Source organism: Rhizobium sp. CG5 (assembly GCF_023701945.1).
Lineage (GTDB): Bacteria > Pseudomonadota > Alphaproteobacteria > Rhizobiales > Rhizobiaceae > Allorhizobium.
In genome coordinates, this window is sequence record NZ_JABAEF010000030.1 from 1 (window position 1) to 53341 (window position 53341).

Consider the following 53341-nt stretch of genomic DNA (forward strand, 5'->3'; position numbering starts at 1 on the left):
TGCTTCAACCGCCTCAAACACTTTCGCCGTTTCGCCACGCGCTATGAACGAAGGACCATTCACTTCACAGGATTAATCCATCTCGCCGCAATCATGATCTGGAGTTGGTGAATGTCGATCGGTCCTACGCCGGGCTGTGAACATGCGAGACCCGGGCCAACAGCGGGGCGCTATTCCTCCGATCAAAGTAAACCTGCGACCAGGGCGATCACGGCAACCCCTACGTGTGGTCCGCGAAGCCTTACACGCGGTCGAGATAGCCGGACAAGATGCTGCGACTGGCAGTCAGGCACGCGATGCGATCGTCGATGCTGGACACTTCCCGGCGCAGCGCCGCAAGAAGATCCGGGCATGGGTGGAAATCCGGTCGCGGATCGGGGAAACACGGCAGAAAGCGGCGGATGACGTCGAGCTTGAGGCCCGCTTCGCTCAACATGCGGATGCGGGCGACGATCTGCTCTTCTGCCTCCCCATAGTCCCGATAGCCGGACTCCCGGCGCGGTGGGTTCAGCAAGCCTTCTTCTTCGTAGTAGCGCAGCATCCGCACGCTGACCCCGGTTCGTTTCGACAATGTTCCGATCTGCATACGGCCTCCTTGACTCTCACAGCGCTGTCAGAGTTTAGCGTCCTCGGCGACTCAAGGAAAGACGAGAAGGAGTTGCCGGATGTCACATGCAGAATTTCAGGGAGCGCAGGTCGCCTACAGGACGGACGGGGCTGGACCGGCCCTCGTGCTCGTTCACGGGACGGGCGGCGATGCCGAGTCAAACTGGGGCGCGTTGGTAGAGACCTTCGCCAAGGAATGGACGGTGATCCGCCCCGACTATTCCGGCTCGGGCACAACGGCCGACGATGGCCGCGAGCTGACCACCGACTATCTCGCGGGCCAGGTCATGGCGGCGACCGAGGCGGCCGGTGCGGAGACGTTTCATCTCTTGGGTTTCTCCCTTGGAGCGGGGATCGCAACCCGGATCGCGGCGGAGTATCCCGAGCGGGTCCGCTCGCTCATCCTCCTGGCCGGGTTTGCCTCGGCGGACGATCCGCGCCTCAAGCTGCAATTCCAGCTCTGGCGCGATCTCATCAAGACGGATCGTCGGGCCATGGCGCGGCTGATCCTGCTGACCGGCTTCAGCCCAGATGCGCTGGCGAGCCTTGGCGCGGATGGTGTGGACCAGGCAGTCGAAGCGACGCTCGACGGTGCCAATTGGGAGGGCATGGGGCGCCAGGTGGAACTGGACTTGACGATCGACGTGCGCCAAGACGCGGCCCGCATTACCGCTCCGACACTGGTGATCGGCTGCACCCACGATCACATGGTGCCGCCCTCCCATGCCAAGGCGCTGGCCAAAGCGATTGCAGGGTCGCGTTATGCCGAACTGCCGACCGGGCACCTCGCGCCAATGGAACAGCCGGACGTTTTTGCTGCCCTCACCATCGCTTTCTTGCGCGAGCAGAAGGCTTGATGCGGCGCCTGGCGGAGCTGGGCCTGCGGCTGGTTCCCCTCGGTCGCGTGCTGAGAGTGGCACGAATGGCCCATGACACTGAGTGGGCAGCCTATTTGTCGAAAGAACGCTTAGCCATGAGGCGGCTGGAGTGGCCCACGTCGATATTTCCCCGGCGCGCAGCCCATCACGCGCCGGAAGATGGTGCTGAAGGCCGCTTCGGATTCATAGCCAATCGAGAAGGCGATCTTGGCCACGCTGTCCTGCGTGCACCGCAGCCGATCGGCGGCAAGGCGCATCCGCCAACCGATCAGATAGTCGAGCGGCGGCTGACCGACGGCCTCGCGGAACCGCACCGCGAAGGTGGTGCGCGACATACCGGCGATGTCGGCGAGCTCGGCAAGCCGCCAGCGTCGAGCGGGGTCGGCATGAAGAGCGTCGATGGCTTTCGCCAAGCGCAGGTCGGACAGAGCGCCCAGCCAGCCAGAGTGTCGGTCCTTGTTCGAGGCAAGCCAGAGCCGCAGAACTTGGAGCAGCATGATCTGCGCAAGGTGTTCGGCCATGAGCGCGCCGCCGGGCGGGCGGCTTTTCAGTTCCGCCGCAAGCTGTTCCAGCGCAAAGCGCAGAACAGTCGCCTGGTTCGAGGCATCACGCACATGGACGATGGCCGGCAGCGCGCCGAGCAGCATATCGGCGTGGTCGCCAGCAAAGGAAAAACGGCCGCCCATCAGGAAGAAATCACCGCCACCGTTGCAGGTTGCGATGCCGTCCACCGCCGCGTCGTAGATGGTCGGCGACTCGATCATGGGCAATGCGAGGTCAGTCGCAAAGACGAAGGGGCGTCCACGGGTCAGCAGGAAGCAATCTCCGGCCTCGATCCGTTGGGGCTCGGCTTCGCCTTCGACCGTGACCCAACAGGCTCCGCGCATGACCGCGTTGAACTTGATGCCCTCATGCGGTGGGAAACGGATCGCCCAGTCGCCGCCCGCATTGAGACCGGCGCTGATCGCGCTTCTTGGTTTCAACAGAGAGAGAACTTCAGACAGAGGGTCCAAGGCAATAAATCCGAACGATCGAGAATGAATGACGCATCATATCGCATGGATTATGCGATTTCTACCGATCATCATGTCCGGGAGACGTATCATGATCGATCAGCAAAAGCCGCTCGGCTCCGGTTTCGGGCCTCAGACCACAGCAGCGGAGGTCCTGACCGGCATTGACCTATCGGGAAAGATCGCCATCGTCACCGGCGGTCATTCGGGTCTTGGCTTGGAGACGACAAGGGCGTTGGCCGGGGCCGGTGCGCGGGTCATTGTCGCCGCGCGTCATCCGGGGGCAGCGGAGACGGCGACGAAGGGACTCCCCCGCGTCACGATCGAGGAACTTGACCTGTCGAACCTCGACAGCGTTCGCGTTTTCGCCGAACGCATCCTAGCAGCAGATCGCCATATCGACCTGCTGATCAACAATGCCGGCATCATGGCTTGTTCCGAGACGCGAGTTGGTCCCGGTTGGGAAGCGCAGTTTGCGACAAATCACCTTGGACATTTCGCGCTGACCAACCGGCTGTGGCCCGCGCTCCGGGGCGGTGCGCGCGTGATCTCGGTGTCCTCCGCCGGCCATCACAGTTCGCCGATCCGCTGGGACGATATCCAGTTCACGCGCGGTTACGACAAGTGGCTCGCCTACGGCCAGTCGAAGACCGCCAACGCCCTTTTCGCCGTTCATCTCGACCGGTTAGGACAAGACGATGGCGTGCGTGCCTTCTCGCTCCATCCCGGCAAGATCTTCACGCCGCTTCAGCGGCACCTGACGATAGAAGAGATGACCGCCGAGGGCTGGCTCGATGCCAGCGGTGCGCCTGCCGATCCGACTTTCAAGACCCCTCAACAGGGCGCGGCGACACAGGTCTGGGCTGCGACTTCGCCGCAACTCGATGGGCTTGGCGGGCTCTATTGCGAGGATTGCGATGTGGCTGCGCGCGCCGAAAAACTCAACGAGGCTTTTGCCGGCGTGCGCGACTACGCCACCAACCCGAATGAGGCAAAGCGGCTCTGGGCACTGTCAGCCGAACTGACGGGCGTCGATAACTCGACCGACGCAACGCGATGACAACGACTTGGCCCATCAAACCGCTGACGCCATCGCTGCGGCGGCTACATGGCCCGGCGAGCCGCTTAGTGCTCCCACGGTGGCTCGCGCCAGAGCTGGGCCAGGAAATCGTCAAAGGCGCTGATCCGCTTTGGCACAGGCTCGCGTTTGGCGCGGACGAAGCTGATCGGACTTGCCTCTTCCACCCAGTCGGGAAGGATGTGGACCAGCCGTCCCGCCTTCAATTCATCCGAGACGTCCCAAAGCTCGCGCAGGGAAATGCCAAGCCCCGCTACGCACCAAGTCCGCAAGGTGATGCCGCTGTCCGTCGCAAGGTCGCTCGACACCGCCATTTCCGCCGTCGTCCCACCGTTGTGCAGCGTCCAGATGTTTCGCAGCCCAGGATAGGCGATGAGCAGGCAAGTGTGCCCGGTGAGCTCCTGTGGGTGTTCCGGGATACCGCGTCGAGCGAGATAGTCCGGCGCGGCCACCAGAATGCGGCGATTGTCGGCAAGACGGCGGGCGATCAGGCGGGAGTCGGAGAGCTTTCCAACCCGGATCGCGACATCGATCTCGCCCGCATAGAGATCGACGATCCTGTCTGTCAGATGCAACTCGAACCCCACCTTGGGATGGAGCTTGCGAAAGTCCGCCGTCGCAGCGGCGACATAGCGGCCTCCGAAGGGCACGGGTGCGGTGATGCGGATCGTGCCCGAAAGGTCGGACGAACCGGCCCTCGCAATCTCGGACGCCTCTTCCAGCAACGCGATAGCGCCACGGGCGCGTTCGGCGATGGCGTGCCCCTCATCGGTGATCTTCAGCCGGCGGGTGTTTCGCTGAAACAGGCTCGTCCCGAACTGCTTTTCCAACCGCGCAATCTGTTTGCTGACCGTCGTTGGCGCGAGATCCATCGATCGCGCCGCAGCCGAGAAACTGCCGCAATCGACGACACGAACGAACACCATCAGATCATCGAGATTGCGCGGAACCATTTAAGCCATACTGCCATAAGTGTTCTCCTATTATGCACCTTTCGGCTCAACTCCGCCATGGGCTAACTGCCGACCAATCGCTCATGCCCGCCTGTTCCACACGCTCGCCAAAGGAGACGCGGGCCTATTTGGAAAGGTCGGACCATGCCTCCCGTCATCTACATCTTCTCGCTTTGCGCCTTCGCCGTCGGATTCACCGAGTTCATCACCATCGGCCTCGTCTCGGCCATGGCGAGCGACCTTCAGGTAGACGTCACCCGTATCGGACTGACGGTCACGACCTATGCCGCCGGCGTCGTTGTCGGCGCGCCGGTGCTGACCGCGCTGGCCTCGGGCCTGTCGCGCAAGCGTTTGATCCTCATCGCCATGCTGGTCTTCAGCGCCGGAAACCTGATCGCCGGTCTGTCTGAAAGCCTTATGCCGCTGCTAATCGCCCGGCTGCTCTCCGGCATGGCTCATGGCGTCTTCTTCGCGGTGGCGTCGAGCGTGGCGACACGTCTTGTCGCGCCGGAGCGTGCGGGCGCAGCCCTCGCATTGGTGTTCGGCGGCGTAACCGTGGCGATGTCGCTCGGCGTGCCCATCGGCACCTGGCTCGGCACCATCCTGCACTGGCAACTCATCTTCCTCGTCATCGCCGGATGCGGCCTGATCGGCAGTCTCGGAATTGCCACGCTGATGTCGGCGAAGGACGGAGAGGCAGCGACGCAAGGCGCGGGCTGGCGCGATCTCGGGGTATTGTTCGACCGGCGGCTGATTGCCGGCGCCAGCATTCCAATGCTGTCCTACACCGGCTCTTTCGCGCTCTATACCTACGTCTCGCCGATCCTGCTCGACGTGACACGGGTCAGCGTCGAGACGGCGAGCCTGACCTTGCTCGCCTATGGCCTGGGCGCAGCGCTCGGCAATGTGCTGGGCGGCAAGCTGACCGACAGCCAGGGCATGGACCGGGCTTCGCTTATCATGCTCGTCGGCGTCGTCGTCTCGCTCGGCCTGATCGCCTTCGCCTTCCATGCGCCTATCGCCATGGTCAGCTTGGTGGCGCTGGTCGGCCTAACCACCTATGGGGCGATCCCGCCGCTCCAGTCCCGCATCCTGATGCTGGCACAGCGCCACCAGCCACAGGCGATGGACGTCGCCTCCGGCATGAACATCGCCGCCTTCAATGCCGGGGTGGTGGTCGGCTCGGGCATCGGCGCGGCCATTATCCCGGCCATGGGGCTGACCGCGCTGGCCCCGCTCGGGGCGGCTGTCGCGCTTGTCTCCATCGTCGCGCTTCTCTGGCAGATCGCGCTGCCGTCGATGAAGGCTCCGGCGCGCGCAGCCGGTGCCGCATCAGCTTCCGCACAGGGAGGGCATTGAAATGGCGCTGCACCCGCAAACCAAGGCATTCCTCGACGCCTACAATGCAAACGCGCCAACGATCGACTACGACACGATCTCCGCCGAGGATTTCGTCCCACGACCATTGAAGCATCGCAGCAGAGGTCATGAGGCGGATCGGCCCTAGGAGGCGCTCATATTTGACGAATAATCGGAAATTATCCGTCAGGTATGACTTAAAGACCGCGCGCCGTTTCCATCTCCTTGCCGACAAAAGCAGCCTCATAGTCGCGCGCCAGCGCACCAGTGACGCCAACCTGTCTGAAGGCTTCCCGCCATCCGTCCGAAATATGCTGCGCCGTTGTCCGGATCGTCTCACGTGCCTCGGCCTCGGGAATCTCAAAAAACACGCAGGCTTCCAATACGAGGTAGGGAATCCGTGCCGCCCAACGCCGGGCGAACCGCTGGATCAGAGCAACCGGAAACGGCGTGTCCGTCAGTTGCCCACTCGCTCTTCGCCAGGGGGCGATCAAGTCGGATGAGAAGGTCATCAAAGGAATGTAGTTGTCGCAATAATCCCGGATCTTGCTCGATATGTTAGCCGGACTTTTGCAGCGCTGCAAAATTAGGATTTTTGCGGCAATAAATTGGCGCGGCAGCTTGTGTTCCGTCAGCGTCAACCGCTGTCCAATGTCCTACCTGGCCATGCCTTCGGCACTATTGCGAATGGCCTCCGCCATGAAATCGCAGAGTGGATTGTTGGACCCAGCACTGCGTATCAGGGCAACGTCAAGGCGTTCGATCACGGGCAGCCCATCAGCCTGCACCAATTCCATGACGGCAGAGGGGACCGACATGCGCGTGACAGCGGCAACGGCAAGCCCTGCCTCGACCACAGTGAGAAGTGCCGACAGACTGACACTCTCATAGGCGGGCTGGAAGCGAATGTCGCTTTTCGCCAATGCGGCCAGAACAACAGCGCGCGCCTGACTTCCCGGTTCGAACAATGCGACGGGGAGGGGATGTCTTTCCAGCGCAATCCGATCGCGGGAGGCGATCCACACCATAGGCTCTTGTCGCAGGAGTTGTCCTTCCACTCCCCGCGACCGCGTGACGATGGCGAGATCGATGTCTCCTCTCTCGATCTGCGGCACAAGTGCTGTCGACTGGGCGCAAATGATCTTGATGGCGACGCGGGGAAACAACTGGCCGAAGCGCCTGAGCACGGGCGGCATGATATGCGAGATGTAGTCATCTGGCGCGCCGATGCTGATCGACCCGGCAATATCGGGCTTGCGAAAGGCTTCCACGGCCTCGTCATGCAGCCTTAGAATGCGCCGCGCATAGGCCTCCAGTTCTTCGCCGGCCGGCGTCAGAGCCAGATTGCGCGTGTCGCGGATAAAGAGCCGCGCCCCCAGTTCTGCTTCGAGCCGGGCGATCTGCGTGGAAACGGTCGCGGGCGATTTATGCACGGCGGACGCCGCCCGCGTGAAACTCATCACGTCGACACATGCTACGAAGGTGCGGAGCAGAGTATGTTCAAGTTCCATGATTGATTGGAAACTCCAATGAATATGTTCATATTATATCGATTGTGCATCTAATTGACAGAGCAATATCCTGAAACCTGTAAAGGCACTTCAGGAGCGGACAGCATGACGAGACAAATCCAGGGTTTCATCGGCGTGGCGGCCGCCCAGATGTTGTTGGGGACGCTTGGGGTCTGTGTTCTGGAGAGCGGTGCGGACCCATTGTCGGTCACGTTCTACCGATGTGTGATCGGCGGCCTCGTGCTGGCGCTTTATGGTGCCTTCCGGGGCAATCTCTCCGCGGTGCTGCGCCTGCCGCCGAGAGTGCTCGGCCTTGCGCTTGCCAGTGGCCTGCTGATGGTCGGCAACTGGGTTTTGTTCTTTACGGCCATGCAACATATTGGCATCGCGGTTGCCACGATCGTCTTTCATGTTCAGCCGTTCATGGTGGTGGTGATCGGCGCGCTGGTCTTTCGTGAGCGTTTGCATGCCGTCACCTTCGGCTGGATCGCTCTGGCACTGATCGGACTTGCTTTGGCCACGGAGTCCACCAAAGGCCAGACTGCTATCGATGCGCCCTGGCTGCTCGGGATCTGTTGCGCGCTCGGCGGTGCGTTTCTCTATTCCGTTGTGACGATCATCGCCAAAGGACTGACGGGCATCACCGGACCTCAACTGGCCTTCGTTCAGTGTCTTTGCGGCATCGTGCTTCTGGTGCTGGTCGTACCGGTAGGACCTTTGGAGGTGTCATCTGTCCAATGGGCGTGGTTTGCCGTTATCGGCGTCGTGCATACCGGCGGTGTTTACATGCTGCTCTATAACGCACTGCCGAAGCTCTCGACGCCCTTGGCGGCCGTGCTGTTGTTTCTCTATCCGGCCACTGCGATCATTGCCGATGCCATTGTCTATGGCCATCGGCTGGGGCCGGCGCAATATGCTGGGGTAGGCTGCATTCTGATCGCAAGCCTCGGCGTGACACTGAAGTGGGGTGTTCGCCGCTCTCTATCCGTTTCGGCCTCTCGGGTGCGCGGAGAGCGCTAGGGTCGTTTTCCAGTCAGCTTTGCCCGCCGATGTACAGCGCGAGATCGACGATCTTCTCTGGGCTGATTTTGTTCTGCTGCAGTTTCCACTTTGGTGGTTTGGCATGCCTGCCATCCTGAAAGGCTGGATGGATCGCGTTTTCGTGTATGGCCAACTGTATTCCGGCAGCAAACGTTTCGACACCGGCATATGCAAGGGCAAGCGCGCCATGCTGGCTGTAACAGCGGGTTCGTCGGCAGAAGCCTGTTCGCCAAGAGGGATATAGCTGACTTTTGCAGCGTCCCGAATTCAGGACTGCAGCGACAAGAGAAAAGTCCCTACCTAATCTCGGCCGGTTGGATGACCTAGGAAATGCTCTACCGCTTCGCCAAGCTGCACCCACGTATGTTTCGATTGCTCGAATACTGACATGGTCGGTGGCGCGAACGCCGGGTCGGCAAACGAACCTATCGCCACCCCTATCCAAGACGGCGAGGCATCGGCCTTCCAATAGACGGTCGAACCGCAAGTGGGGCAAAAATACATGCGGACCTTGCGACCACTATCACCCGCGCGAGCAAATTCCGTTGCTGTTCCAGATATTTCGACGCACTCAACCGAGTAAAACGCATTGGCGCTGAACGGCGCACCAGTTCTTCGCTGGCAAGCGAAACAGTGACATAGCGCAGTCAATTGGGGTGGCTCTTTAAACGTCAGTCTAAGAGCGCCGCAGGCGCATCGGGCGTCAGCCATAGAAACTCCTTCCGCTTGCGCGGTGAGATTATGTTGATGTTGGAGAGTGAAGCGCAGGCCTGAACCGCAATTCATTGCGAGGGGCTATGCGAAGGGGCTGAAACCTGATGCAATTTCAGGTCTGCCACAGCACCAAGGTAGATCGTGGGAGTGTTGATGTCTAGGGGGGAGATAGGCTGTGGCGAATTCCCGACATTTTCTCGAATTTCATAGCCTATATGCCCTCGATGATCCAATAGGGGCCATTTGCGGCTTCGGTTACAAGCCGATCACGCTCGGGTCGCGGGCGTTCTCCAGCCTAGCCCGGTAGCCAGTGGAGATCGTCCAGATGAGTGAGCGGAAGCAGGAGCTTAGTGGCCAGATGCTTGGTCAGCCAAGACTTGCCGCTTCCGCCATTGCCTGCGATGAAAATCCGATCCATTAGCACTCCCGCCGCAGCCTGTTTCGGCCGTCAAAGTCGCTATTGTTTCTGATGGTTTTCTGGCTGGCTAGTGGGTTTCGATGTTCGCAAGGGCTGATGGCTGTCAGCTTCGGCCGAACTCGGTCTTCAGCTCGTCGCAAAAGTCCGGTTCTGCTCAATATATTACCCCGACTTCTGCAATGCCACAAAATCAGGATTTCCGCGATAACCTCACGGCTACCGCTGACGCGCCAGCCAGACCGTGTGCCCGCTACAGTTAGGGTCTTCCGCAACATGGGCCAAAATATCAAAGCCATCCCGGTCGAGCAGCAGGCGGTATTCGTCGGGGTCGAGGCTGGCATGATAGAGGGGTTCCCCTTCCAACGTGCCAATAGTTTCGCCGAAGTTGGGGCCGCTCGTGAACAGCAATGGTGCTTCCGGTTCGACATGTTCGCGGAAGATGGGGAACATGATGCGCTGATCGTGTGGCGCAAGGTGAAAGAAGCTGCACGCTATTCTATGCCAGAATACTCCGCCCGCCAAAGTGTCCTTACATCATCCCGGGAGTACAGGCAGATCGATCCCACGGCATAGAAATGGAGTAGGCTGATCAATGGCAGTGAACGACAAGCGAGAGGGGCAACTAAGCGATGGCGAAATCCACCTCCAAAACTACGCCATTACCGCCGTTTCTACTACCCGTCACTCCCACTCGAGTATTTTTTCTGTCCTAAGGAATTGATTTCACTACAGAAAAACTTCATTTCGGCACCGAGAGCCGTGACGCAGGCCGTCAAAAAGCTAGCCTGTTGATTTTGTTGTATTTTTGGGAAATCGCAGCACAGAAAAAATTCTGTGACTATCGACATCGATCGGCCATTTCGCTGCTGCCGTGACCGGCGAAGGTCGAATCTAACTCTCCGATAAAGTACCGTCAAAACTGACAAAATCAATGCGCCCACCTTGGTCCTGAGTATTGGATCACGGGAAGTTAGGTCGTGCACATGTGCGCGGAAGATAGAGGTTGAAAGGTGAAGACAGTTTCTCGCGAGGAGCTTTACAAACAGGTTTGGTCCAAACCCATGACCAAAGTTGCCGCAGACTACGGCGTTACGGGTACGGCATTGAAGAAGACCCGCAATCGCCACCGCATGAACACCGTCTTGACGGCGGGCGCGCCAGTCTACAGCCGGGAGAATACCAGCGGCCGGAGAACGGTTGGGCAGGAACCGCCGGCGTATTCAACCGCGAGCGGATCGGGCGAACGGGAAAGAAGGGCAAGCGGCAGGCTGGGGTCGCCTGAGAGAGGCTGAAAGGCCGCGACGGTTTCACCATCGAATTCACCATTGACGATAGCAGCGAATTCGCCGGCGAAAAGAGGCGATCCGGCTTCACGCGCGGGCATGGGTTCACGTCTCTTCACAAGCATTTTTTCGAACAGGCCGGAGCCGGAGGACAGACGTAGCATGCGGTTCTGCTGTTCCTCCACCAGCGGGAAGGCTCTGGGGATGAATTCCTTCACCCATTCGTCTTCCTTGGCCAATGCTGCGCGACAGGCCTCGCGCTCGGCCCAGTCCGTATAGCTCCAGAGATGATGGATGGTATTGAGCGGCCCGGTTTCGGCGAGCCAGTAGCCCATCAGCGGCAGATGCCGGCTCACGAATGGAAGCCCGTGGTCCGCCAGCAGTTCGAGATAGGGTATCGCCGCGCCGGGTTTCAGCCGGTAGCTTCGCCATTCGTGAATCATCTTTTCCTCCATGCCCTTACGACGTCGCGCAGGAAAGGTCCCAATCGATTGCGACGCGCATTGGAAGATTGGTTCAGGAGGCCTTGCGATGAAATGGATCGTCCGTCACAAAACATGGACGATCCATCGCTCTCACGGGTCGCTCTACTCGTGGCTGCCTGTCACCTGCTTGCGATAGGCACCCGGCGATATGCCGACCTGCCGGGTGAAGAAGCGGTTGAAATAGGCGGGATCTTCGAAGCCCGTCATATGGGCCACCTGCGCCACGCTGCTCTCGGTATAGACCAGATAGCGCTTGGCCTCGATCGTGACGCGCTCGTAGAGCAGGTCGGAGGCCGTCTTGCCTGCCCGGTTCTTGCAGGCCGCGTTGAGCCGCGCCGGGGTGACGGCGAGAGCATCGGCATAGAAGGCCGGCGAGCGCTCGATGCGGAAATGCTCCTCCAGCAGCGCCCGGTAGCGGGCAAGAAGATCGTAGTCCCTGTCGGGCGCGATGATGCGCGGGTCTTCCTGCGTGATACTGAGGCGCAGGACCACCACCAGAACCCGCATGAACTGCGCGAGGATCGCGGTACGGCGGCCGGGGGCGGACCAGACATATTCACGGTGCAGCCAGCAGAACGTGTCGGTGACGGCGGCGATGTTGACGCCGGTTCCTTCCAGCGAATAGACGGCCGGTCGGCTCGCGGTATCGATGAGCCTTGCGTCCCTCGCCGCTGCCGCCTTCAGGCAGCCGAGGGCGGCGGTAACGACAAAACCGTCAGTTCCTGGATCGAAGTCGATTTGGTGGACGATGCCCGCCGGAATGACCAGGACCCCGGGAACGGCGATCGTCAGCGAAAGCTCCTCCAAACGGATGGTGCCGCCCCCCTCGCGCACCAGCAGAACCTGCATGTGGTCGGGATGGGCGTGCGGACGAATCCTCCAATCGTTTGGACCGCTTCGCTCCCTGATGATCTCGATGTTCAGTAAGTCTAGTTCGACATCCGCACCCTGATCTCCATAGAGATAGTAGTGCGGAACGCTCGCCGTTGCCTCGCCGCCCATTTTTCCTCCTGTCATTGCTCCCATCGAATTGTGCAACAAATGCGCGGCAGCGTCCATTGGTCCGGCCCGCCCCCGCGCGTAGCAATTTCCCCATGGGATGTGATGTGAGAAACGGGAGGAAATCATGGAACGGGCAAGCGAGGGGCGCGTCTGTGACGTGCTGGTGGTTGGGTCCGGCGCGGGAGGGCTCGCAACAGCGATCACCGCAGAAAAACACGGACTGTCGGTCACCGTCATCGAGAAGGAAGCCGTCTTCGGCGGCACCACCGCCTTTTCCGGCGGCGTGCTGTGGATCCCCGGCAACCGCCACGGTAAGACGAACAATCCCGCCGACACCCGCGAGGCCGCGCGCCGCTACATGGCGGCCGAGACGGGAAACTGGTTCCAGCCCGAGGCCGTCGATGCGTTTCTGGACGCGGGGCCGCGCATGCTCGACTGGTTCGAGAAGGAAACGGCGGTCAAGTTCGTACCGACGCTTTATCCGGACTATCATCCGACAACGGAAGGCGGCGTGGATGTCGGGCGCTCGGTACTTGCCGCGCCCTTCGATACCAGGGCACTTGGCGAAGACCTGAAACGGCTGAGGCCGCCGCTCTCGACCATCACCTTCATGGGCATGATGTTCAATTCCTCGAATGCCGACATCAAGCACTTCTTCAATGCCACGAAGTCGCCAGTGTCCTTCGCCTATGTGGTGAAACGGCTGGTCGCCCATGCAGGCGAGGTGGTTCGCCACGGCCGCGGCGTGCAGGTCACCAGCGGCAATGCACTCGCCGCCCGGCTGGCCAGGAGCTGCCTCGATCTCGGCATTCCGATCCTGACCGAAACGCCCGCCCTGCATCTCGTCAAGGCAGATGGTCGTGTGATCGGCACCGATGTCGGCGGAAAGAACCCGGGACGGATCACCGCGCGACGTGGAGTCGTGCTTGCCTGCGGCGGCTATGCCCATGATCTTGCTCGCCGGGCGGAGACCTACGCCCATCTGAAGGCCGGTGGCGGGCATTTCTCGCCGGTGCCGGAGGCCATCACCGGCGACGGCATACGGCTCGGGGAGGAAGCGGGTGCTGCCTTCGATGCGGAATATCCGCAGCCCGCGGCCTGGATGCCGGTCAGCCGGGTGCCGGGCAAGGGCGTCTTTCCGCATCTGCTCGACCGCTACAAACCCGGCATGATCGCTGTGCTGTCCAACGGCAGGCGCTTCACCAACGAGAGCGAGAGCTATCACGATGTCGGCGCGGCCATGGTCGCTTCCGGCGAGGCTTCCGCCTGGCTGATCTGCGACCACCGTACCATCCGCAAATACGGCCTCGGCCATACCAAGCCGGCCCCCATGCCGCTCTGGCTCTGGTTGCGCACCGGCTACCTGAAGAAGGGAAGAACCATTGGCGAACTGGCACGCGCCTGCGGCATCGACCCCGAAGGGCTGGAGGAGACCGTCTCGGTTTTCAATCGCGGCGCGCGCGAGGGCCGCGACGAGGCCTTCCGTCGCGGCGAGACCGCGTTCAACCGCTATCTGGCGGACCCGGACCACAAGCCGAATCCGGCGGTCGCACCAGTGCAGCAGGGGCCGTTCTATGCGGTCCGGATGGAGATGGGCGACCTCGGCACCTTCGACGGGTTGAAAACGACGGTTCCGGGCGAGGTTCTCGACCGGCAGGGAGCCATCATCCCCGGCCTGTTTGCTGTCGGCAACGACCGCGCCTCCATCATGGGGGGAAACTATCCCGGCGCCGGCATTACGCTCGGCCCTGCCATGACCTTCGGCTGGATCACCGGACGCCATCTCGCCGGCATCGCCCAGGAAACAGACAGCAAAACCGACAACAGGGAGAAAGCATCGTGAACTGGCTGGGACTGGAGGGAAAGACCGCCGTCATTACCGGCGGCGGCGGCGGCATAGGTCAGGCGCTCGCCCGCGCCTTTGCCGGGCAGGGCGCGCGTGTCGTACTGGTCGATCGCACTCTTGAACGCACGCAGCCGCTCGCCGCTGAACTGGGGAATGGCGCGCTTGCTCTCGCCTGCGACCTGTCTTGGCCGGAGCAGATCGAGGCCGCAGCGGGTCGGGTGGACAAGGACGGTGGCGCGGATATCCTCGTCAATAATGCCGGCGTGCTGCACCCCGGCCCGCTCGACAGTGTATCGTTGGCGGACTGGTCAATGATGCTCTCGGTGAACCTCACCGGCTACATGCTCTCCGCTCAGGCTTTCGGCAAGGGAATGCTGGCGCGGGGGTCCGGTGCGTTGGTCCATGTCGCGAGCGTCGCCGGCAGCGAACCGCAGCCGGCTAGCGGCGCCTATTCCACCTCGAAGGCGGCGATCCTGATGCTGTCGCGCCAGCTTGCCTATGAATGGGGACCGAGGGGCGTAAGATCGAACACGCTGAGCCCGGGCCTGGTACGCACTCCGCTTTCGGAAGCCTTCTATGCCGATGCCACAACGCGGGAGCAGCGCGAGGCCATGGTGCCGCTTCGCCGTATCGCCACGCCCGACGACATGGCGGATGTGGCACTCTTCCTTGCCTCGCCGCGCGCATCCTACTTGACTGGCCAGGACGTGGTGGTCGATGGCGGACTGACCCAGTCCCTGATGGGCCTCGTACCGAGGCCGGGCTATGCGTGAGGCGCTGGTCACAGGAGGCGCCGACGGCATCGGCTTTGCCACGGCGCTCAAGCTTGCCGAGATCGGCTATCGGGTGACGATCGCCGATCTCAACGGCGAAAGGGCCATTGAGCGCGCGGCCGAACTCAGCCAGATTCATCCCGGCTCTGCTCATCGCGGCATCGTCTGCGACATCACCGACGAGGTGCGGGCAGCGGAGGTCGCGGCCTCCGCCACCTTCGACGTTCTCGTCAACAATGCCGGTATCGGCGACAGCCATATGCCGACGCTGGAACAGGGGCTGGATGCTTTCCGCAATGTGGTGGACGTGCACCTTGCCGGGACCTTCCTGATGTCGCGGGAGGTTGGGAGGGGCATGGTGGCGCGGGGCCGCGGCGCAATCGTCAACCTGTCTTCCATCGCCGGCGTCACGGGACTGCCGAAACGCAATGCCTATGGCGCGGCCAAGGCGGGCGTCGTCGCCATGACACGGGCCATGGCCTGCGAGTGGGCGGGTCGTGGCGTGCGTGTCAATGCTGTCGCGCCGGCCTTCGTGGAAACCGCGCTGGTGAAGAAACTCGCCGATGCCGGCCGCATCGATCTGCCGGTTATTCGCCGGCGCACACCGATTGGCCGGCTGATCGCCGCGGAGGAGGTGGCATCCGCGATTGCCTTTCTGCTGTCGCCGGAAGCCTCCGGCATTACCGGCATCGTGCTGCCGGTTGATGGCGGCTGGACCGCCTTCGGCGATTTCGGGGATGCATCGGCTTAGACCTTCGACCAGTCTGAAGACCGTAACGAAAAGGCCCGGTGAAACATTCACCGGGCCTTTTCGCATTACACCCTGGGAGGAATTGGGTCAGTGTTTCAAGCAGCGTCCTCGATGTGGCCGCCGAGGAAGAGTTGGCCGACGCGCGGGTCCTTTAGCAGTGTGTCGGCCTTGTCGAACATGCGGGCCTGGCCAAGTTCGAGCACGAGACCGTAGTCCGACATCGCGAGCGCTGCCTTGGCATTCTGCTCGACCATCAGGACGGTCACGCCCTGATCGCGCAGGCGGATCAGCGTCTGAAACACCTCCTGCACGAGATTCGGCGAAAGCCCGATCGAGGGTTCGTCGATCAGGATCAGCTTGGGATCGAGCAGCAGGGCGCGGGCGATCTCGAGCTGTTTCTGCTGGCCGCCGGAAAGCTCGATCGCCTTCTGGTCCTTGCGCTGGCGCAGCATGGGAAACTGGTCCATCACCTCTTCCATGCGCCGCCTCACCCTGGCCTGATCCTTGGAGGTGATGCCGCCGAGTTCCAGATTGTGAAGCACGGAAAGCTGCGGCACGACGTTGCGGCCCTGCGGCACATAGGTGACGCCGCGGGCGATCATCTCGGCAGGCGATTTCTTCGTGACGTCTTCTCCATCCAGCAGGATCTTGCCCGAATGGATGTTGAGAAGGCCGAAGATCGCCTTGAACACCGTCGACTTGCCGGCGCCGTTCGGCCCGATCACCGTGGTGATCGACGCTTTCGGAATGGTAAACGAGGTTCCGTTGAGGATGGTGATGCGGCCGTAGCCGCCGGTGATTTTCTTCATCTCCAGCATATCAGCCTCCAAGATAAGCGTCGATGACCATCTGGTTCGACCGGATCTCGTCCGGCGTTCCCTGGGCGATGACTTCGCCCTGCGCCAGCACGATGATGCGCGTGCACAGCGACATGACGAACTCCATGTTGTGCTCGATGACGACGAATGTCGTGCCGTGCTCGCGGTTATACGTGATGAGCCGTTCCTTCAGATGACCGAGCATGGTGAGGTTCACGCCCCCAGCCGGCTCATCCAGAAGCACGATGGCAGGCCCGGCCATGAAGGCCATGGCAGCATCCACCAGCTTCTGCTGGCCGTAGGAAAGCGAGCCGGCCGGCGTGTTGCGATAAGGCGTCAGGCGGAAGAACTCGATGAGCTGTTCGGCCTTTTCGGTAAGGCCCGCATCCGGCTTGCCGAAGAGGCGCGAGAGCATCGAGCCCTCGTGCTCCTGTCCGGCAAGGATGACGTTGTCGAGAACGCTCATCTTCGGGAAAACCGAAAGCTGCTGGAAAGTACGGCCGACGCCCATCAGCGACAGGTCCGCCGGGCGCACGCCGTCGGTGGACCTGCCGTTGATCTCGCAGTGTCCCTCGCTCGGGCGAAGCTGCCCGAGGATGCAGTTGAACAGGGTCGACTTGCCGGAGCCGTTCGGGCCGATCAGGCCGAGTATCTCGCCCTTCTCGACCTCGAAGCTCACCCCGTGGACGGCGCGGATGCCGCCGAAGTGCTTGGAGATGTTGCGGACGGAAAGGATGGGTGCGTTCATGTTCACAGCTGGGCCCCCTGTTGCAGGTCGCGGCGGGCTTCATGCCGGGGCTTCAGCTTTTCCGCGATTCTCTGGCCGAGACCGATGAGGCCGCTAGGCGAATAGACCATCAGCACGATCACCATGGCCGAGTAGATGATGAGGTAGTAGCCTTCGGTGAAGCGCAGCAGTTCGGGCAGCAGGATTACCACGGCAGCTCCGAGCATCGGTCCGAAGAAGAAACCGGAGCCGCCGACCACCACCATCAGAAGAAGTTTCAGCGAATGGATAAGAGCGAAGCTGCCAGGCTCGATGAACTGCACCAGCGGAGCCTGAAGCGCGCCAGCCAATCCCCCGAAGGCGGAGCCGATGGCGAAGGCGAGCAGCGTCTGGCGGCGGATCTTGAGGCCGAGGCTTTCGGCCCGGATCGGGTTCTCGCGCAGCGCCTTGAAGGCGCGGCCCCAGGGCGAGCGCAGGATCCACCACATGGCGGAGGCCGCGATGAGGAAGCAGACCAGCGAGAAGTAGTAGAAGGCCATGTTGCTGTCGATGGAGAATCCGAAGAAGGACGGGCGCTCCATGCCGGAAAGGCCGAAGGAACCGCCGGTGATCTCCTCCTCGTTGCGTAGCACGAGGAACAGCAGCGTGTTGAAGGCGAGCGTCACGAAGGCGAGGAAGTGATGCTGCACGCGCAACGCCGGATAGCCGAGCACGAGGCCCACGGCGAAGCTTGCCGCAATCGAGATGATCGCCGCAAGGCCCCAGTGGATGCCGGCAAGCGTCATCAGCGAGGTGATATAGGCGCCGATTCCCATGAAGGCCGCCTGCGCGAGGCTGACCTGGCCGGCATAGCCGAGCGTCAGGTTGAGTCCCATGGCGGCGATGGAGAACAAGAGCCACGAGCAGAGCGTGTAGACGATGTAGTTGCCCTGTCCGATGGGTGCGACGAGCAGCGCCGCGATGCCGAGGACGAGAAGGAGGGATTGAAGGCGGGTCATACGGTTCTCCCTTCCGGGGTGCCGAGCAGGCCCTGCGGGCGCAGCAGGATGATGGCGATGAGCAGGATAAGCGGCATGGCCGAGCGGTATTCCGCCGAGATGTAGACGGCGGAGAAGTTGTCGATCACCCCGATCAGCAGGCCGCCGACCAGCGCGCCGCGGATCTGGTTGAAGCCGCCGACGATGGCCGCAATGAAGGCGACGAGGCCGAGCGTTTCGCCGTTGGAGAACTTGGCGAGATAGATGGGCGAGATCAGCACCGAGGCGATGGTGGCAAGCGTCGCATTGATGAGGAACGTATAGAGCACCATGCGCTTGACGTTGACCCCGAGGATCTGGGCAACCGCAGGGTTCTGGGCGCTCGCCTGCATACAGCGTCCGGTGCGGGTGCGGTTGAGAAAGAGCTGCAGGCCGCCAATCGCCAGCATGGAAACGACGAGGTTGCCTATGTCTTGAACGGAAACGCTGGCGCCCGCGACGTGATAGACAGTCTGCGGAAAGATCGCCGGGAAGGGCTGGGCAGTGGCGCCGTAGAATTCCTTGACGCTTTCCTTCATCAGAAGGCCGAGCGCGATGGTGGCGATGACCAGCGGCAAAGTGCCATGCGGCAGCATTGGTTCGACGATCAGCCGTTTGAAGGCAACACCGAGGATCAGGAGCGAGAGCGCCAATGCCAGAAAGACCGAGGGCCACAGCGGCAGGCCGAAGATGGTCATGCCGACGAGCACAAAGAAGGCCGGCAGCATGACGAATTCGCCCTGGGCGAAGTTGATGGTTTGCGATGCCTGCCATAGCAGCGTGAAACCAACCGCGGCGAGCGCATAGATGGAACCGGCGGCAAGGCCGGAGATAAGAATCTGGATAAGCTCGGCCATGGGTTCGTCCTCAAGGGCTGGTGGTCGGCTTTGTGAAAGCTTTGGATCAGAGCCGGCGGCACAGGCCGCCGGCAGGGGTTCAATCACCCGGCTCAGTTCGGGGGCAGGATGGCGTCGACCACCTGCTTGCCGTTCTCGACCTTCACGATGAAGCTCTCGCGGGACATTTCGCCGGTCTCATCCCAGCTCACGTCCATGAGAACGCCGGGATATTCGGAGGTCTTCAGTGTCAGGCCATGCAGCTTTTCGGCTATGGCCTTGCTATCAGGGCTTCCGACCATCTCGGTGACGTATTTGAGCGTCCAGGCGGCCGTGTAGCCCTTGATGGCGTTGTGGTCCGGCGTGTACTTGAACTTGGTCTTGAAGCGTTCGACCATTTCCGTCAGCGCCGGAATGTCGGCATCGGGCGTCAGGCCGACATGGCCCATGGCGCCGTTGGCAGCATCGCCGGCAAGCTCGATCACCTTGTGGCCGATCAGCGTGGTCTCGCCGACCAGCGGCTTGTCGAGACCCTGCTTGCGGGCCTCGCGCAGGAAGCGGGCGCTTTCCTCCTCGGTATAATAGACGAAAAAGGCTTCGGCACCGGACGTCTTCAGCTTCAGGACGTCGGCGGAGAAATCGGCCTGTGCCTGTTCGGAAGGGACATCGACGACGATCTCAAGGCCGGCTTTCTGGGCTTCGTCGATGAAGGCCTGATGGCCGCCCTTGCCGAATTCGGTATTCGCCCAGGCCACGCCGACCTTCTTCACGCCCATCTTCTCGACCATGTATTTGACGAGTTTTGGCACGCCCTTCTGGGAACCGAAAGCGGTGCGGAAGATGTAGGGATTGCCCTTGGCGGTGATCGAGGGCGCTTCCGAGCCGGTAAACTGCGGAATGCCATACTGCTTGGCGACCATCATGTTCACCACGGTCGACGAGGAGAACACCGTGCCGGTGATGGCATAGATGCCGTCGTCAATCGCCTTCTGCACCATGGCGCGTGAAACCTGCGGATCGGTCTGGCTGTCATATTCGAGAACGCTGACCGGCTCCTTGAGAATGCCGCCCGCGGCATTGATCTCTTCGAAGCCCATCTCCACGCCGTCGCGGAAGTTGGTGCCGGCGGCAGCGCCCGGTCCGGACAGTTCCACGATCGAACCGATCTTCAGTTCGGCCAACGCCGGTGCGGTAGTGCAGGCCACCAGAATTGCGGCTGTAGAAAGCAGTTTCCTGATCATCATATTCCTCCCGTGAATGATCGTGTCAAATCCGATAGCGGTCCTCATGACGGCTTCTCGGAACGCGGTCGCCCCGAACTCCTCCCGGCGCGCGCGCGATTTCTCTCAATCCCTGTCCACCGATGCGATCTCCGCATCGGCAGTTGATCCGTCATGCTTCGATCGAGCGCACGCCCATCAGCAGCTCGGCAAGCAGGGTGGCCTGCGCGTCGAACATTCCCGATCCCGGCATGGTGCCGCATCCAACAGCCCTTGCGGCGGCAATCAGCGGCGGCACGGCAGGGCGCGTCACCACATCGGCAACGAACTGCCCCGATGTCAGAAATTCTGTCTGGACGGGCAGGAGGTCGCCCTCGCGCATGCCGAGCGGCGTTGCATTGGCGACCAGCGCAAAGCCGCGCGGGTCCGTGCTGCCGGCGCGGGCCTTGCCCGGAAAGGCTTCGTTCAGCCGGGCAAGAAGCGCATCACGCTTTGCCGCGTCGATATCGTGGAGCGCAAGTTCGGAGGCGCCGCGCGCGAGGATTTCGTAGGCGATGGCGGAACCCGCCCCGCCTGCGCCGACCAGCAGCGCCGGCTTGCCGGAAACGTCGAAACCTTCCGCCGCGATGCCATCCAGGTAGCCATGGCCGTCAGTCGCGTCGCCGATCCACTCGTTGCCGTCGCGGATCATGATGTTGACCGCACCCGAGGCCCTGGCGCGGGCCGAAACGCGGGCGCAGAAGGCAAGGCAGGCGACCTTGTGGGGAACGGTGACGATGATGCCATCGACATTGCGCATGGCATTCGCCTGCGTTAGCCAGCCCGGCAGGTCCTTCGGCAGGATATCGATCGGCACGACCATGCCGTTGAAACCCTTGTCCGCCATGATCCCGCTCAAGGATGTGGGCGATTTTACCTGTCCGATCGGATGGCCGACGATCGGAAAGATCCGGGTCTCTCCGTCGACCTTCAACTGCTGCGTCATGCTTTCCTCCCAAGGCGCGGGCCAACGCTCGCCCGGCCGCTTCGATTGTAGACAGAACCACGGTCCCCACTAACGGGAAATGGATGATGGGGCTGAAACATTGGACTATTCATTGAACGGCACTTGCTGCGAGCTCGGCCAGCGTCTGCGCAATGCCCGCAGAAATTCCCGTCGAGGGCTGCGCGCCGAGAAAGGCCGGCACCGGATCGGAGGCCAGATCGGCGGGAATGCGCAGCGGCTTGCCGCTGACGGCAATGCCGTTCCAGCCGGTCTGGCGAGCGAGCTCGCTGACGAAATCTCCCATCTCGGCGGTATCGCCTGCCATGGTCAGAACGGTCGCGCCCCTCAACTGCCCGGTCATGGCCGCCGTCAGCATGCGCGCCACGTCATCCACATGGACGAAGCCGACGCGGCCGGAAAAGCCGATTTCCGCTGGTTTTCCGGCCACCGAAGCGGCAATCGCAATCGAGGGGCCGGCGGCGATCCCGGCGCTGATGCCGGGGCCGTAAACGATATAGGGGCGCAGTCCGAGGCTCGGTACGCCGTAATCAAGATGCCAGGCCCGCGCCACGCCCTCGATGGCGAGCTTGGTGGCGCCATAGACCGTCATCGGTCGCGGATGAACCGCGTCCCCAGGGCCGAAGACACCCGCCGTGCTGAGATAGGCGATCGGCAGCCGGGCCGCTTTCGCCGCCTCGAAGACATTGATGCTGCCGATCAGGTTGACCCGCGTGGCGAGCGCCGGATCGCGGGCGCAATCGACCGTCATCAGGCCGACGAGATGGACGATACCGTTGCATTGCTTCGCCGCTGTGCAAACGGCAGTTGCATCGGTGATGTCGCCGAAGACGATCTCGACATTGGCGGCGAGCGGCAGAAGCTCGGGGCGTGGCACCAGGTCGAAGATCCGCACCTGATGGCCGGCATTCAGCAACGCTGCGACCGTCCGGAGACCGACGAAGCCAGCGCCGCCGGTGACGAGGATCCGGCTCATGCCGCCTCTCCCCGGCGGGTCACCGCCGCCCGCTGAGCCGCATGGCGGGCCGCGATGGCGCCGAAGACGATGGCCGGGCCGATGGTGATGCCGGGTCCGGGATAGACGCCGCCCATGATCGACTGGAGATCGTTGCCGCAGGCATAGAGCCCTTCGATGACGGAACCGTCCTCCCGAAGAAGACGGGCGTTCTCGTCGCCCACCAGACCCATCGCCGAGCCGATATCACCCGGCCACAGCTTTACGGCATAATAGGGTGCGGTCCCAAGCGCGCCGAGCGTCGGGTTTGGCCCGTGGGCCGGGTCGCCGTTCGCCTTTTCATAGATGGTCGTGCCGCGGGCGAAATCGGCGTCGATACCGGTCTTCGCATAGGTGTTCATGCGGGCGACGCTGTCCTTCAGGCCGTTCGCATCGATGTCGAGCTTGCGGGCCAGTTCGTCCAGCGTCGCGCCTTCCGTCAGGTAGCCGTCGGCGAGGTAGGGCTTGATGTTGGCGCCGCCCGGCCGGATCATGCCCATGCCGTAGGTCTTCAGCGCCCTCGCATCAGCGATCAGATAGGTCGGCACATGGCTGCCGTCGCTGTTGGTCGCATACATGGCCGAGACGAACTGGTGGTAGCTGATGCTTTCGTTGACGAAGCGCCGCCCGTCACGCCCGACCGAAATGATGCCCGGCTTGGACCGGTCGAAGACGAAGTGCGGGAAGACGGCCATGGAGCCATCCGGTCGACGGCGGTGCGACACCGGCGCCCAGAAGCAGGGCTGCGCCGAGGTGGTTCCGTGGTGAGCGCCAGCTGCAAAAGCGAGATCGTGCAGCGCGCCGGTATGGCCGGGTGCGGACGGACTGAATTCCGGCGCGGGATGTGGCAGCTTTTCTGTCCGCATCTTCGCATGCCGCGAAAAACCGCCGGATGCGAGCACGACGCCGCCCGTCACCGCGACCCGTTTATCGATGCCCTTCTGGCGCAGCATGACACCCGTCACACCATGCTTGTCCGTGGCGAATGCCGTCGTTTCCGTTTCGGTCAGGACGTCGACGCCGAGCTTGTTTGCGGTCAGCAGCATCCGACCGATCAGGGCATTGCCCATCAGAAGGCGGGGATCGCGGCCATGGCGCATCCTGCCGAGATAGTAGCGACCGATCAGCCGCGCCGAATAGGCCGCGGATTTTAGCGACCTGCCCATCTTCATCAGGTGAGCGATGTCGTCGCGATCGATCATCATGCCGCCGAGAATGGTGAATTCGGGGATCGGCGGGCGGATAAGCGCCAGATCGGCCCCCAGTTTGCCGGCGTCGAAAGGCGTGGGCTCCAACGCCCGGCCGAACGAGGTGGAGCCCTCCAGTTCATAGAGATAGTCCGGATGGAAGGGGCGAGGGCGAAAATGCACGTCCGTCCTGTTCTCCAGCGTTTCCACGACCTCCGGCCCAGCCGCAAGAAATGCTTCCCTGAGTGCCTTCGGGCTGCGGTTTCCGACCGCGCGGTCGAGAAAACCGGAGACCTTCTCGCGGCTGTCATCGGCGCCGATAGCGTGCGAATGGCGGGTGAGCGGTATCCATGTGGTCGCGGCGGAAAAGGCCGACGTTCCGCCCAGGAATTCCGTCCGCTCGACCAGCAGGACGCGCATGCCCTCAAGCGCTGCAAAGACAGCGGCGGACATGCCGCCGGCACCGGCGCCGAGCACGACAACATCATAGGTCTGCCCGACCTCAGCCAACGCTTTTCGCATGCGGTTCTCCTCCCCGAGTCCCAAACAAGTGCCGTTCTGGATCTGACAATTGCAAAAAGTGGAAAATGATTCAAGAATAAAATATAGTTCCATTTTCTTTTTCTGTCTGCTATTCGTCAAAGCAGGATCGGGAGAGCACATGCCGCATATCATCGACATCGCCATCATCGGCGCAGGCGCCATCGGTCGCACACACATCGCTACGCTGGCGCGTATGCCGGGGTTTCGCCTGTCTGCGATCGTCGATCCGATGCCGTCGGGCGCAAGCCTGGGAACCTCGCTTGGCCTGCCGGTTTTTCCGAATACGGCGACCCTGATTGATTCGGGAGTGGCTAAGGCTGCGATCGTCGCAACGCCCAACGAGACTCATCTTCCGGTGTCCGAAGCGCTGCTGCGGGCCAAAATTCCTGTGCTTCTGGAAAAGCCCGTGGCGGATAGCCTTGCCTCCGCCATTCGCCTGATTGCGGTTGCCGGAGAAACTGGCGTTCCCCTGCTCGTCGGCCATCATCGGCGGCATAATCCGATTATCCGCAAGGCGCGTGAGGCGATCCGGGCGGGCAGACTCGGCGATCTCGTCATGGCGACGGTCACCTGTTCACTGGCGAAACCTGCCTCCTATTTCGAGGCGGCATGGCGCCGCACACCCGGTGCTGGCGGACCGCTTCTCATCAATCTCGTTCACGAAATCGACCTTCTCCGGCACTTTTTCGGCGAAATTTCCACGGTTCAGGCCATTGCCAGCAACAGGCACCGGGGATTTGGCGTGGAGGACACGGCAGCGGTCTGCCTGACCTTCGCCGGCGGCGGACTTGCGACGCTCTGCATCTCGGATGCGGCGACGGGCCCCTGGGCCTGGGACCTGACGGCCGGCGAAAACATGGTGCGTTTTCCGGCCCATCCCGTGACCGCACACCATTATGCCGGCAGCCGCGCCGGCCTTTCCCTGCCGGACCTGACGCTTTGGGAGCCGGAAGGCGAACCGGATTGGACGAAAAAGCTGCGCCCCACGACGCTCGCCGTCGAACCCGCCGATCCCTATGAAGCCCAGCTTGCCCATTTCGCCCATCTGATCCGCGAGGGCGGCGCGCCGCTCGTCTCGGTGCGAGATGCGACGGCAAACCTCATCGTGCTCGATGCGATCGTCAGGGCGGCGGAAACCGGACACGCGGTTTCGGTTGACCTTGCGCCTCTGGATGGCATTAGTGGAACCGTATTCAACAACGGAAGCGGTCCATGAGCAGCGTCCTCGAAAAATCCCTCGCCATCATCGAGCTCCTTGTAGATCACCCGACCGGGTTGCCCGTCTCGGCCATAGCATCGGCAATCGACCAGCCCGTCAGCGGCGTGCATCGCACACTGCAGGAACTGGGGCGGCTCGGCTATGTACGGCAGGTGCAGGCGCAGGGCGACTACGCCCTGACGATCAAGCTGCCAGCCATGGGGCTCGGTTTCCTCGGCCGCGCCGGCATCACCGATATCGCGCAGCCGATTCTGGATGTACTGGCGGCACGCTCGGGCGAATTGATCCGCCTTTCGGTCATCGATGGCGACCGGCTGATCTGGGTGGCCGTGGCGCAAGGCGCGACCCGCGGCCTGCGCTACGATCCGGGGCAGGAACAGGGCGTGGTCGTACACTTGGCCAGTTCCTCGGGCGGCAAGGCATGGCTCTCGACGATGAGCGATGAGGAGGCGCTTTCGCGGGTGGCCGCGCAAGGCCTGTTGCGACAGGCGGAAGGCACCGGGCCGAATGCGCCGCGCAGCCTGACGCTGCTTCTCGAACAATTGGCGGAAGCCCGCGCTCGCGGCTACGCCACGGCGGTCGACAGCTACATCGCGGGCATGGCCGCGATGGCGGTGCCTGTCCGCTACCACTCGAACGGCCCTGTTCTCGGGTGTCTTTCCATCGCCGGCCCGGCGGTGCGCATGACGGCCGAGCGCATGGCGGAACTGGCTCCGACGCTACAGGCATCGGTGGCAGAACTGGGAGAGGCGGCCGCTGGGTCGCAGTATTTTCAAGCAATCGTGAAGGCCGTGGAACCGGCTCCCACGACGGATCGCAAGACCGCGTAAGCGTTCTGCCGTTCCATCGCAGGGATGTCCCTTCGCCGCGTGCCCTTGAGCGGGGATGAATGGAACGGCAATCGATACGCACCCTCGGGTGCGATGTACTGGTCATCGGTTCGGGCGCGGCAGGACTGGCCACCGCGGTGACTGCGGGGCATTTCGGCCTCAAGGTCGTGGTGGCAGAAAAGGAAGCGGTGTTCGGCGGCACCTCGGCCTGGTCGGGCGGCTGGCTGTGGATCCCGCGCAATCCGCTGGCGCGGGCGGCAGGGATCGAAGAGACCCCCGAAGGGCCGATGGAATATCTGCGCAGCGAGCTCGGAAACCGCGCCTCCGACCCTCGTCTTTCCACCTTTCTCCGCAACGGACCGGAGATGGTTTCCTTCTTCGCCGAGCACACCGCCGTCCGCTGGATCGACGGCAATCGCGTGCCGGATTTCCATGAGACGCCCGGCGCGACGAAGGGCGGCCGCTCGGTTTCGGCCCTGCCTTACGACGGGCGCGGACTGGGCGAATGGGTGAAGAAGCTGCGGCCGCCGCTCGATGTCGCGAGCCCCTTCGGCATGGGGATCGCGAGCGGCGCGGACATGGCGCATTTCTTCAACGCTTCGCGAAAGCCGGGCTCGGCCTTGCACGCGGTTAATCGCCTCGCCCGACATTTCCGCGACCTCGTGGTCCATCACCGGGGCATGCATCTCGTCAACGGCAACGCGCTCGTCGCCCGGCTGATGCGTTCGGCGCTCGATCTCTCCGTCACCCTGATCGACAGCGCCCCCGCGATCGAACTCATCCGCGACGGCGACCGCGTCACCGGTGCGCGCCTTGCCACGCCCGGCGGAGACACGGTGGTGCAGGCTGCGCGCGGCGTGGTGCTGGCAACCGGCGGCTTTCCGCACGATCCCGCCCGGCTCGATGCGCTGGCCACCCAGGCAGGTGGAGGGCAGGGGCATTTTTCCGCCGCCCCCCGCAGCAATACGGGGGATGGCTTGCGGCTTGGGGAAGAGGCCGGCGGCGCGGTGGCGGACGATCTCGCCTCGTCCGTGGCGCTCGCTCCGGTCTCGGTGGTGCCGCGCCCGGATGGAATGGCCGCGCATTTCCCCCATCTCGTGGAACGTGCCAAGCCCGGCATCATTGCGGTGACCCCGGAGGGTCGGCGCTTCGTCAACGAGGCGGACAGCTATCACGACTTCATGAAGGCCCTGATCGCGGCGACGCCCTCGGGGCGTCTGCCGGTCACCTGGCTGATCGCGGACCACATGGCGCAGCGCCGCTGGGGCCTCGGCTGGGCGAACCCCTTCCCCTTCCCCGCCGGCCCCGCGATCCGTTCCGGCTATCTCAAGACCGGACGAACGCTTGGCGAACTTGCCCGCGCCTGCGGCATCGACGGACAGGCTCTCGAAGAGACCGTCCACACCTTCAACGGCTACGCGGCGCGTGGCGAAGACCCGGATTTCCATCGCGGCCGCTCGGTCTACAATCGGGTGCAGGGCGATGCTGCGCACCGCCCCAATCCGTCGCTTGCACCGCTCGACCGTGCACCGTTCTACGCGGTGAAGATCGTGCCCGGTTCGCTCGGTACCTTCGCAGGGCTCATCACCGATTCGGCGGCGCGGGTGCTCGATTGCGCGGGCAGGCCCGTGCCCGGCCTGTTTGCCGTCGGCAACGACATGTCCTCGGTCATGGGCGGAAACTATCCATCCGGCGGCATCACGCTCGGTCCGGGTATGACCTTCGGATACATCGCCGGCCGCATTCTGGCCGGCCAGCCCGTCGAGGGCATCGAAACGACTTCAAAGGAGGAAACGGCATGAACCTTTATGAACTTGCAACACTCGACACGGTAATTTTCGGCGCCGGCAAGGCAGCACCAGCCATCGAGGCCTGGGTGAAGGAAGGCAAGGGGCGTCTCAGCGGTGCCTGGGGCACCGATATCGGCACTTTGAACCGCGTGTTCGTGCTGCGCGCCTTCGATAGCCTCGAGGATCTCTATACCGAGCGCGAACGTGCGCTGCGCAGCGACAATCCCTTCGGCTGCGTCGAGCATCTCGTCTCGCTCGACATGCAGAGCTATCGCGCACTGGATTTCCTCCCGTCGGTCGAATCGGGCGCCTATGGCCCGATCTATGAATTCCGCACCTACCGGACGAAGATCAACGGCATCGTGCCGACCATGGGCAAGTGGGCCGACGTCGTGCCGGAGCGCGAGGCCTATTCCAGGCTGACGGTCGCCATGTACGGCCTCGACGGAGAGCCGCGCCTGACACAGATCTGGCCCTATGAAAGCCTAGCCGCCCGTTCGGAGGCACGCGCAAAATCCGTCGCCGACGGCAAATGGCCGCCGAAGGGCGGGCCGGACTGGCTGACGCCCGACATGACCAGCCAGATCGCCCTGCCGCTTTCCTTCTCGCCGCTGAAATGACCATGCACGCGCTGTCTCTCGCATTTCTCACGACCTTCGAGGTCGGTCCCGTCGAAGCCGTGCGCATCGCGGCGAAAGCCGGCTACCAGATGGTCGGCCTGCGCATCCTGCCCGCCGCAGCAAGCGGTGAGCCGGCCTATCCGCTGCTGACCGACAGACAGGTGCTGAGGGAGGTGCGCTCGGCGCTTGCCGATACCGGCGTCTCCGTCGGCGATGTCGAGATCATCCGCCTCAAGGCCGAAAACGACTGGGATCTCTTCGCCCGCTTCTGCGAACGCTGCGAAGCGCTCGACGCCCGGCATGTGCTGGTCGCCGGCGACGATACCGACCGGGCACGGCTCACCGAAAGCTTCGCCCGCTTCTGTGCGCTTGCCGGCCGTCACCGCCTGACCGCCGATCTGGAGTTCATGCCGTGGACCGCCGTTCCGGACCTGAAAACGGCACTTTCCGTCGTCGAGGCGGCAGGCCATGCAAATGGCGGCGTGCTGGTCGATGCCCTGCACTACGACCGGTCCGCCACCACGCTCGAGGAAATCGCGGCGCTGCCGCGCAGCCGGGTCAACTATGTCCAGTTCTGCGATGGGGCCCTGCCCTACGATCCGAGCGACGAGGGATTGATCCGCATCGCTCGGGGCGAGCGGCTGTTTCCCGGAGAGGGCGGCATCGATCTCGTCGGCCTTGCCCGCGCCATCCCTGCGGACGTGACCATCAGCGTCGAAATCCCGCATCGGGCGCTCGCCGAAAAGGTCGATGCGCTCGGCCGGGCAGAAATGGCCATTGCCGCGACGCGGGCCATGTTGAGGGCGGCAGGCCCTATATGATCGTCCGCGTCCGGCCGTTATCGCACGGCTGAGCTACGCTGATGCAGGGGACGTCCATCCCACCACGTCATGAGGTTTTGAGTCCGGAGTCGGCCACGCATTAAGCCCACGAACGGTGAACCCAAAGACGGTAGAGATTTTTTTGGCAGCGATTCAAGGGCGATCCGCAGGATGCAGCACGAAACACACCTGCCTTTGTGCACGCTGTTCTGCGCTCGAATGCGATCACTTCGGCAAGAGGCTTTACATCATTCTGAAAATTTATGCAGGCTGCACTTGTAGATTAGAAATTGCGGGACCTGTTAATACGAGTGAGACACGTCGAGAGGGCAATCGCAGGGCAGCGAAATCCACCTCCGAAACTACGCCATTACCGCCGTTTGTATCCGTCATTCCCACTCCAATATTTTTCTCGCCTTAAGAGATTGATTTTCCTAATGAAAAGTTTCTTTGCGGCTCCCAGACCGTTACACGAGCCGTCAAAAAGTTAGTCTCTTGATTTTGCTAGGTTTTTAGGAGCCTCGGGACAGAAAAATTTCTTTGAACTATCGGCATCTATCGACCGATTAGCAGCGAGGCATTGATGGCAAAGGTCGAATCTAGAAGTACCGTCATAATCGGCAAAATCAATATACCCACTTCGATCCTGGATCGCTGGGATACCGGACTGGGATGGGGCAAAGTTAGAATACAGTAAGCGGGGCACCACCTTCATCGCCGTTTCTGACGAAAGGATCGAGCGAGGCAGGCCGATGTTCGCTTTGTGGTCTTCTATCGGATCCATGTCCGACAAAGCCCTTCCGACGAAAGCCGGCAGTTCCCTTACGGCCAAGTCTTCGGGCGCGGACAGTCAAGCCGGCCGCTTTTTCCGGTTCTATCCTTTCGGACGGTATGAACCGGCGTGAAAGCGCGAGAGACGCTGTGCCGCCATATCGATTGCTCCAATCCACCAGACAAGGGAACGTCAATGAGTATCAATTTCGCCTTGAACGCAGACCAGATCGCACTTCGCGACGGTGCGCGTACGTTTGCCAATACCGTGTTGAAGGATGTCCGCAAGACGATTGCGCAGTATGCGAGACCCGACGAACGCTTCTATGCCATCAAGCCGTTTTTCGACCAGGCCGTTGCGGCGGGTTTCGTGAAGACCCTGCTGCCCGAGGTCGCCGGCGGCTCGAATATCGCCACGCTGGATTTCGCGCTGGCGGCCGAAGAACTGACGACTGTCGATGTCAATATTCCAAGCGCCCTGTTCGGCACCGGCCTGTGCGTCAAGCCGGTCGCGATGTTTGGAACCGAGGAGCAGCAAAAGCGCCTTCTGACCGATTTCGCCGAGGATGGCACACGCCTCGGTGCGCTGGCCTTTACGGAAGTCACGGGCGGCGCAAACTTCGATTCCGCCGATCCGCGCTTCGGCGTGAAGACCGTGGCCACGCTGGAGGATGACGAATGGGTGATCAACGGCGAGAAGCACTACACAACGAACGGCACTGGCTGGGACGGCAAGAATTGCCACCTCTATGCCGTGCTGTGCCGCACCGACCTGTCCAAGAGCGCTCAGGATTCGCTTGCCGTGATCATGGTTCCCGGCAACACGCCGGGTGTGCGGGTTTCGGGCCGTCTCGACACGATCGGCCACAGGGCGACGATTTCTCCGCGGATGACCTTCGAGAATGTGCGGGTACCAGCGAACAATATTCTCGGGAAACCGGGTGATGGTATCAAGATCATTTCCACCAATTTTGCCTGGACCGCAGCCCTGATCGGCGCGGCCTGCGTCGGCGTCATGCGCGCGGCCTACGACCATGCACTGCAGTTTGCCCGCTCGGATGCCCGTTCCGGCCCGCATCCGATCATCGACTATCCGACCGTCGGCTATCAGCTCGCCGATATGAAGATGAAGATCGAGGCCTGCCGCTACCTGACGTGGAAAGCGTGCCATCAATACGATCAGTCCAAGGGCGCCGAGCATGAACTGGCGGTGATGACGAAGGTGTTCTGCTCCGAAACCTGCGTCAACGTCGTCTACGATGCCATGCGGGTGGTCGGCGTCGACAGCTACACCGACCTGCATCCCTTGGCTGACATGATGAATGACGCCATGTGCTTCCCGCTTTACGACGGCGGCAACATGGGCGCACGCCGGCGCAATCTGCACAGTATCATCAAGGATCCGAACTACAGTTCGCTGACGGCCCCCTACGCCACCTTCGGCGCCTGACAATCGTCCCGGCATCAACCGCCTCAGGCGATGATGCCTTGAACTCGAACGGTGCGGGGCAGCGCGTCGGCGGCTCCGCTCCAGGCTTGCCTTGTCACGGCCGGTAGTCCCGGGGTGTGATGCCGAAGCGACGGCGAAATGCCCTGCTGAAGTGAGACATGTCGTTGAAGCCGTAGCGGAAGGCGACCTCCGATATGGTCAGGCACGTCCCCCTGCCAATTTCGAAGGCGCAGCGCTCCAGCCTTTTGTTGAGAATGATCTGGCCGAAGGTCTCGCCGCTTCCCTGCAACAACTTGTGCAGGTAGCGTGGTGAGATCCCGAAATGCGCGGCGACCTTGGCCGGCGTGATGTGCGGATCGGCGAAATGGAGCTCGATATGGCGGAGCACCGCGTGGCGCAGCGGCGACCGGAAGCTCCGCTGCTGTTCCTTTCCCGGATCCGGTGCGGAAGCCCGAAGCGACATGGCGACCAGATCGAGAATGGTCTTTGTAAGGTCGATTGCGCTGTGGCGGAAGCTTTCCGGATTGCTGGCCACGGCTGAGAGAAAATCTACAACGATCCTGCCGACGGGAGTGCCGGCGCCGGCGGTTCGCACGGCAAGGTCCTGGCCGACATGGGCATCGAACACATGCTTGGGGATCTTGAAGGAATGTTGCGTCCAGCCGTCGCTGCCATAGTCCAGGAGAAAGGGCTCGGATGAATCGACAACGGTGAAGGTGCCGGGCGAGGTGACGGCGCTCCGGCGGCCCTGGCTGGCGCTGCAACTGCCGTCCACCTGCAGATTGAGAAAGCAATAGGCATCCGTGTCGCGACCAATGTCCCTTCTGGTGCGCGCGATCGTCTGCCTCACCGAGGAAATCGTCGAAATTCCGATGTCATCGAACGGATGATCGGTGACGGCACCTTGGAAAGCCAGTTGCGGCGCCTTTTCAGGGGCTAGTGTCACGTAGACCTTGCACAGGACATCCCTCCAGTAGCTGAAGCGCTCTGTGGCCCTGATCTCCGTCAAATCGAAAGACCTCGCGTGCATGACTTCCTGTTCCGGTTACGGCTCCTGTTTCTCGGCTCCATGGCAGGCTTTTGAGAGCTGCCCGGCCCAGCCGACAGCCACGGCAAGGCCGCAAAATTCGCTGTCGGTCCCTAGTGGCCGCGCATCTCGCTGCGGAATGTGTGCGGCGTCATGCCTGTCGAGTTCTTGAATGCGCGGGTGAAATTGGCGTGGGATGAGAAGCCCGCGGCGATGGCGACGTCGGCGACATTCCAGTTGTCATCGAGCAGTCTCTGCTTGGCGACAGCCATGCGCTTGTCATTGACGTAGGCATGGGGGCTCTTTCCCGTTGCATGTTTGAATGCGCGGGCAAAATGGGCGACACTCATGCAGGCGACGGCGGCCAGGTCGGCGACCGAAAACTCCTCGTCGAGGTGAAATTCGATATAATCCGTCACGCGTCTCATCCGCCGCGCGTCCAGCGCCCCCTCGCTGCTGCGCTTGCCCTGCTGGCGGGTGGAGGCCGTCGAATAAGAGCGGACAAGATGGGCGGAAAGGGAGACGGCCAGCATCTCGATCAATAGGCGGCCGGCCGCACTTTCCGTCGACATCTCCTGCAGGATCTGTCCCGCGGCAAATTCGATGAAGGGGTCCTGGTCGATGCTTTCGTACCGCAGTTCGATCGCCGCCGGATCGAGGTCGAACTCCTGCAGGATCGTCGAGGAGAAGGGCTGCCCCGGCAGGAAGAGATGAAGACAGTCGTCCATCCGCTCCGTCACCGATATGAACTCTTCCTCAATCCCGGCCGGACAGAGCCAGATGGTGCCGCGCCGGGCGACCGTGTGCTGCCGCATGCCGCCGCCGCGTCGATCCACGATGCTGCGTCCGTGCAGGAGGATGGCGATTTCGGTTTCCCGCGGCACGAGTGAGGGCAGTTCACCCGCTTCATGGCACCAGCGCTCGGCCAGAATATTGCGCCAACCGCTTGCGTTCGAGGTCTGGGTCATCGTGCCGGTAATGTATTTGTCGACGGAATGACCGAACATGGCTTCGCTCCGGTTCCATTTTGCCTGAGGTGAACAGAAGCAAATTCTGGACCAACCCGCCAAACAGCCAGTTTAGCAGGAATTGAATAGATAAACGCAGTTTTTGCTAACGCCAAACACCGCCCACTCGCTTCACATTGCCTAAAGTTGAAGCAATGCTTTTCAGAAGGCAAACCTTGGGAGTTGAAAATGGCTCGCACTACTGTTGTCGGCGCATGCCCGCATGACTGTCCGGACACCTGCTCCATCCTGACCACTGTCGAGGATGGGAAGGCTGTCGCTGTCCGCGGCAATCCGGATCACCCGTTTACGCGCGGTCGTCTTTGCGTGAAGGTCAACAACTACCAGGACCGCGTCTACAGCGACAAGCGCCTCTTGTATCCGATGCGCCGCACGGGCCCGAAGGGCAGCGGGCAATTCGAGCGCATCAGTTGGGATGATGCGATCGCGGAGATCGCGGCGCGTTTCAAGGACATCATTGCCACCGACGGCGCGCAGGCCATCCTGCCTTACAGCTATCTCGGTACGCAGGGCATTATCAACGGGCTCAATGTCGGCGATCCGCTGTTCAACAAGCTGGGCGCCAGCGTCAGCGAGCGCACCTTCTGCGATTCCGGTTCCTGCACCGCCTATATGATGACGATCGGCCATACGCCTGGCGTCGATCCGGAAGCCTTCATCCATTCGAAATACATAATCCTGTGGGCCTGCAACACGCTCAGCACCAATTCGCATCACTGGCCCTTTATCGAACAGGCCCGGAAGAACGGCGCCAAGCTGGTGGTCATCGATCCGGTGCGCACCCGCACAGCGCGCCTGGCGGACTGGCACATTCCCATCCGCCCCGGCACCGATTGCGCCCTGGCGCTGGCGATGATCCACATCATCATCAAGGAAGGGCTCATCGATCGCGACTACATCGATGCCCATACCGTCGGTTTTGCCGAGTTGGCGGAACGGGCCGAGCAATACACGCCCGAATTCGCGTCCGCCGAAACGGGCATTCCCGTGGAGGACATCTACGCGTTGACGCGGGAATATGCCACGACCGCGCCGGCCGTCGTGCGCATCGGCGTCGCTGTCGAACGCCATGCCGGCGGCGGCCAGACGGTGCGCGCCATCGCCTGCCTGCCGGCCCTGATCGGGGCCTGGAAGCATGTCGGCGGCGGGTTGCTGCAATTGCCGATCTGGGCCTTCCCGGTCAACTGGGGCGGAATGATGCGGCCCGATCTGCAGCCCGAGACCATGCGGGTCATCAATTCGTGGCAGCTCGGGCCAGCCTTGACCGGCGATATGCCGCTTGATCCACCAATCCGCTCGCTCTTCGTTTACAACGCCAATCCGATGGCGATGGTCAGCCAGCAGGAAAAGCTGGAGCAGGGGCTGGCACGCGACGATCTTTTCACCGTGGTCAGCGAGCATTTCATCACCGACACCGCCCGCTATGCCGATATCCTTCTGCCGGCGACCACCCAGTTGGAACAGAAGGACATCATGTTCTCCTGGGGGCATCTCTACCTCTCCTACAACAATCCGGCGATCGAGCCCCTGGGGGAGGCGGTGCCGAATACCGAGTTGTTCCGCCGGATCGCCCGCGCGCTCGATATCGATGACCCGTTCTTCCACCGCTCGGACGACGAGATGATCGAGCAGTCCATGGACTGGGAAAATCCGGTCATGGAGGGCATCACGCTCGAGGAGCTGAAGGAGAAGGGCTTCCTGCGTCTGAAGTTGCCGGCTGCCGGCGACTGGGCACCGCACCGCGACGGCAATTTTCCGACGCCGACAGGGAAATGCGAGTTCAAGTCCACGCTGGCCGATAACGGCAACTTCGTGGTTCCGTTGTTTCGCCAAGGCTACAACGGCGATCAGGCAGGCGACCCCGTCGATCCCTTGCCGCATTACATCAGGCCGAACGAGAGCCCGGCCAGCGCACCGGCGCTTGCGAAAAAATATCCGCTCAGCCTGATCTCGCCCAAGAGCCACGCGTTCCTCAATTCCAACTATGGCAACCTGCCGGCGCAACTTGCTCAGGCGGGCGAGGAGCAGGCGGTCATCCTTCATCCGGACGACGCGAACGCACGCGGGATAGAGGTGGGGGCGCCCATTCGCGTCTTCAACGATCGCGGTGTCTTCGAAGCTTTCGCCACCGTCTCCGAGGACGTGATGCGCGGCGTTGTGGTTGCGCCCGCCGGTTACTGGCAGCGATCAAACCGCCGGGGACCCACGGTCCATGCCCTGACGCCTCCCGCTTTCGCCGATCTGGGCCGTGCACCGACATTTTCGGATGTGCTGGTCGAGGTCGCCAGATCCTGACCGACAATTTTGCTTCCCTGAAGAGGTTTATTGAGAATGCCCTATGTCGTTACCGACCAATGCACCGGATGCCGCTATACGGAGTGCGTGACGGTGTGCCCCGTCGAATGTTTCCACATCGACGATGACATGACCTATATCGACCCCGACAACTGCATCGATTGCGGCGGCTGTGTCCCGGCCTGTCCGGTTGGCGCGATCCAGCCGTCCTACCTCCTGCCGCCCGACCAGCAGAAATGGATCGAGATCAACAAGCGTCGTTCCGCCGAAACGCCGGTTGTCAACACGCGCCTGGCGCCGCTTCCCGGCGCCGACGAGCGCAAGAGGGCGATGGGCCTATGACGGTGCCGCGCTATCGTGTTGCCATTGTCGGCGCCGGTCCGAGCGGGTTCTATGCCGCCGAAGCATTGCTGCGGTCGGACAAGGACATCGCGGTCGATCTGTTCGAGCGGCTGCCGGTGCCCTACGGTCTGGTCCGGTTCGGGGTCGCCCCCGATCATCCGAAGCTGAAGCAGGTCACCGCGGTGTTCGAGCGGATCGCGGCAATGCCCGGCTTTCGCTTTGTCGGCGGGGTGGAGATCGGTGTTGATATCGGCATTGATGACCTGCGCCGATCCTATCACGCGACGATCCTGGCAACTGGTGCCGCGCTGGGCCGCGACCTCGGCCTGCCGGGCGAAAATCTGCCCGGCACGCATCAGGCGAGCGACTTCGTCGGCTGGTACAATGGTCACCCGGATTACCGGGATCTGACCCTTGACTTCACCGGCGAGCAAGCGGTGGTTATCGGGCATGGCAATGTTGCCCTCGACGTGGCCCGAATCCTCGTTAAGACGCCGGACGAACTGCGCCATACCGATATTGCCGGGCACGCTCTCGAGGCGCTGGCCGAAAGCCGTATTCGCGAGGTGCATCTGGTGGGACGGGGCGGTCCGGCCGGGACACGCTTCTCCGCCAAGGAGCTGCAGGAGTTCGGGACGCTGGCCGATTGCGATCCGGGCGTAGATGCCGATGCCCTCGGCGTTGATCCATTTGCCCTGCCGCAGGCCGCGGACCCGGAACGGAAAATCGCCGTCGGCCTGCTTGAGGCATTCTCCCGCCACCCGGCGACGAAGAGCAAGCGCTGCCTGTTCCGCTTCCATCTCAATCCTGTTCGTTTCGAGGGAAATGAGCGGGTCAGCCGTGTGCACTTTCGTTCGGCCGCGGCGGGCGAGGGGATGGCGCAAGACGTGGCGATCGATACTGGCCTCGTCTTCTTGAGTGTGGGCAGGCGCAGTGCGCCGATCGCCGATGTTCCGTATGACGCCGCCCGCGGCGTCCACGCCAATGCCGGTGGCCGCGTCGGTGTCGAGGCAGAGGGCGTTCCGGGCCTTTATGCGTGCGGCTGGAGCAAGCGCGGTCCGCAGGGAACGATCGGCACAAATCGCGCCTGCGCGCTCGATACGGTGGAGAAGGTGCTGGCCGATATCGTATCTCTGCCCTCGCCACTCGCCGCCTCAGCGGACGATTTCGTTGCCTCAATCTGGGCGCGACAGGGCCAACGGCTCGATTTCGACGCCTGGCGTGCGATCGACATGGCGGAAGTGGCCCGTGGCCGGGCGCTGGGCAAGCCGCGCGAGAAGTTCGTGTCCGTTGCAGAGATGATGGCCGCGGCCACGGGAAGGGATATAGCGTGCTGATGGAACCCTCATCCGCCTGCGCGCTTGTCGACAGTTTCGGCCGCCGGGTGAGCTATCTGCGGCTGTCGGTGACGGACCGCTGCGACCTGCGCTGCGTCTATTGCATGTCGGAGCGCATGACCTTCATGCCGCGGAAGGACATTCTTTCGCTGGACGAACTGGCGCGTGTCGCCCACGCCTTCATCCGGGTGGGCGTGCGCAAGATACGCATTACCGGTGGCGAACCGCTTGTGCGCAAGGATGTCATCGAGCTCTTCCGCGATCTCTCGGCATGCCTGCAGGACGGACGCTTGCAGGAACTGACGCTGACCACCAACGGCACCCGCCTTGCCCGTTACGCCAGGGATCTGGCGCTTGCGGGCGTGCGGCGAGTCAACATATCCCTCGATACGCTTGATCCGCATCGTTTCGCAGCCTTGACCCGTGGCGGCTCCCTGGCAACCGTGCTCGAGGGGATCGACGCAGCGCAGGATGCCGGGCTGGCAATCAAGATCAATACGGTCGCGCTAAGCGGAAGCACGGAAGAGGAGATCGATGACCTGATCGCCTTCACGCACGGGCGCGGCATGGGCCTGACGCTGATCGAGACGATGCCCCTTGGAGAAACGGGGGAGGACCGGCTCGACCAGTATCTGCCGCTGGATCGCCTGCGCCGGCAGATAGAGGAGCGATGGTCGCTGACGGATATTGGCCTGCGTACCGGCGGCGGCCCGGCGCGTTATGCAAGGGTCGCCGAAACCGGCGGCACCATCGGCTTCATCACGCCGATGACGCATAATTTCTGCGAAAACTGCAATCGCGTGCGCGTGACCGCCGCAGGCGTGCTCCACACCTGTCTCGGCCAGAACGACGCGGCGGATCTGAAGGAGGCCATACGGTCTTCCTGTGACGACGGACTGCTGCTGGAGACGATCGCCCATGCGCTGAAGCATAAACCCAAGGGCCACGACTTCGTGCTGGATCGCGCATCTGTGCCGCAGATCGCCCGCCACATGTCGGCGACCGGGGGGTGATATTGCCAAAGAAATGGTGCTGCACCATCATAGTTCTATAGTGATGTCTGCAGCCCGAGAATATTGCGCTCGTCCTCACGCGATCGGACACCCGCCAACTCGCCTTGCCGACAGCATAGCCGCAATCGTGTCGAAGACGATTCGAGCGATCGAGGCAGCAGCATAGCTGGTCTAAAAAGTCCGGCGAGGTGAGCGTAGAGGGACCGCCGGCCTGTGGCATTTGCAAAAGTTCACACTGCTCAGACCTTCCACGAACCGCATCCAGATGAGGAGATAACCGGTACATTCGGTTCCATTTGCGACCGACCTCTATCGTTCATCGTCTATCGGGGGCAGTGTTCTAGAAACTTAGCCTGTTTGCCGCCGGTTGCCGCCGTTTCTACTACCCGTCACTCCCACTCTATTGTCTTTCTTACCATAAGCAGCTGTTTTCATTGCGCAAATTTGTTTCTTCGCCGTTATAGACCGTAAACGAAACTGTCAAAAAGTTAGTCTTTTGATTTTGCTGGATTATTCGGAACGAGCGCAGCTGAAAAAATTCTGTGACCTATCGAGATCTATCGGTTCTTTGATCGGTCTGTCTGGTGCTTCCTCTGTTGAGGAGGTGGGTCAAAAAAGTACCGTCAATGACTTCCCGTCGTCGATGACTCAGTTACTTTTTCGACGGGTTCATTTGTCACAACACCCATCCTGATGAAGTGCTTGCCGAATTAGTGTGCCGCCTCAGGATCGATGTAAAGACTCGATCTTGCGGTCGTCTGTATCCGCCACTGCCGTATTGGCTCAAACTCTGATGTCGGCCGGCGATCGCAGCTCAGCGATGATCGCCGTTCTGGTTGCCGCCTCCTCATTCGAGAAACCGTCAAAGTCGGCAAGACCGTTGAATGACAGTCCAGTCATGCGTTCGATAGACACGACGCTACGCTGGTAGGTCTTGAAGGCACCAAATACCGCCTCAAGGTGCTTTAGCTCCGAGACCTGATCGACGATATAGGCGGTGCTCGAAGGGCGCCCGTTGTCATTGACGAAGCTCAGCACTTTCCAGTAGGCGGTTGGGATCTGCACGCCGCGATAGGTTCGATCGCTGTCCTTGAAAAGCGGTCCCGTAAAAACCGTGACTTTGGTGTCCTGAGCCTTGGCGTTGCCAAGCACATAATCCTCGAGGCTCAGCCAAGTCTTTTGATTGAAATTTGCCGCCTGCGGCGAGCAGTTAGTGAAGTGGAAGGTATCGCCATTGGCGACCTCGGCGCTTTCTCCCCAGACCGGATCTTGGCGGCGCACCAGATGGCCGCGATCGAGGATGTTGTCGACGTAGAGGTCCTCGCCGATCTGGAACTCGTCGGCGATGCGGCCGTCCAGGAACCACTTGTCGTTCTTGCGTTCGACGTCGCCTGGATGCTCGCCGTCAATGTTGACCGCCACGAACATAGCTATTCGCCGCGCCGAGTGCATCACAACGCTGAAATGCTCGTAGTCAAGGCGGCCTTCTGTTGAACCTGATACAGGGGCCACGAACCGCTTGAGCTCGCCCAAGGGTGTGGGAAGGGGCACCGTAAAACCGAGGAAATCTTCCCCGTAACCGACGCGCCCTGCGAAATTCGCAGGGGGCGTACGTTGAGGCCGCCGCCGCGCTTCCAAGCTTTCCAATTCGTAGCCCGCGGCCGCGTCGCTGTCAGCATCCGCTGGACCGCCCAAGCGAGAAAGATCGTGGAGACGCGGTCGATACGAAAGATCGATGGTCACGATGTATCCCCCATTTTTGAATTGCGTATAATCAAATTGTCAGAAAGCAAGTCATCCATCGAGCGCGAGGCCGGCACCAGGTCCACAGCGTCATAAGGTGCGAGAAGTAACGAGTCGTAAGCCTGCACGAGTTTTGCGACAGCGTGAAAACGGCGGCTGAATTTCCCTTGGCGTGCGAGCGCCGAGAACAACGGAGAGGTAAGGCCGGCGAGATCAATGAAAACGACGAAACGTGCGAGCAGATAATCCACTTCGCGCAGGTTGTTCCGGGTATTTCGGAATAGGTCGGATACACAGTCTGTCGGCCAGAAGGGAGCAAACTGCGTGATCTCCGCTACCGCCGCAGCGAAGATAGTTTCATCGGCGGCAGCGGCGTCCCCGAGGGCGGCGCGCACGGGGTCGTAGAGTTCCGGCGACCGCCCCCGTAGCAGCGAACCGAGGGTACGGCGCGTGATTGGCGGGAGTTCAGATGCTGACCACCAAGAGTATGGATTGCTGATAGGAAAGAAAATGCTATCGCCACCGTCGTCAAGAATCCTCAGGTCGGACGACAGCGGAGGAGAGTGCTGAAAGTCAGCAAGTCGGCGTTGCAGTTCTTCGGGTAATTGAACAATTGAAGGTGGCACCCCGGGCACAGACGCCTCTGTACTTGGTGTGGGTGACCAAAGCGCCAGCAATCGTACGACGTCCGGTCTCACTTCGAAGGCATGTTGTGGTGCTAGCAAACGGTCTTTGTCCCAGTAATTCGCCAGCACGCGAAGGCGCAGGGACAAGATTGAGGTGACCGGAGCGCTTTCGATCACCGGATAGGTCTTGATGGCATCGCGATACGGAGGTTCGTCTTTGAACGAGGGCGCCCGACCGAGCGCCACGGTCGCAATTGCGAGCGAAAGCAAGGTCCCTAGCCGGAATGGGGTGTTATTGGACAGCGCGTTGATGTGCTGCGAGTCAACTACTGCCCACTTCAGAAGTGACTCATCGCCGGCTCCCGCAGTCAAACAGGACAAGGCCCATTTCCAGGTCCAATGACTGGTGGTGTCGCCCAATTTGTCGAGAGGTGGTTCTTCCTGAGCTCGCTCACATAGTTGCGCCGCTGCATAGGTCCCGTAGCTGACGACTCCGTTGAAATCAGCCTCAGCAAACATCGATTCAATGCGTTGCGCCGTCTCCTTGTCCTGGAGGACATCGATCTGGTCGCCTAGGAAACGCCCGACGGTTGCGACGCTGGGTTCAGAAGGGATAGGAGGAGATACGAAAATTGACGAATCTGCCTCAATGCCGGTTCGAACGCTTTCTTCCTCATCTCCAACATCGAAATGCCGAGAGGTGATGCCCGATTTGGTACGTCGAGATTGACGGGTCGCGTCCACTTCGCGGCGCTGCCGAACCGGGAGGGCGGCAGTTTCTTCAACAGAAAGGCCCTCGTCGGAGCGTGCCTCACGACGAAGTACGGCGCGCGCAGTGGTCGGCATCGCTGAAACATCCTCGCCCGCGACGTCGAGGACGCGGCGAACGAGACTTGGATCGGCTGCGAGGGCTGTGACTTCACCGAGGAATGCATCATGATATGCGGCAAGCACGGCTGCGTTGAGTTCATTGACGCCGCCCGAGCGGTACCACTGCGCTGCTACCCGATGCACGGCGCGAACTGTCTCGCGCATTTCAGTATTGGCATTCTCGGCCGGGGTCAGATCACCATTCAGCATCGGCAGCATGATGCGGCGCAGCACCGGAATGTGGCGTACCGCGTCATCACCGACGCGCTCCACCAACCAGACCTCGCGCGACAGCGCGCTAAAGAGATCGCGCGCCCGTTGCTCGTCGATAGCGCCAAGACCCGTAGGCACTGCAAGCACGTGGCGGATAAGCTCAGGTGTGACGACGCTCAAGGCAAGGCCGGGGTGGGCCAGCCGAACAAGATCGCCGCGCGGCACCAGCCGCTCACCAGTGGCATCGTTGATAATGTGATCCTTGAGGCGATCTAGGAATCGTGAGTAGAGCACGCGGGTGCTTGCCGCGGCGCCCAGTATCCCTGTCCCCTGCGCCGCACCAATGACCTCGTCGATCTCCTGGGCGTTGCGGCCGCGCGCGAAGGCGGCAAGCAGGATGAGGATCAAGGGGAAGCGGGGCAAGACTTGGACGATCCGCTGCGCGCGGGCCTTCGTGAAGACGTGACGGTCGGCGCGGCCCCGCAGGAACTCGCTGGCTGCATCGATATCGAGTTCCCCAACTTCCCAAGACGCCTCGAACCAGCGCGCCGACGTCGACTTGTCTGTGGGGAATGGATCAGCGCGCCCTGCGATAATCGCGCGAACTGCACCAAACACCGGCTCAGAATCGGCTGAAACAAGCCTAGTCAAAGAATCGATGAAGCTCAGTACCAGCCCGAATGGCTCCTGACTGAGGGACGCTGCACGAATATCGGAGCGCACCAGCACTTCCTCGAACGTGTCGACAATTACCACCAGAGTTTGCGAAGCAAGCGCGCCGTCACCCAGCGCCTTCTGAAGTTCCTCGCGCATGCCGGAGACGACGAGAAGGCTATCAGTTCCGGTGAGGCGATCGACGTCAGTCGTCTTCAGCGTCCGGTTGTGCAATTCCTGTCGCGCGTTACTGCGAATTTTTGATAGCGCCGCGTCAAGCCCCGGCCTCGCGAATCCGATCTGGCGCGTGAGTTCGTTGAGCCATTCGCGCTCGCCACCCAGCGCGACGTTCCGCTGGTCGAAGTCGAGGCAGGCAACAATCGGCCCGGACCAGTCTGAGCGCTGCGTCCGCCGCATCAGATCGGCAACAAGCGCAGACTTGCCAGAACCGCCAATGCCGGTCAGCAGAAGCGGACGCAACCGAACTGGTTCGCCCGCAGGTGGAGCCATTCGGATGAAGGGTGACATGATCGCGCCCTCGGCAATATATCGATCGAGCGCTTTGGTAGCATCGTCACGTCCAAACAGCTTTGTGGGAGCGACATAGTCTTGCCGCCGACGCTCAGCCTGGCGAGCCAGCAAGATGCGGGGATCGATTGCAGGCTCCCTCGTGGTTGAATTCCTCCGCGCTGGCAACGATCGCGCGAAGTCCAGCGCGAGTGCCTGCAGCATAAGGTCATCCTTTGACATCTTCTGTATGTCGGCCCCGTTCCCTGCGGCCCCTTTTCTCAGCGTCGCCTGCAGGATGTGACCGAAGCGATCGCCGCGTTCCGGGGCAGTCTGCGCGATCGTGCGGTCCAGTTCATCAAGCAGAGCAAGCTCCCGCAGCGCCTCTCGGCGGACCTCTGGCTGCAGGCGCCAAAGCACCTGAGTTGTGTCCGCCACCTCTTCGACTGACGCAGACAGCTCGCTAAAAACACGATCCTCGAAAGCTTCGTCACGCGCCCCTGGCACTGCCTTCGCAAGAAGTCGCAATGGATCAAATGTTCCAACCACTGCGGCGCGCTTGCGCAGCGTTACAGCGATAGTTTCGGGGGTTTCGAGAGGCTCGTCGGTCATCACACCCCCATCCGTTTCTTCAAGTGCGGATCGAGGTCATTTTTCACGATCAGCGCGATGGCCTGGGTCATGCTGAACGCTCCGCCTACCCGGCTAGTCGCGACCGAGGCCACGACACCCGCGAGGCACTCACGTGCCGCGTCAGGCAGGGCAAACCGGCCATCTACGCGATGTCCGACCCAGGCCGCGACCCGGTCGCCGTCGAGATGCGTCAGTGGCCTCTCGAGCCTCTTCGCCTTTATGCCTCGAAGGGACGGCAAGTCGACATCGGCGAGCCCGAGCAAGACCAAGCGCAATGCCGGCTCGGCCGATACGTCGCTGTAAAGGCGATCGAGGAGCCCTCGTGTGGAGGTATCCGGCACCGAGTGTGTCTCCAGATCATCGATGACGATCCACAGAGTTCGGTTCCCGGCAGCTGCAACCAATTCGGTTTTCAGTTCCGTCGCTACTCGAGCAACGATGTCGTTGATCTCCGTCGATTGGCGATCGGCGGGCAGCGTCTTGTCATCGACGGGGGTCAACTTGGCCGATAGGCCCATGCCGACGGCATCAATAATCGCTCCCGCCGTTCTGACGGCATTCTGTACCAGACTGGCCGCGCTGATTTCGACGACCTCGTGCTGCGAGGGGTCGAGTTGCTCCTTCAGTATTTTCCGCGAGAAGGACTTTCCGACGGCCGTGAGCGGCTTTCCATCACTCGCAACGTCTGCCCGCACGATGAGGATTTTGACTTTGCCAACGCTGGCTTCCGCAATGGCTTCTTGCAATTCGCCACGGCCTATGAGCGGGTCACCGTTCAGGAATGTCGGCCTGAGTGCCCGCAACTCGCCCATTCGCGCCTGGATGGCTGCACCCGCTTTCTGGCGCACGCGGCGCAGCGGGATCGCGATATTGATCACCGCTTTGGGAAGCAGCTTGCCATTTTCATCGGTGACGTCGGAGTCGCCGTTGAATTCGACGCCAGCCTGATGCAGCGCAACTGGGCGCATATCAAAGTCCAGGCATGGGCCGCCCGAAGAACCGCCGATCGAGTTCGCATTGTGTAGGACCCGCGCCGTCGTCGTCGGCGGTACCCCGCCTAAAAGCCCCGCGAATCCTGCTCCGACGTCGAAACTGCCATAGGATAGCCGCATGGAGTATTCACCGGGGTGATGCAGCAGCACCATGTTTCCCTGCGGAAGAGGAGGCTCCTCTTCAATGATGTCGTAGAAACGCCGGTCCAGACCGGCGGGTTCAGCGATTTCCAGAACGGCAAAATCATCGAATGGCTCAAAGGCGGCGACGTCTTCGGGCCATGGCTCCCCTGTATTCTCGTCCTTCGCGTGTTCGCTGCCTTCGGCGCTGCTTGCCGCGACAAACCAATTAGTGCTCGCCGGAATACGCGTCACCCCGCCAGCCTGTGCTGCACGCGCCGTGAAATCGAACTCAACGCTCAGCGCTGCGGCGCTTCCCGCCTTGGCTCGCCACGCCTCCGCCGGAGCAAGCTTGGCGGTTGTTGCCTCCGTCACCGGCAGAGGCTCGAGAAGGCTCTGCACCACATGCCAGTTTGTGAGAATTAGTCGTGGTCCGATCAGAAACCCGGTTCCCCTGATACGCCTCGCTCCCTCCTTAACGACGACACGACAGGTACAGCGCTGTGCCCGCATGAGGCCCGCATTCACCTCGTCTGGATCGCGGAAGCGCTCTGTGTCCTGGGTGATCGCCTCGAAGGCGATTTGGGCGTCGCGTCGCGCAGCCTCGCCTGAGGTCAGCGCGACTGCCATCACGACCCCATCCCCCCCTTGTGGCGCAGTCGTGAAGAGCGCGGTGCCGGCTGTGGAGCATAGCTCACCCAGGAAGCCCTCTTTCTTTGCATATTGCAAAGCCGCAAGCATATCGGCGGCGTCGCGCGTCTTCCCAGCTTCAAGCGGTTGCTGTCTCTGTCGTCGCAACGCGAGCGCTTTGAAGCGCGTTATCTCGTCCGGCCGTGCGTCGGCAAAGACGTTGAAAGCCTTCTCGAACGTCTCACGCGAGGCCTTGATCTGTCGCGCGAGTTTGGCAACGTCGAGATCGTCGGAAGCTTCGGGCACCGTTCGTCCTCACACCCAGTTCAGCCGTCCAGTCACACTTTCGGGCAAAGCCATGGACTGCCCCACCGCCGCCAGCGAGTGAGCATAGTTCGCTGTCATGACCCGCCCCGCGAAGTGGAGCCCCAGGATTGGCAAACCGTCACTGAACCGCGTAACGCCCGAACCTGAAGATCCTGCCAGCGTAGTCGCATCATGGGTGATGATCCAGTCGCGGCCGTCGCCCTTAATTGTCCCGGCCGGCTGGTCGACGACGCCGGGGCTGAAGTACTTTCGCCCGTAGTCCAGACCGAAGATCATGGCGAGGCGTCTGCCGATCGTCTCCGCGGTCTCCTTGCCCGATGGATCGTCGAGAGCGGCGAGGTCGGGGCGGGCCGGATATCCGATTACCGCGATATCCTGGGACAACTTGGCTTCTTCGGGGTCCTTGATCAGGCCAATCGGCTTCGGCAGCAGCTTACCGACGGTATTCTTGGTTTCGACATCGAGGATCGCCATGTCGAGATGCGCAAAGTCGACATGCTCGCCAATCTTGGAGGCCCCGGCAGCGGCGATTTCCCGCACCTTGAAGCGTTTCTCGTTTCCACGACCACGATCGTCGAAGTTGATCGTCACATTGTCGCGTAAAAACCAGCTACCGAGGCCGCCAGCGCCCGCAACGACATCTGCGATGGCCTCCGCCACATGCCTGTTCGTGACCACTAGGCCAGGCCCCGCAACAAATCCGGTACCGACATGTTCGCCATTGAGGTCTATCCGTCCGACAGTCACACACAGGTCCGGCAGGTACGACTCGGCTGCGTACAACGCCGTGGCCCAATCGGTGATTTCGGCTTGGGCTTTCGAAATCACGCCGTCATTGATTTTGAAGGCTGGACGTCCCTTCAATCTGATTAGCGATTCGACGACAATACGGCCCTCGATCGACAGCGCGGCCTCGCCGCCGGCCACAAGCGAGCGGACAACGTCTTCGGTTTTGTTGAGCACATCGCGACGTGCAGCGGAGGCTTCAAGCGTCGTCCCGGAATCAGCCTCGATCTGGGCGAGCGCTCGCTCGACAAGATCCTGCAAATCTCGCATGCCGGTGCCGCTGAGGCTGGCGCGCGCACTTTCGAGCGTGCTTTCCTGGCCCGGCTGCTTGGGGGCAATCATGGCGATGGTTTGGCGCCGCGACGGCGCTGGCGGTGGCATCGGCGATAATAGATGAGGTGCCGCGTTCGCATCCTTGAGGCTGCGTCTCAGAACCGCTGGCGCGACGGCTGCCAAGCCAGGTGACGGGATTGGGCGGGCAGACGATTCCAACAGCACCGAGCGCCTGGCATCGCTGCGGCGCCATGCGTCCGCAGCGAGAAATGTTGCCTCAGCGCCGAAGCGCGCCCAGTCCATTTTGCCATCTCCGTTTCCCTGCGCTTCGGCAAACACCTGAGAGACGGCCATGCTTGCTGGGGCATCAGGAACCGATTCCGGCGCGATTGGCGCTTCCGGTGACTTTGGTACTTTCGCCAGGGAAAGACGCAGCAGCGCTTCAGCATCGAGGATACCAGCGCCGTAGAGCCAGCTGTTCCACCGTCCAGGGCGGCGCGCGGTGGCCGTAAGCGCAGAGCGAAATAATTCTTGCACGCTCACGCCACGCCGCTTTGCCTCCGCTCGGATCTTAGCGCGCCCGAAATGGGCAATCCAGAGCGCAGCAACGCCAGCCGTCGTCGCCACGGCAAAGGACGTGCCCTGTCCGCCGCTAACGGTGCCCACGCCCCCATCGATCGGCGTGCGGCGGGCAACATACACATTCTCGGCGGGGGCCGAAATTGTGACGCTCGGCCCGGCGCTCGTACCCTTCCACGGTTTGTCGTTGACGTCGACTCCGGCAACGCCGATGACCCGATCATCCGAGGCCGGATAAACTACGAAACCAACGCAGTTTCCGGCAGCGGCCATGACGATCAACCCCGCATCAATGGCAACGCCTACCGCCGCCGCGATGGAGCGAGAGTAGATCCCTCCCAAACTCATCGTGATGATGTCGGCCTTGATTTTTACGGCATGCAGAATTGCAGTTGCCACCGGCGTGCCGTCGAAGATCTTGACGTCCGTCGTGCAGCGTATTGGTACGAGGCTCGCCGCTGGCGCAGAGCCCACCATCCGGCCGCCCGCGCGACTGACGACGACGCTGCCAGTCGCGGTGCCGTGACCGGGATTGGCGAATGTCGGATCGAGGGGGTCGGTCGGGTCTCTGTCCCCGCCGATGATGTCGGTGGCAAGATCAAACCTAAGTGCCTCGATATCGAGGTCGGGATGATTAGCCACGCCGGTATCCGGCTGCGCGACGATGACACCCTTGCCTTTCTTTGCCGAGATCGCCCATGCCTCTGGCGCTCTCACCGCCTTGACTGACCAATGTGCATCGCCCGGAGATGGTGCTTGAGACCAGCAAAACGCGTCGAGCGCTACGGACTCCGGTGCATTTCCCCGCAGCGCGCGGGCATCTGGTTCGGCATAAAGCGTCGAACCAATGTCTGGGGTGCATGACACGAGATCAAGTGGATCAACCAAGGCGTCGGCGATAGCGAACAAACGGTCCGGCGCAATCGTGCGCGGCACACCGGGAAACTGCAGCACGTGGAACGTTGGCAGAAACGAACCCAATGGCGCCAAACTGAAGCTATCTGACTCAAGGAGCGTTGTAATCTTCTTCCGAAGGCCCTCCGCCTTTGACGCATCCTTGAGCTCGAGCTGGAAACGAACAATGCCGGGACGCAGGACCGGCTCGTCACCCTGAGAGGCTTCCGATACCGCGCGCAAAATATCGAAGTCAGCCATCTTCGTTCCCCCGCTGAGGATACTACTTTATGGATTGTTCTTGGGTATTTTGCAACTCAAAACACAAGCTTTTCTTTTAGGTATTGAATATATATTTCTCGCGTAGAACAGCCGTGGTGAGACGTCGACAAGCTACGATCTATTTTGAAGGACGCGCAGACTAGAATGTGGCCAACAGCGATCCGTTAGCCTTGCTCGCCACTAGGTTGCAAGCTACTGCAATATTTAGATAGTTTAAGCAGATAGTATTATCGCCGTGCCTGAAATCTGGCCTGATAGAGTTCCCTAAGTCTGCCCAGAGCTAGCGGGCGACTCTATCGAATTTGGAAGAAATTTAATCGATAGGGTCTGCGCCTAATCGAGATACCGACCAGATTCCTTAAATATTGCAACTTCGCTTATAAATCTGATAAGGTTATGCATCCTTTTGCCGACCATTTTCGTATTCAAAATTCACTAAATTTGAATTGAGACGTGATTCACAGGACGTCCTGGAAGTCAATTCTAGCCATGGGGATACGCGGGTGACCGACGATCAGGACGACGAGGAAGCCAAGAAGCGAATGCTCCAGTTTTTGGAGGAATTTGACAACTGTGCGCAGAGCGTTGGAGGCGGTCGCCGCCAGATCGACATTCAGGCGGCTAGGACGCTCGTGCGGAACAACAAGGATGGCGCAGCGAATTTGGCGAAAGTGTATTGCCTCTACGCAGCATCGGAGCCGAGAGCTATTCAGGTGTCTTATCTTGTCGCTATTCTCTACAAGGCGGAATTCGGTGATGAATCGGTACTTGGCTTTGTACAGCAAAAGCTGAAAGAACTTGGATTACAGGACCAGCTTGACCGTCTGGCAGGAATGGATCGCAGCATTGCGCCCTGAGTCGGATTTCACGAAACTGTCAGCAAATAGGATCAGGCGCATCGCGCAGGATTGTGATTTTCCGGAACTGTGTGAGTTAATTTCAACTGCAGCGCTTTCCGAGCATGAAGCAGTCGAGGCGCCGCTCGATCCACTAACTTTTGAACGATTTCCAGAATTTTCCGGGTCCAGGATTGACGCCTTCATAGCGAGCATATGGCTAGGAGCAGAAAACGAAACCGAAGGCACCACAAAACTGCGCAGGATGCGAGCCGCCTATCTCCTCGGTGCGAGCTTTCTCCCATATGAAGATTCGACCACATATGCCCTTCTGTATGGGAAAGCTCTTCTAGAGTACGGCCTTCCAAAGCTCGCCATAGAACCGTACAGATACGCGGCGATGTGGCGTCGGGAAGGGCTATCGGTTGAGTGGGGCTGCGATGCCCTTTTTCACCTTGCGCTTTGCCAGGAAAAACTTTCGCACTCGGACGCAATGCTGTCCTGCGCTAATGAATACCTGATTTTTGCGCGCGAAAACGATCTGCCAGATCACGTAATGTGCGCCATTCTGTTTAAGTCAAAGGCGCAGGCTGTCCTCGCCGACCGCGAGGCGCGCTCTCTTCTCTCAAACAGGGATTGCAACAGGCGCAGAGACTGTTGCACGAAAGGCGCCTCTCGAGAATTTCTGCCCTGGATTCGGTCGCTGCGATCGGCGACACCATCCGGACTCAAGGTCTTCACGATAGCGGGGTAGACGTTCTCGTCGCTTTTGCAGCGACGCTCGAAGCGCCCGCGGAACGCGCTTTGCTCGCTATGACCCTAAGCGAAGTTGGGTATACGCTGATAAATATTGGCGATCGACGCGGCATTTCGTTCCTAAAAAACGCTGTGGGAATGAATGTAGATTCGACCTTGACGAGTCGTTGGCGTCACACGGTTGACGTTTGGCAAAGCCACCACGGCCCCGCGATCAACGAGGTCGGTGCCGCAGATGAGGACAAGGGTGACGGTGGCCAGACGGACTTATTCGGTCAGCTAACCCGCGTCCAACACCTCCTCGACGAAGGGCGCCATGCGGAAGCGAAGCAGTTAGCCAGGCTAGTGATTCCGAGCGCGGAGGACAAATCAGTTAAGTTCAGTGCGTTACCGTCCCTTGCGCTGTGTCACTATGGGCTCGGAGAGACGGATGCGGCGCTTCGTATTGCTCGCGAAGCCATGTCGCTCGCTAGTGAAATAAATGATCCCCGGCAAAAGATGCTCGCTCATCGAACCTTGGCTCTGATCCATATGCTGAAAGGCGAGGCGCTGTTCGCACTTTCGAATCTCACTTCGGGAATGCAACTCGGCGAAGGAGTACTGGAGAAAGTCAGCAATCTTCCGTTTCGACGATCGGCGATCTTGGAACTGAACTCACTCGCCGAATTGGCCGCTGAAATCTATTGTGCGTCCGGAATGTATGAAAGGCTCCTGCACTTCCTTGAATTCTGTCGCGCCCCCAATCTCTACAAGTGGATGAATCTGGAAACCACCTTCCAATCCGCCAATCTGCCGCAAGAAATACGCACCAAGATCCGCGAAATGGCTCGAACTATTCGTGCGCTAGATGTCGCGCTGGACTCGGATCTTTTTAACGACAGTTTCAGACCTGATAGACACGCTAAACTAACTAAAGTGCGCAACGAAACACAAGAAGAGTTTGATCGCATTTGCCGCGAATCAGGGTTGCAAGCACTGGCTAGCAGTAGAATTGATTCTACCTTTGAATCGCTGGCCAAACGGGTTTTGCAAGATGGGATAGCCATCGTCTCATTGTTTCAGGGCCGCGAACGTGGCATCCTTGTTGGAGCGATCCAAGACAATGGGAATGTTCAGTACTTCGGTAAGTCCTTGCCGACCACTCTTGAGAGCCTGCGGGCTTCCTTTGAAGCAAGGGAGGGTTACACTTCTTCTTCCGATGGCGGCGTTGTGGCCCGAAAGCGGGCACTGGGCAGCGCAAAGGAGCCACCGTTTTGCGGTCCCGCGAACTTGGAAAAAATCCACTACGAAACCCTGGAGAGCCTCCGCCGCTTTTCGGGCATCAAGATCGAACACTTGATCGTCATTCCTCACGACGCGTTGGCTCTCCTTCCATGGTGGCGCTTGGCCGACAATCTCGACTGCAGCCTCACCATCGCCCCAAGTATCGGAGTCGCTGCCGTTTGTAAGGCTCGACAACGGCAACTGCATGGCCCTTCGATCATCGTCGGGGATTCTTCCGGTACTCTTGCATTTGCGAAGGCCGAGACAGAGGCGATCGCCGAATCGCGGGGATCGGACGCTTCCAACCTAACAAAACTTGTTCGCGATGTTATTGATGCTGCGCCAGAAGCCAACTTTTTGAGTTTCTCCTGCCACGGAAACTACGACAATCACGATCCCTACCGTTCTCATCTTGAGGTGGAGGGAAACAGCGATGGCCTCGACCACAACGCTGGTCTGACGGTCAAAGTGGTGATGTCGAGATTGTCACTCAACAATTGCCGGCTAGCGATCTTGTCAGCATGCGAATCCGGAGTTCCCGACTTGCATCAGAGCGGAGAAACGACAGGATTGCCAAGTGCGTTCTTAGTTGCGGGCGCTAAGACCGTTATCGCCAGCCTATGGCCCGTGGATGACGCAGCAACCTACATTCTAATGCGTTACTTCATGAGTGAATGGGCTGGCGGCGGCGGACGCACGCAAAGTCCGGCCGTCGCATTGAAACAAGCAAGAAGAGCTCTTTCAGCTACGACAGTGGAACAAGCACTGGAATTGCTCGGTTCTGACGCCGACTTGCCGCCAGGACCCTTTCCATTTTCAGATCCCACTTTTGTCGACGCGTTTCACTGTTTTGGCACCTGGTAGTGCCCCATAACTTTCAGGTTAGGATCAGCGCGTCGTAGGAGCGTCCGAACTTATCAGGTCTGGGGCGAGCAGATAGCGCGCCGTTAGGCGGTGGCGCGGAGAACCGGAATTTGCGCCCTATGTCCCCCCATGAGCCGCGAACTAGTCCCGCCGATTGCACGCTATTTTACGCTACAGAGGTCGAAAGGATGTGACCTTGCCCCGCTGAACTAATCCATTTTGAAGTAAGCTCTGGCCTATTGAGAGGACCAGAGAATGAAGCGCAACCGTTTCACAGACGAACAGATTATCGGCATACTGAAGGAGCACGAGGCGGGCACGCCGGTCTCGGAGCTTTGCCGCAAGCACGGCGTCAGCGATGCGAGCATCTACAAATGGAAGGCCAAATTCGGCGGTATGGACGTATCCGAAGCCAAGCGGCTGAAGACTCTTGAGGACGAGAACGCGAAGCTGAAGCGGCTTCTGGCGGATGCGATGCTCGACAATGCTGCTTTGAAAGACCTCTTGTGAAATAAGTGGTGACGCCCGCAGCAAGGCGGAACGCTGTCACTCATCTGATGGATCACCACCAGATGAGTGAACGGCGGGCGTGTAAAGCCAGCGGCTTTTGCCGAATGACGATCCGTTACGAAACCAGACGCAGCGACGATGATCGTCTTCGCGAGCGGATGAAAGCATTGGCGCATGAACGCCGTCGCTTCGGTTATCGACGCATCCACGTGCTGCTCAAACGCGAAGGGCACCGTGTGAACCACAAGAAGCTCTTCCTGTGTTTCGGCGTGCAAAATTGACCCCATTAGCGGGGTAATCGGCGTCCAATTTTGACCCCCTTCGGATCTATCTGACCATCCGTTTTTTTGACGGCGGATGGAGAGGGAGTTGAAGCGAGTGGATA

General features: G+C 61.1%; 45 protein-coding genes and 1 pseudogene. 23 read left to right on the plus strand and 23 right to left on the minus strand.

Going from position 1 to position 53341, the window contains the following annotated elements:
* Window positions 1-241: 241 nt before the first annotated feature.
* On the minus strand, window positions 242-586 hold the full coding sequence (locus tag HGO38_RS29140; protein ID WP_250959292.1) for a MerR family transcriptional regulator: 345 nt from the start codon (window positions 584-586) through the stop codon (window positions 242-244).
* 79 nt (window positions 587-665) lie between these two features.
* Here HGO38_RS29140 and HGO38_RS29145 point away from each other — a divergent pair, with 79 nt between their 5' ends.
* Window positions 666-1463: an alpha/beta fold hydrolase gene (locus HGO38_RS29145; RefSeq protein ID WP_250959293.1), complete on the plus strand. Its 798-nt coding sequence runs from the start codon at window positions 666-668 to the stop codon at window positions 1461-1463.
* A 110-nt stretch (window positions 1464-1573) separates the two neighbouring features.
* On the opposite strand, the gene HGO38_RS29150 is transcribed toward HGO38_RS29145, so the two are convergent.
* Window positions 1574-2497 (minus strand): AraC family transcriptional regulator, encoded by a 924-nt coding sequence (locus HGO38_RS29150; protein ID WP_250959294.1) that lies wholly within the window; start codon window positions 2495-2497, stop codon window positions 1574-1576.
* Window positions 2498-2588: 91 nt separating this feature from the next.
* On the opposite strand from HGO38_RS29150, the gene HGO38_RS29155 reads away from it, so the two are divergent.
* Window positions 2589-3557: an SDR family NAD(P)-dependent oxidoreductase gene (locus tag HGO38_RS29155; protein ID WP_250959295.1), complete on the plus strand. Its 969-nt coding sequence runs from the start codon at window positions 2589-2591 to the stop codon at window positions 3555-3557.
* A 65-nt stretch (window positions 3558-3622) separates the two neighbouring features.
* Here HGO38_RS29155 and HGO38_RS29160 read toward each other — a convergent pair whose 3' ends face one another.
* Window positions 3623-4528: a LysR family transcriptional regulator gene (locus tag HGO38_RS29160; protein WP_250959296.1), complete on the minus strand. Its 906-nt coding sequence runs from the start codon at window positions 4526-4528 to the stop codon at window positions 3623-3625.
* Between the two features lie 144 nt (window positions 4529-4672).
* On the opposite strand from HGO38_RS29160, the gene HGO38_RS29165 reads away from it, so the two are divergent.
* Together HGO38_RS29165 and HGO38_RS29170 are read left to right on the plus strand one after the other, a co-directional pair.
* The gene (locus tag HGO38_RS29165; RefSeq protein WP_250959297.1) at window positions 4673-5887 is read left to right on the plus strand and encodes an MFS transporter; all 1215 of its coding nucleotides are present in this window, start codon (window positions 4673-4675) and stop codon (window positions 5885-5887) included.
* Window position 5888: 1 nt separating this feature from the next.
* Complete coding sequence (locus tag HGO38_RS29170; RefSeq protein ID WP_250959298.1) at window positions 5889-6035, plus strand: hypothetical protein; 147 nt, start codon at window positions 5889-5891, stop codon at window positions 6033-6035.
* A 49-nt stretch (window positions 6036-6084) separates the two neighbouring features.
* Here the strand turns inward: HGO38_RS29170 and HGO38_RS29175 are convergent, their stop codons facing one another.
* Both HGO38_RS29175 and HGO38_RS29180 read right to left on the minus strand, forming a co-directional pair.
* Window positions 6085-6528, minus strand: a complete 444-nt coding sequence (locus tag HGO38_RS29175) for a hypothetical protein (RefSeq protein WP_250959299.1) — start codon at window positions 6526-6528, stop codon at window positions 6085-6087.
* Window positions 6529-6543: 15 nt separating this feature from the next.
* Window positions 6544-7398: a LysR substrate-binding domain-containing protein gene (locus tag HGO38_RS29180; RefSeq protein ID WP_250959300.1), complete on the minus strand. Its 855-nt coding sequence runs from the start codon at window positions 7396-7398 to the stop codon at window positions 6544-6546.
* A gap of 105 nt (window positions 7399-7503) precedes the next feature.
* Here HGO38_RS29180 and HGO38_RS29185 point away from each other — a divergent pair, with 105 nt between their 5' ends.
* Window positions 7504-8418 (plus strand): DMT family transporter, encoded by a 915-nt coding sequence (locus HGO38_RS29185; RefSeq protein ID WP_250959301.1) that lies wholly within the window; start codon window positions 7504-7506, stop codon window positions 8416-8418.
* Window positions 8419-8437: 19 nt separating this feature from the next.
* Entirely contained in the window at window positions 8438-8683 is a 246-nt protein-coding gene (locus tag HGO38_RS29190; protein ID WP_502941663.1) for an NAD(P)H-dependent oxidoreductase, read from the plus strand.
* 56 nt (window positions 8684-8739) lie between these two features.
* Here HGO38_RS29190 and HGO38_RS29195 read toward each other — a convergent pair whose 3' ends face one another.
* The 4 genes from HGO38_RS29195 to HGO38_RS29210 all read right to left on the minus strand — a co-directional run bounded on the left by HGO38_RS29195 (window position 8740) and on the right by HGO38_RS29210 (window position 12341).
* Window positions 8740-9150 carry a GFA family protein gene (locus HGO38_RS29195; protein ID WP_250959302.1) on the minus strand — a complete coding sequence of 137 codons (411 nt, stop codon included), beginning with the start codon at window positions 9148-9150 and terminating at the stop codon, window positions 8740-8742.
* Window positions 9151-9787: 637 nt separating this feature from the next.
* Window positions 9788-10021: a hypothetical protein gene (locus tag HGO38_RS29200; RefSeq protein WP_250959303.1), complete on the minus strand. Its 234-nt coding sequence runs from the start codon at window positions 10019-10021 to the stop codon at window positions 9788-9790.
* Window positions 10022-10733: 712 nt separating this feature from the next.
* Window positions 10734-11297, minus strand: coding sequence for an NIPSNAP family protein (locus HGO38_RS29205; protein ID WP_250959304.1), 564 nt, complete (start codon window positions 11295-11297; stop codon window positions 10734-10736).
* Between the two features lie 144 nt (window positions 11298-11441).
* A complete protein-coding gene (locus HGO38_RS29210; protein WP_250959305.1) occupies window positions 11442-12341 on the minus strand; it encodes a helix-turn-helix domain-containing protein in 900 nt (299 codons plus the stop codon).
* A 124-nt stretch (window positions 12342-12465) separates the two neighbouring features.
* Here HGO38_RS29210 and HGO38_RS29215 point away from each other — a divergent pair, with 124 nt between their 5' ends.
* The 3 genes from HGO38_RS29215 to HGO38_RS29225 are packed head-to-tail and all read left to right on the plus strand — an operon-like array spanning window position 12466 to window position 15711.
* Window positions 12466-14184, plus strand: coding sequence for an FAD-dependent oxidoreductase (locus HGO38_RS29215; RefSeq protein ID WP_250959306.1), 1719 nt, complete (start codon window positions 12466-12468; stop codon window positions 14182-14184).
* Window positions 14181-14960 (plus strand): SDR family NAD(P)-dependent oxidoreductase, encoded by a 780-nt coding sequence (locus HGO38_RS29220; protein ID WP_250959307.1) that lies wholly within the window; start codon window positions 14181-14183, stop codon window positions 14958-14960. The genes HGO38_RS29215 and HGO38_RS29220 overlap by 4 nt, the downstream gene beginning before the upstream one ends.
* Window positions 14953-15711, plus strand: coding sequence for an SDR family NAD(P)-dependent oxidoreductase (locus tag HGO38_RS29225; RefSeq protein WP_250959308.1), 759 nt, complete (start codon window positions 14953-14955; stop codon window positions 15709-15711). Before HGO38_RS29220 ends, HGO38_RS29225 begins: the two co-directional genes overlap by 8 nt.
* Window positions 15712-15806: 95 nt before the next feature.
* On the opposite strand, the gene HGO38_RS29230 is transcribed toward HGO38_RS29225, so the two are convergent.
* The 8 genes from HGO38_RS29230 to HGO38_RS29265 form a co-directional block, all read right to left on the minus strand.
* Window positions 15807-16529, minus strand: coding sequence for an ABC transporter ATP-binding protein (locus HGO38_RS29230; protein WP_250959309.1), 723 nt, complete (start codon window positions 16527-16529; stop codon window positions 15807-15809).
* 1 nt (window position 16530) lies between these two features.
* On the minus strand, window positions 16531-17277 hold the full coding sequence (locus HGO38_RS29235; protein WP_250959310.1) for an ABC transporter ATP-binding protein: 747 nt from the start codon (window positions 17275-17277) through the stop codon (window positions 16531-16533).
* Window positions 17278-17279: 2 nt separating this feature from the next.
* Window positions 17280-18254 (minus strand): branched-chain amino acid ABC transporter permease, encoded by a 975-nt coding sequence (locus HGO38_RS29240; RefSeq protein ID WP_250959311.1) that lies wholly within the window; start codon window positions 18252-18254, stop codon window positions 17280-17282.
* Window positions 18251-19129 (minus strand): branched-chain amino acid ABC transporter permease, encoded by an 879-nt coding sequence (locus HGO38_RS29245; protein WP_250959312.1) that lies wholly within the window; start codon window positions 19127-19129, stop codon window positions 18251-18253. Before HGO38_RS29245 ends, HGO38_RS29240 begins: the two co-directional genes overlap by 4 nt.
* Before the next feature lie 92 nt (window positions 19130-19221).
* Entirely contained in the window at window positions 19222-20349 is a 1128-nt protein-coding gene (locus HGO38_RS29250; RefSeq protein WP_250959313.1) for an ABC transporter substrate-binding protein, read from the minus strand.
* 151 nt (window positions 20350-20500) lie between these two features.
* Complete coding sequence (locus HGO38_RS29255; protein WP_250959314.1) at window positions 20501-21313, minus strand: shikimate dehydrogenase family protein; 813 nt, start codon at window positions 21311-21313, stop codon at window positions 20501-20503.
* Between the two features lie 109 nt (window positions 21314-21422).
* Window positions 21423-22307 (minus strand): NAD-dependent epimerase/dehydratase family protein, encoded by an 885-nt coding sequence (locus HGO38_RS29260; RefSeq protein ID WP_250959315.1) that lies wholly within the window; start codon window positions 22305-22307, stop codon window positions 21423-21425.
* Complete coding sequence (locus tag HGO38_RS29265) at window positions 22304-24034, minus strand: FAD-dependent oxidoreductase (protein ID WP_250959316.1); 1731 nt, start codon at window positions 24032-24034, stop codon at window positions 22304-22306. The genes HGO38_RS29260 and HGO38_RS29265 overlap by 4 nt, the downstream gene beginning before the upstream one ends.
* Window positions 24035-24173: 139 nt before the next feature.
* Between HGO38_RS29265 and HGO38_RS29270 the strand changes: the two genes are divergently transcribed.
* The 6 genes from HGO38_RS29270 (at window position 24174) to HGO38_RS29295 (ending at window position 31556) form a co-directional block, all read left to right on the plus strand.
* Window positions 24174-25271 carry a Gfo/Idh/MocA family protein gene (locus tag HGO38_RS29270; protein ID WP_250959317.1) on the plus strand — a complete coding sequence of 366 codons (1098 nt, stop codon included), beginning with the start codon at window positions 24174-24176 and terminating at the stop codon, window positions 25269-25271.
* Window positions 25268-26104: an IclR family transcriptional regulator gene (locus HGO38_RS29275; protein WP_250959318.1), complete on the plus strand. Its 837-nt coding sequence runs from the start codon at window positions 25268-25270 to the stop codon at window positions 26102-26104. The genes HGO38_RS29270 and HGO38_RS29275 overlap by 4 nt, the downstream gene beginning before the upstream one ends.
* Window positions 26105-26163: 59 nt before the next feature.
* Window positions 26164-27906 (plus strand): FAD-dependent oxidoreductase, encoded by a 1743-nt coding sequence (locus tag HGO38_RS29280; RefSeq protein WP_250959319.1) that lies wholly within the window; start codon window positions 26164-26166, stop codon window positions 27904-27906.
* Window positions 27903-28514, plus strand: coding sequence for an NIPSNAP family protein (locus HGO38_RS29285; RefSeq protein WP_250959320.1), 612 nt, complete (start codon window positions 27903-27905; stop codon window positions 28512-28514). The genes HGO38_RS29280 and HGO38_RS29285 overlap by 4 nt, the downstream gene beginning before the upstream one ends.
* A 2-nt stretch (window positions 28515-28516) precedes the next feature.
* Window positions 28517-29335, plus strand: coding sequence for a sugar phosphate isomerase/epimerase family protein (locus HGO38_RS29290; protein WP_250959321.1), 819 nt, complete (start codon window positions 28517-28519; stop codon window positions 29333-29335).
* A 967-nt stretch (window positions 29336-30302) separates the two neighbouring features.
* Window positions 30303-31556 (plus strand): acyl-CoA dehydrogenase family protein, encoded by a 1254-nt coding sequence (locus HGO38_RS29295; protein WP_250959322.1) that lies wholly within the window; start codon window positions 30303-30305, stop codon window positions 31554-31556.
* Between the two features lie 94 nt (window positions 31557-31650).
* On the opposite strand, the gene HGO38_RS29300 is transcribed toward HGO38_RS29295, so the two are convergent.
* Both HGO38_RS29300 and HGO38_RS29305 read right to left on the minus strand, forming a co-directional pair.
* On the minus strand, window positions 31651-32586 hold the full coding sequence (locus HGO38_RS29300; RefSeq protein ID WP_250959323.1) for a helix-turn-helix domain-containing protein: 936 nt from the start codon (window positions 32584-32586) through the stop codon (window positions 31651-31653).
* Window positions 32587-32696: 110 nt separating this feature from the next.
* Window positions 32697-33590 (minus strand): helix-turn-helix domain-containing protein, encoded by an 894-nt coding sequence (locus HGO38_RS29305; RefSeq protein ID WP_250959324.1) that lies wholly within the window; start codon window positions 33588-33590, stop codon window positions 32697-32699.
* A 189-nt stretch (window positions 33591-33779) separates the two neighbouring features.
* Here HGO38_RS29305 and HGO38_RS29310 point away from each other — a divergent pair, with 189 nt between their 5' ends.
* The 4 genes from HGO38_RS29310 to moaA are packed head-to-tail and all read left to right on the plus strand — an operon-like array spanning window position 33780 to window position 38598.
* Window positions 33780-35906 carry a molybdopterin-containing oxidoreductase family protein gene (locus HGO38_RS29310; protein ID WP_250959325.1) on the plus strand — a complete coding sequence of 709 codons (2127 nt, stop codon included), beginning with the start codon at window positions 33780-33782 and terminating at the stop codon, window positions 35904-35906.
* A 36-nt stretch (window positions 35907-35942) separates the two neighbouring features.
* Window positions 35943-36248: a ferredoxin family protein gene (locus HGO38_RS29315; protein WP_250959326.1), complete on the plus strand. Its 306-nt coding sequence runs from the start codon at window positions 35943-35945 to the stop codon at window positions 36246-36248.
* Window positions 36245-37585 (plus strand): FAD-dependent oxidoreductase, encoded by a 1341-nt coding sequence (locus tag HGO38_RS29320; RefSeq protein ID WP_250959327.1) that lies wholly within the window; start codon window positions 36245-36247, stop codon window positions 37583-37585. Before HGO38_RS29315 ends, HGO38_RS29320 begins: the two co-directional genes overlap by 4 nt.
* Window positions 37585-38598, plus strand: coding sequence for a GTP 3',8-cyclase MoaA (gene moaA / locus HGO38_RS29325; RefSeq protein WP_250959328.1), 1014 nt, complete (start codon window positions 37585-37587; stop codon window positions 38596-38598). The genes HGO38_RS29320 and moaA overlap by 1 nt, the downstream gene beginning before the upstream one ends.
* A gap of 783 nt (window positions 38599-39381) precedes the next feature.
* Here the strand turns inward: moaA and HGO38_RS29330 are convergent.
* Genes HGO38_RS29330 through HGO38_RS29345 form a run of 4 tightly spaced genes read right to left on the minus strand, consistent with a single transcriptional unit; the run spans window position 39382 to window position 48706 of the window.
* A complete protein-coding gene (locus HGO38_RS29330) occupies window positions 39382-40341 on the minus strand; it encodes a DNA/RNA non-specific endonuclease (RefSeq protein ID WP_250959329.1) in 960 nt (319 codons plus the stop codon).
* The gene (locus HGO38_RS29335; RefSeq protein WP_250959330.1) at window positions 40338-43823 is read right to left on the minus strand and encodes an ATP-binding protein; all 3486 of its coding nucleotides are present in this window, start codon (window positions 43821-43823) and stop codon (window positions 40338-40340) included. Before HGO38_RS29335 ends, HGO38_RS29330 begins: the two co-directional genes overlap by 4 nt.
* Entirely contained in the window at window positions 43823-45892 is a 2070-nt protein-coding gene (locus HGO38_RS29340) for a trypsin-like serine peptidase (protein WP_250959331.1), read from the minus strand. The genes HGO38_RS29335 and HGO38_RS29340 overlap by 1 nt, the downstream gene beginning before the upstream one ends.
* Before the next feature lie 9 nt (window positions 45893-45901).
* Complete coding sequence (locus HGO38_RS29345; protein WP_250959332.1) at window positions 45902-48706, minus strand: S8 family serine peptidase; 2805 nt, start codon at window positions 48704-48706, stop codon at window positions 45902-45904.
* A gap of 524 nt (window positions 48707-49230) precedes the next feature.
* On the opposite strand from HGO38_RS29345, the gene HGO38_RS29350 reads away from it, so the two are divergent.
* From HGO38_RS29350 to HGO38_RS29365, 4 genes and pseudogenes are all read left to right on the plus strand, one after another.
* Complete coding sequence (locus HGO38_RS29350) at window positions 49231-49584, plus strand: hypothetical protein (protein WP_250959333.1); 354 nt, start codon at window positions 49231-49233, stop codon at window positions 49582-49584.
* A complete protein-coding gene (locus HGO38_RS29355; protein WP_250959334.1) occupies window positions 49544-50317 on the plus strand; it encodes a hypothetical protein in 774 nt (257 codons plus the stop codon). The genes HGO38_RS29350 and HGO38_RS29355 overlap by 41 nt, the downstream gene beginning before the upstream one ends.
* A 59-nt stretch (window positions 50318-50376) precedes the next feature.
* Window positions 50377-52446 (plus strand): CHAT domain-containing protein, encoded by a 2070-nt coding sequence (locus HGO38_RS29360; protein ID WP_250959335.1) that lies wholly within the window; start codon window positions 50377-50379, stop codon window positions 52444-52446.
* Window positions 52447-52701: 255 nt separating this feature from the next.
* Window positions 52702-53213, plus strand: a pseudogene (locus HGO38_RS29365) (transposase); the annotation flags it as partial.
* Between the last annotated feature and the right edge of the window lie 128 nt (window positions 53214-53341).

Coding starts and splice junctions, on each gene's coding strand:
- HGO38_RS29140 (WP_250959292.1), bottom strand. CDS start 586: ATGCAGATCGGAACATTGTCGAAACGAACCGGGGTCAGCGTGCGGATG.
- HGO38_RS29145 (WP_250959293.1), top strand. CDS start 666: ATGTCACATGCAGAATTTCAGGGAGCGCAGGTCGCCTACAGGACGGAC.
- HGO38_RS29155 (WP_250959295.1), top strand. CDS start 2,589: ATGATCGATCAGCAAAAGCCGCTCGGCTCCGGTTTCGGGCCTCAGACC.
- HGO38_RS29160 (WP_250959296.1), bottom strand. CDS start 4,528: ATGGTTCCGCGCAATCTCGATGATCTGATGGTGTTCGTTCGTGTCGTC.
- HGO38_RS29165 (WP_250959297.1), top strand. CDS start 4,673: ATGCCTCCCGTCATCTACATCTTCTCGCTTTGCGCCTTCGCCGTCGGA.
- HGO38_RS29170 (WP_250959298.1), top strand. CDS start 5,889: ATGGCGCTGCACCCGCAAACCAAGGCATTCCTCGACGCCTACAATGCA.
- HGO38_RS29180 (WP_250959300.1), bottom strand. CDS start 7,398: ATGGAACTTGAACATACTCTGCTCCGCACCTTCGTAGCATGTGTCGAC.
- HGO38_RS29185 (WP_250959301.1), top strand. CDS start 7,504: ATGACGAGACAAATCCAGGGTTTCATCGGCGTGGCGGCCGCCCAGATG.
- HGO38_RS29195 (WP_250959302.1), bottom strand. CDS start 9,150: ATGGCTGACGCCCGATGCGCCTGCGGCGCTCTTAGACTGACGTTTAAA.
- HGO38_RS29200 (WP_250959303.1), bottom strand. CDS start 10,021: ATGTTCCCCATCTTCCGCGAACATGTCGAACCGGAAGCACCATTGCTG.
- HGO38_RS29205 (WP_250959304.1), bottom strand. CDS start 11,297: ATGATTCACGAATGGCGAAGCTACCGGCTGAAACCCGGCGCGGCGATA.
- HGO38_RS29210 (WP_250959305.1), bottom strand. CDS start 12,341: ATGGGCGGCGAGGCAACGGCGAGCGTTCCGCACTACTATCTCTATGGA.
- HGO38_RS29215 (WP_250959306.1), top strand. CDS start 12,466: ATGGAACGGGCAAGCGAGGGGCGCGTCTGTGACGTGCTGGTGGTTGGG.
- HGO38_RS29225 (WP_250959308.1), top strand. CDS start 14,953: ATGCGTGAGGCGCTGGTCACAGGAGGCGCCGACGGCATCGGCTTTGCC.
- HGO38_RS29230 (WP_250959309.1), bottom strand. CDS start 16,529: ATGCTGGAGATGAAGAAAATCACCGGCGGCTACGGCCGCATCACCATC.
- HGO38_RS29235 (WP_250959310.1), bottom strand. CDS start 17,277: ATGAACGCACCCATCCTTTCCGTCCGCAACATCTCCAAGCACTTCGGC.
- HGO38_RS29240 (WP_250959311.1), bottom strand. CDS start 18,254: ATGACCCGCCTTCAATCCCTCCTTCTCGTCCTCGGCATCGCGGCGCTG.
- HGO38_RS29245 (WP_250959312.1), bottom strand. CDS start 19,129: ATGGCCGAGCTTATCCAGATTCTTATCTCCGGCCTTGCCGCCGGTTCC.
- HGO38_RS29250 (WP_250959313.1), bottom strand. CDS start 20,349: ATGATCAGGAAACTGCTTTCTACAGCCGCAATTCTGGTGGCCTGCACT.
- HGO38_RS29255 (WP_250959314.1), bottom strand. CDS start 21,313: ATGACGCAGCAGTTGAAGGTCGACGGAGAGACCCGGATCTTTCCGATC.
- HGO38_RS29260 (WP_250959315.1), bottom strand. CDS start 22,307: ATGAGCCGGATCCTCGTCACCGGCGGCGCTGGCTTCGTCGGTCTCCGG.
- HGO38_RS29265 (WP_250959316.1), bottom strand. CDS start 24,034: ATGCGAAAAGCGTTGGCTGAGGTCGGGCAGACCTATGATGTTGTCGTG.
- HGO38_RS29270 (WP_250959317.1), top strand. CDS start 24,174: ATGCCGCATATCATCGACATCGCCATCATCGGCGCAGGCGCCATCGGT.
- HGO38_RS29275 (WP_250959318.1), top strand. CDS start 25,268: ATGAGCAGCGTCCTCGAAAAATCCCTCGCCATCATCGAGCTCCTTGTA.
- HGO38_RS29280 (WP_250959319.1), top strand. CDS start 26,164: ATGGAACGGCAATCGATACGCACCCTCGGGTGCGATGTACTGGTCATC.
- HGO38_RS29285 (WP_250959320.1), top strand. CDS start 27,903: ATGAACCTTTATGAACTTGCAACACTCGACACGGTAATTTTCGGCGCC.
- HGO38_RS29290 (WP_250959321.1), top strand. CDS start 28,517: ATGCACGCGCTGTCTCTCGCATTTCTCACGACCTTCGAGGTCGGTCCC.
- HGO38_RS29295 (WP_250959322.1), top strand. CDS start 30,303: ATGAGTATCAATTTCGCCTTGAACGCAGACCAGATCGCACTTCGCGAC.
- HGO38_RS29300 (WP_250959323.1), bottom strand. CDS start 32,586: ATGCACGCGAGGTCTTTCGATTTGACGGAGATCAGGGCCACAGAGCGC.
- HGO38_RS29305 (WP_250959324.1), bottom strand. CDS start 33,590: ATGTTCGGTCATTCCGTCGACAAATACATTACCGGCACGATGACCCAG.
- HGO38_RS29310 (WP_250959325.1), top strand. CDS start 33,780: ATGGCTCGCACTACTGTTGTCGGCGCATGCCCGCATGACTGTCCGGAC.
- HGO38_RS29315 (WP_250959326.1), top strand. CDS start 35,943: ATGCCCTATGTCGTTACCGACCAATGCACCGGATGCCGCTATACGGAG.
- HGO38_RS29320 (WP_250959327.1), top strand. CDS start 36,245: ATGACGGTGCCGCGCTATCGTGTTGCCATTGTCGGCGCCGGTCCGAGC.
- moaA (WP_250959328.1), top strand. CDS start 37,585: ATGGAACCCTCATCCGCCTGCGCGCTTGTCGACAGTTTCGGCCGCCGG.
- HGO38_RS29335 (WP_250959330.1), bottom strand. CDS start 43,823: ATGACCGACGAGCCTCTCGAAACCCCCGAAACTATCGCTGTAACGCTG.
- HGO38_RS29345 (WP_250959332.1), bottom strand. CDS start 48,706: ATGGCTGACTTCGATATTTTGCGCGCGGTATCGGAAGCCTCTCAGGGT.
- HGO38_RS29360 (WP_250959335.1), top strand. CDS start 50,377: ATGACCCTAAGCGAAGTTGGGTATACGCTGATAAATATTGGCGATCGA.